Source organism: Leptospira sp. B5-022, from assembly GCF_000347035.1.
GTDB lineage: Bacteria > Spirochaetota > Leptospiria > Leptospirales > Leptospiraceae > Leptospira_B > Leptospira_B cinconiae.
The window spans coordinates 1-57,671 of the sequence record NZ_ANIJ01000014.1 but is presented as its reverse complement, the minus strand read 5'-3'; the positions used below and the strand labels follow the sequence as shown (position 1 = coordinate 57,671).

Genomic DNA, 57,671 nt, shown 5'->3' with positions numbered 1-57,671 from the left:
ATCTATATTAAATTTGTCGAACTTGAGTCAATTCTATTGACTGAATTCTAAATAAAAGCGTAAAAGGGTCCTGGTTTTATAAGGATTTTAGAATGCAAAGAAAGTTAGTTGGTCTTTTCCTATTACTTGTTTCATATTTTTTATTCAGCGGGTTTTCGATCCAATCCATTATATCGAGTATTACTGGTAATCTTGTTCCGCAAACACTTCCAAAACTTTCCGCATCTCCTTCCGGATCTCTGATTACTAATATAGAAATCGTTCTTCCTCCGGGAACTAAAGGAATATTGCCCAACTTGTCTTTCTCTTACTCTTCAAGCGGAAGAAACGGACTGATCGGTGTGGGTTGGGAACTTTCCGGAATCCATTCTATTTCAAGAGATCCTAGTTTCGGGATCAATTATGATGGAGCAGACGATTATGTATCTTCTCAAGTCGGACCTCTTATTGATATTTCCGGAAATCTTTCGACGTTTCACTCTAAAAGGGAATCTTGGATAAGATTTATCCCTACTGGGATATGTGGAGATGGTCCCTGTTCCTGGGTTGCAACGGATAAAGATGGAATAACGTATTCTTTCGGTTCCACCGCAGATTCCCGAATTGAGGCATTAGGCAGAAACGGTTCTGTGAGAGCTTGGACACTCAGCCAAGTAAGAGATCCGTTCGGTAATGGGTATAACGTGACTTACGTAGAAGATACTGCGACCGGAGAATATTATCCGAATCAAATTACGTATCAAAATAGGAGCATCCAATTTGAGTACGAAGATCGTTCTGATTCGAATCCTGCATATTTTAACGGTTCTTTGGTCCAGACTACTAAAAGATTGGAGTCTATAGAAATCTCGGTGGATGGTTCTTTAGTTCGAGAATATGAATTAGGATATTCTAACGGATCTTTGTCAGGAAGATCCGTATTAACTTCTTTGAGCAGGAGTGAAAGCAACTCTTTCGGTTCGGAAAGTTATGCTGACTTAAATTTTAATTACGGCAGTGACGGCTTTACTTTGTCGGATGTTTCCGATTCAAATCTCAACACGACACTCTCGGCCTTGAACTTGTTCGTTCCGAGCGGTCTTCTTCTTTACGCAAATTTAATGTTTCAGAATCCTCTGCCGACCCAGCCTGCTGCCTCGGAAAAGAGAATGGCGGATTATTTACAGTATGCTATGAGGATGCCTGTTCCGGAAAGGGACAGTTGCAATTTGGGCCCTGCGGCTTGTTTATGTGCTGCATATGCTCCTTGTTGGGGAGGGAATCAAGTCTTCTTCGAAAATTTAGTATCTCTTTGTTTGGATTATAATAACTGGGGAGGTCCTACCTATTGCGCTTCCGGTATTGATTCCGGTCTTACGAATTGGATGCCAATGGATCTAGATGGAGATGGATTGATGGACTTTGCAGCAGTGGTAGGCTCCGAAACAAATAACAGTATTCGACTGAGAGCATTCCCATTAAAGAACGGTAATATAGATTCTACTAATAGTTTCTTAAGTCCTGCGGTCCCTTTGCACTATAATACATTTTCCCAAGCCGTGGATTTGGACGGAGACGGCAGGACGGATTTTGCTTATGAAAGCGGCGGTAAACTTACGGTAATTTATTCTAAATCCACCTCATTCAGTTCTGCGACTACGTTTTCAAACGTGAGTATCCCTGCCGCCAATCGGAACATGACTGTTTTCTCTCCCTATTCCTATTATTTCGAATATTCCAGTACAAATACTAAAAGAATGGCTTCGGACAAGTCTCCTGCGGATTGGTTCAGCGATATGAACGGGGACGGGCTTACGGATTTTATTCATTATGACGGTTCCAAATTTAATATCTATATCAACCAAAAGGGAAGTTTCGCAAACGCGGTCCAGATCACAGGAACCTCGAATTATTATATTAATGAGTTCATTGATATAAACTCAGACAGCAAAGCCGAATATGTGAGACTTGTGAAATACAGCGAAAATCCGGAATATACTGCGGTTAGCGCTTTATTGGATCAGGCGAATTCCCAAGCGGAAACGATCACGAATACATATACGACTCAGAACGATGTTTTGAATACCATCCTAAGTTCCGGTCCAACTTCTGTTTCCGCTTCCGATTTTAATTCCCTGATCGATTATTATTTGATCGGATGTTCTGCTTATGTTCAAAGTTTAGGTACGGACATCGATTTGAGCTCTGTTATATTGGTAGCAAATAGCTCCGGAGAAAATGTGGCGTGCGTGAATTCGGATCCAAATTATACGGATATCTCTCAGCTGCAGGCGGCCTTAGCTGGAACGGATATCCCTTCTTCTAATACTTTGGCTTCGGATTTGCAGTTAATTTATGCAAATCTAATCACTCCCATTTCTTCTACTCAATCTAGTTTGCAAGCTCAACTCAATTCCATCAGCGAAACTGCTTCCGGAACGACTAGATATCGTTTGGATGTAACTTATTTTAATCTTTCTACTAAAACTTCTACCACCTCCCAACTGGATCTGGGAACGAGTGCGGATAAACTCAGAAGTTTTTTTGGAGATGTGAATTCGGATGGTCTTCCGGATTTTATTACGATTGTGGGAGGCAAGATCAAGGTTTCACTAAATACTTCGAAGGGTTTCGGTTCTCAAGTGGCAAGCAACCTGAATACAAGCGACGTTAAGAATGTTTCTCAATTTAATTTCGGGGATGTGAACGGAGACGGTTTGCAGGATCTGATCTTATATAATAAAGAAAATCATAATGTAGAAAGTTATCTCTCCAACGGAGCGGGATCTCTTGCGTATAACTCTTCGTTCGGATTCGGTCAATTTGTATTAAACGAACAAACCACAAACGGTGTCTATAAGGCGGACATAGGTCAACTTATGATCCAAGATACGAATGGGGACGGTTTTTCGGACGCTCTTCTTGTGAAACTTTGGATGGATAAGACCCAAGGTCATGTTCTCATTCGAAAAACGAATGCGAAAACGGTTTCTGAAGACGATATTGTTTCGGTCACAAACGGTGTGCAGACTTCTTCAGTTGCTTACACCGCTAAACATCTGCATTCCGGAGCCATTTCCGCAGGCACAGGCGATTATCCTAATTTAGTGGATAATTCTCCCGGTTTTTTGGTAACGAGTCTGAATACGGATATCGGAAGCGGGATTACTACATCGGAAAGTTTTTCCTATTCGAATGCAAGGTTTTATTCGGGGGTAAGAGGGATTGCGAGAAGTCTCGGGTTTGCAAAAGTAAGTGAAAAAGAAAATGGCACCGGCTTTTATAAATCAACCGAATATTTTCAGAATGATTATAGATTGGCTGGGATTCCAAGTGAGATAAACAATTATAACTCACAAGGGAATCTTGTTCACAAGACTGTTTATAGCGGCTTTCAATTTCTAAATCCGTTTAATACGGAACTTTTTATCGCGACAAATTTATCTAAAAGTTCGTACCATAATGGAAATTTAGAAATCACAACTAATACGAGTCTTTCGATTGATCCATACGGTTTCTCCACAAATCAAACGGAAACAATCGGAAGTCATATAATTTCTACGGATACACAAATTGTTCATGATATTGATACCTGGAGGATTGGTAGGGTCATTCGAAACCAAAAAACCGTGGACGGTACTTTAGTAGAAGATCAAAAATTAGTCTACCAAAATGATACGATCCTTTCCACAACACAGTTTCCGGGTACATCTGCGGAGCAAATCACAACTTATTCCTATGATTCTTATGGGAACCCGATTGCATCTACTGACCTATTTGGTGCAACAACGACGATGGAACTCGATCCTACAATCCATTCCTTTCCGGTTGGAAAAACGAATGCTTTAGGTCAAAAAGAAACTTCAATATATGATCTTATTTTAGGACTAGAATTATCCCGAACGGATGCAAACGGAGCAACAACAAAGAAAACGTATGATACATTCGGTCGCTTACTTACTATAACTTATCCAGGAAATACTGATTGGAATGAATCTTATGAATATAAAAATCCTGCAAAGTTCGATTTAGGCGATCACTCTAATACTCAGCATTTGATAAAAACGGTAAGAGATACGACAAGTGGAACAGAAACAATCAGTATAGAATATTCGGATCCTTTCGGTAATACAATTCGCAGCATATCGAATACCGCAGAAAGCGGAATAGATCTGATCACAGATACCGTTTACAATTACACAAATGGTTTGATTTTAAGGAAATCCAATCCGTATTTCACCAATACCGCTCCTTACTGGACAGAATACAATTATAATGATCCGGATCTTAGGCCGACTGGAAGCAGTTTCACCGGGCCTAATGGAACAAATCTTACTACTCTGTCGTATTCAGCTCTAACAACGAATAAAATTGTCCATTATTTCGATGGAGTAGAGAAATCCTTCAGTGAAACGAAAAATGAATTAGGTCAGGTTATTTCGAAAACGGATAACGGAAAGACAATCGCGACGGTATATTCTCCTTTTGGGCAACCTTCTAAAATTACCGATACGATAGGAAATATTACGAGATTTGTATATGATGTGGGAGGCAGAAGGATCAGTACTAGCGATCTGGATTCAGGGACAATCACCTATTCCTATGATAAAGCGGGAAAGATCATCAAACAAACGGATGCCAGGGGTAAAAGCCAAACATTTACTTACGACTTACTCGGCAGGATCATAAAAACGACTCCTAGCGGTGGAGAGGTTCCGATCGTAAATGAATATGATAATACTTCTCGTCCTAATGGAATAGGGAGAGTGAGTAAGATCACCGATGCTTCCGGAGTGACTGAAATTGCCTATAATGCTCAAGGTAAATCTATCTATCAAAAAAAGATTATAGATGAGCATATCTTTATTTTAGAAATGGAGTATGATTCCTTAGGAAGAGCGATCCAAATTGTGTATCCTGACGGAAGTAAAATACACCAGAGTTATTCTTTAAACGGAAATTTGAAGAATATTACAATGGATTCCGCAGACGGTTCCAGCAGAGGAGCAGTCGTTGCCGAATATGAAGGACCGATCTTTCAGGATGGAGAAGTAATTCTTAGAAAGACTTTAGGAAACGGAACAGTCACGGATCGTAAAATCGATTTGAGTAATTTTCAGACCACTTTCTTAAGCTCTCGTAATGAGGATGGAAGAGTTTTACAATCTCTATCTTACGCCTACGACGGATCGGAAAACGTATTAAAACAATCCGATCTAAAAAATCCTAGAAGTTCTCAAGTATATACCTATGATCTGCACAATCGACTTTTATCGGCAACGGGTAGCTATGGAACAGAGAATTATTCCTATAGTGCCGACGGAAACCTGATCCAAAAAGGAAAATTCGTTTATACTTACGGGGACCCGAGCCATATTCATGCCGTTACAAAAGTATATAATAATAGACCTGGAACTTTACGTTATTCTTACGATGCTTCCGGGAACATGATATCTCGGGACGGAGACATTCTTCATTACGACTCGTACGGAAAAATGACCGAATATGAGATGAACGAAGGAGGAAGGATCAAATATACTTACGATTATTCTGGAGAGAGGGTAAAATCAGAGAATCGGTTTACGACTACTTATAACTTATTAGATCTTTACGAGCTAGTCCAGGCTCGGGGAGCGAGGCCTAAACATACAATGTATGTTAAAGGTTTAGGTGGAGAAATTTTAGTCCAACTAACAAGAACAGATGCGACCCTGATCTCGGAAAATCGGGAAACAGAAAGTGGAACGGGATTTATCAGCAGTTCCGGAACTTGGTTGGATCAGATGGGACTTTGTTCAGGAGTAGTGATAGACTGCGAAACATATTGGAAGAATCGGATATTGTCTCCATTTAAAGGATTTCTTACCTATTCGATGTTTTTCCAGAATGGAGTTCCTACTGCATTCTTTCGATTTGGATATGTTCTATTTTTCTTGAGTTTTCTCTATCTGATGTATCCTTTCTTACTTAAAGGAAATGAAATCCTCCAAAGAATGAAGCTTGGAGGCTTGAGTTCTCCGATGTTACTTGTATCCTTTTTCGGAATATCATTATTACAAGACTGTAATGGAGTTTTAGGCGCTAGAAATGAAAATACACCTTGGAATATACTTGCAAAACAAGTGAACACTGAGGAGGCTTCTCCGCTTGCACTTGGAAGAAGTAACGGTAGACTTCGCGGAGCCGGAGTGCCGACAGTGGGGGCTTATTTTTATTTAACGGATCATTTGGGATCTACAACGATGTTGACTGATGCAGATGGAAATCCAGCCTCAGGTCCCGGACAGTCGGGAGTTAGTAAAGTTAGTTATCTTCCTTATGGAGAGATCAATTATTCGGATTCGACGGGTCCTGATATTTTTAGATATAAGTTTACGGGTCAGGTTTCCGATAGTGAAACAGGCTTGTATTATTATAAATCAAGATTTTATGATCCGTTCTTGGGAAGATTTGCTCAAGGAGATGATAGATTCGACAAAGGGGTTAACGGTTTAAATCGATATATGTATGTGGGAGGAAATCCTACAAACAAAATCGATCCGGATGGTCATAGCCTGGATTCGTTATTTTGGTTAACTGCATTCTTATTTTCTCAGGAACAGTATAGCCAGCAAAAGCAGAATGAGACTATGATGATCGTTTTACTACAACACCAACAAGTCATGGCAACTCATATAGGTGGCTGTCCGACTAGTGGATTGAATTACGGAGTATTTGGGAATTTTCAGGGAGCGGGTAGATGTGGAGGTTATTTACCTAACAAGGATACTTTAACTATGATGCTCACCGTGTACGCAACTACCCATAATCCAGCACTAGCTTTAATGGTTTACTTCATGTATAAGCCTAAATCTCCTTTGACTATCGTAGATAAATCGGGAATCGAACATGACGAAGGACATTCTTGGACCTCATCCCCCAAAGCCTTAAAAGCTAATGAACAATGGATAAAACAATCTTGGGGAAATTACTTCTCGCTAAATAACCAAAAAGCTGCGTACCAACGAGAATTTGATGCATTACCCAGTAGTTATGATCGATTGGGAAATACGGGGAAATCTGTAGTTGCTGGGATAGACTATATGGCAACGACAACTTTCGATACTTTTGTTGCGTTACCAGGAGGAACTCTTCTTTTTGCCGCTCAAAATGCGATCGGATATACATATAACTTCCTACATAATGCAACGTTCATACATAAAGAACGTTTATTAATTCGCAAAGCGAGGTTTAAAATCAAATGGTAAGATTATTTATGCATCATAGTAGTCCAAAATTTCTTTCAACTATCTTTCTTATTGTAATAATGATCTTATGCTTTAACTGCATTATTGTTCCCACTAATGAAAGGACAGCTTGCAAATATAAACTTGATAACAACTCCACCCTAGTTCGCAACGAAAGTTGTGCATTTGCTACTGGGGAATTTTTAATTTACACTGATTCTTCATCTAGTCCACAGCAAAAGCAAGAAGCGTTAAACTTTTTCAATTTTTTTCTTTTAGAATGTGCCGAATACCAAGAGAGACTCAAAGAATGTAATAAGGAAATCAACAAATATATTCCTACTCTACATCCTCAATAGTATGGAGTTGTAAGTTCAAGTGGATTTACATCTCTCGAAATCTGAAAGGCAAATGAATAAAAGAATATTAATTCTTGCGATAAGTATCTACGGAATTTCTTGTATGCCAACGAATGAAAGAACAGCTTGTTTATACAATTTGCAGGAGAAAGGTGGCCCATTTGATGCATCAGATGATAGCTGTAATGTCATTGGAGCTGATATAGCAGGAACAAATTCGACTGATCCTGATGTTCGTATAACTGCGGCTCAATTTCTCAACTTCCATCTTGCTAAGTGCCTCGAATATCATCAGGAATTGAAAGAATGTAAAAAAGAGATTAACTATTATATACCTACTCTGCATCCTCAATCAGATTGGATCCGGGGTTCGCAGATAGAAAATCCCCGGAGAGGGGGTAGCGGAAGACGCGTGTAACGCGGCTGAAGCGAGGGGGAGGCTTCCCCCTATAAAATCAATCGTTCATTACGTTTCTTTAAAAAATCCTAATCTTCCACTTTATAATATTTACTCGAAGCTTCTTTCAGGAATTTTTTCTCTTTTTTGTTCAGAGAATTCATCCCTTCTTTGGAAATTTTTTCTAAAAGACGGTCCACTTCTTCTTTAGCTTCTTCTCTGGTTTTCATCTCTTCTTGCCAGCGGACCATTTTTCTTTTTTGTCTCCATCTGGAAAATGAGAAGCTGGGGAGTTTTATCCCGAATCTATATTTTATTTTCGTATAATATAGGAAATAGAGTCCACCGGCCGCGAATCCACCCAATCCGCTTGCGATCGGTGTTCCTGCTTGTAATCCTAAAATTACCAGAACGGCCAGGATAATCATGGCAAGATACTTTGCTTTGATAGGAAAGATCCCCCAAAACAATAACTCTCTATTCGGCCAAATTAACGCATAAGCAGTGATTAACCCGTATAGAACGGAGGAAATCCCTAATACGGTCCCTTGTTGATACCCTATAAGAGAAGCGAATATCGCAGCAACTCCGCCTCCGAAGATACAAAACATGAAATAACGTAAAAAATTCCTGGTCCCCCAGTGAGACTCCAATGCGGAGCCGAACATCCAAAATGCAAACATCTCGAATAAGAATCCGATCAACATATTTGGGGTGTGAAAGAAGCTGTATGTGAGTAACTGCCAGCCGAAAAATTTTTCTAAGACGAGGCCGGGAGTCAGACCGAATAATCCCAGGATGCCCAAAAGAACGGAAGGGGCAGCCAGGCTCAGAATGAACTCTATCCCGAAAATCGCTATGTTTAATATCAGAAGTTTACGAACGAGGGGAGAGGTTGAGACACCGAATCCGCTAGAGAAAGACGCCATTGACTCCCTAGTTTTCTTTTTTCCTTTCGAACGACAACCTAAATCCGGATTTTGTTTCCTTTGACAGTTTGGGGGAAATATAGTAAATGTTCCTAAGATGGAAATCTTCTTGTACGGAGTCCGGGGGTCTATTCCTGCCCCCTTATCGAATGAGGAATACAGGGAGAAAGTAATTTCCATTTTGAGACTGGTCGCCAAGTCGGAGGGAAAAGCGTTCTCTTCTCCCGAAGAATGGTTCGACGGGTTGCCAGAACCTTTGAATTATATAGTCGGTGGAAACACCACCTGCGTTCGGATCATGGGAGCTTCCGGGGTAGAACTAGTTGTGGATTTGGGTACCGGGGCGAGAATTCTGGGAGAGGATCTAGTCCGAGGTAAATTCGGGCAAGGGAAGGGAGAAGCATCCGTATTTTTCACTCATACGCATTGGGATCATATCCATGGGATCCCGTTTTTCAAACCGCTATACATTCCCGGAAATAAATTCAGTTTTTATTCTCCCTTAGAAGATCTGCCGGAAAGATTAAAATACCAGCAAGAACCCAGATTTTTCCCCATCCATTTCGATCATTTCGGTTCAGAAAGAAATTTCCATAGGCTCCAAAAGGGAGAGATCCTGGAAATCGGCGGTGTGAAAGTGGAATGGCTCGCTCTCAAACATCCGGGAGGCTCCATCGCCTATAAATTTACCGAAAACGGAAAAAGTTTTATTTTTGCCACGGATGCGGAATACAACGGTGAGGATTTTCCTTTGATCCAGGAGCAAAAACCGTTCTTCAAAGGTGCGGATCTTCTGGTCTTGGACGCTCAATACACACTGGACGAATCCTTCCAAAAATTCGATTGGGGCCATACCTCTTACACTATGGCGGTCAATTGTGCTTCTTCCTGGGAGGTCAAAAAACTGGCCTTGACCCACCATGAACCCGCCTATTCGGACGAAATTTTAGCCATCATCTTGGATGACGCCAGAACCCATGCTGAAAATCTTGGAGCTAAGGACCTATCCATAGTCTTGGCTAGGGAAGGAATAAAATTCGAACTCGTATGAATCTATTTAGCGAAGGAATTCACAGAGCTACAAAAACACTTTTGATCTTAGCCTTATTGGGCGGTCTGTTTTTCGGATACATCATCGCAGAAGTCGACGAGGGGGGGGAGCTTGCGATCCTGGCCTCCTATCAACCTACTACTCCGACTCGGTTGTACGATACTAATGGGATCGTGTATGCGGAATTGTATCGCCATAAACAGCAACTTCTAAAATACCAAGATATTCCTCCTCATGTGATCCAAGCCTTCCTTTCCGTTGAGGATAATAACTTTTTCAATCACTTCGGGATAGATTTCTCCGCAATCCTTCGCGCGGCGGCAGTTAACGTGATCTCAGGTAGGATCAAACAAGGTGGATCCACTCTTACACAACAGCTTGCTAAAACCGTTTTGAATAATCGGAAAAAATCCTTTATCCGCAAATTCGTAGAGGCTTTGTTCACTCTTCAGATCGAACAGGAATATTCCAAAGAAGAAATATTAGAAATTTATTTTAACCTAATATACCTAGGACACGGAACGACAGGGCTTGCTTCCGCGGCCGACGTATATTTCCATAAGGATGTGTCGGATCTGGATGTGGCGGAAGCTGCACTTCTTTCGAGACTTCCTAAGGCGCCGGTGGACTATTCTCCGTATAAAAATCCTGCCGCTTCTAAAAGGGCTCATATAGAAGTTCTAAAACTTATGGCTTCTCAGGGATTTATTCCGGAAGATAAGGTCCAGACCATCCACGATGAATTCTGGGAAAAATACTGGCCGATCGTAATCACTCAATCGCCTTCTCAATCCACCTGGGGAACCAAACTGAATAGAGCTCCCCATTTTACCGAATTCGTAAGGCAGAGATTATTAAAAGAATTGGGAGAGGATCGGATCTACAGCGGTGGTTTAAAAATTTACACCACTCTGGATATCCGCAAACAGGAGATCGCTCAAGACGAACTTCGTAAGGCTCTCAAAAAACACGACGATCTAGTTTCCGGCGTTACCGTGAATTATGCGGGAGGCGCGGACAGAGGTCTTGTAGGTCTTTATAATTTTATCGGTTCCTTATTCCCTGTGGCTCCTCCTTTTGTGAGTCGCTTGGATGATAAGGCAAATTTCAGGGTCGCATTGGAAAAAGAACTTATCGATTCAGCGGATGTTCTCAGTTTACTTCTTCCTGCGGATAATGAATCTGCTGCTTTTACTGAATTCCAAAAAAGGACCGCAGTATTCGGTAAGAACCTTCACGTAGAAGGCGCTGCGATCACGATTGATCATACCAACGGCTATATAGAAACGATGGTCGGAGGATATGAATTTACTCCTAAAAACCAGTTCAATCGTGCGGTGCAGGCAAGAAGGCAGACCGGCTCTTCTTTCAAACCGTTCGTGTATGGCGCTGCCATTGCGGAAAGGGTTGTCGGTTCCGGAACTGGGATCATGGACGCACCTCTCACTACCTTAACGGAAGAAGGAGAAGGTTGGTCTCCTCAAGACTTCGACGGAGACTTCCAAGGTATGGTTCCTCTTTCCAGAGCTCTTTCTATGTCCTTAAACATCGTTTCCGTTCAGGTTCTTTTGCGAACCGGGGCCGATGCGGTCATCGATTTTGCTTCTCGTTTAACAAAGGCTGATAAAAGTAGATTTGTCCCAAGTCCTGCTCTTGCGTTGGGAATCGCTGAGTTGAGTCCTTATGAAATGGCGGTGGGGTATTCTATCATCGCAAACAAGGGAAGGAACGTGATCCCGCTTTCCGTTCGATATGTGATCGATCAGTCAGGAAACGTAATTTATAATGAAGAGTTAAAGGTCCGGGAAGAATTGGATAAGCAGGCAGAAGACGGTTCCATTCAGATTATCAGCGAGGGAACTGCCTATATTCTTCGTAAAATGTTGACCATGGTTGCGATGGGAGGAACTGCAGCGAACGGGCTTCATTCTCCCGACCAAGGAAATTATAAGGGGATCGCGGCAGGAAAAACCGGATCCACTTCTTCTTTTACGAATGCCTGGTACTGTGGATTCGATCCTAAGTTGACCACTGTGATTTGGTTAGGATTTGATAAGAGTTCTATTTCACTCGGGAGAGGGCAGGCTGCAGGGGTTCTTGCGGTTCCTATTTGGGGAAAAATGTACCGTCGTTTTTATAACGGTGAAAATTATCCGACTTTCGAGGATGAGCACGGTTTAGATCCGCAACCGGAAGAAGTACAAGGTGGAGGAACCTGCGCGTATAATGGATTGTCTCCTAAGCCCGGAGTATGTCCGGTTACCCAGAACCTGACCTTAAAGCCGATTACTGTAGCAGGTGTGACAAAATCCGTCCAAGCAAACCGCCAATGCGACGGAGATCGGGACCATCATAAGTCGATCGATTTCAGAGAATTCCTGCAGTTGGAATACCAGATCAGCGACGAAGAGATCGGAAAAACGGAACGTAAGTTTAAACCGCAAGCGGACTGAAAAATCGAGTGTGATTTCGGGAAAATTCGTCCAAAACACCGATTTGACAAGAACGGCTTTACAGAATTTTTCCGCTTTCCGAAAGTGAAATGGAGGCGGTCCCGGAATGGGACGTATACACCGACCTCCGTAGGATCAAGATGTCGATAGAGATCAAGGTTCCCGAAATGGGTGAATCCATTACGGAAGCAACAATAGCAAACTGGGTAAAAAAAGAAGGCGAGCGAGTAGAACAGGACGAGGTCCTGGTGGAATTGGAAACCGATAAGGTGACCATGGAGGTACCGGCCCCCTCGGCGGGTGTGCTCCAAAAAATTAATAAGAAACCGGGGGAGACGGTCAAGATCAAAGAAGTGATCGGAATCATTGACCCTTCTGCCTCTGCAAAAAGCGCTCCTACTTCCAGCACTCCTTCCTCAACGAATACAACACCAACGAATACGATAAGCGCAACACAGAACGATACACTTTCTCCTGCTGTTCGCAAATTGATAGATGATAACGGATTAAATCCTGCTTCTATCTCCGGTTCCGGAAAGAACGGACAGATTACCAAAGAAGACGTGTTAAACGCAATTGCAAACAAACAGTCGGCACCTGCTGTAGCGGTTTCCGCAGCTTCCTCAGCGCCAAAGTCAGCTCCTTCTCCCGAAATCCCTAAAGCGGTTCCTGCCGCTTCCAGAGGAAATCTTCCGAGAGAGAACATAGTTCCGATGACGAAACTTCGCCAGACGATCGCAAATCGTTTGGTTTCCGCTCAACATAACGCGGCTCACTTGACCACTTTTAACGAAGTGGATATGAGCGCGGTCATGGATCTTCGTACTAAATACAAGGACAAGTTCAAGGACGCACATAACGTAGGTCTTGGATTTATGAGTTTCTTCACCAAGGCGGTGATCGGAGCGCTTAAACATGTTCCTGCGATCAATGCCGAGATCAGAGGGACCGATATCGTATACAAAAACTATTACGATATCGGCGTAGCAGTGGGTGGTCCCAAAGGTTTGGTGGTCCCGATCGTTAGGGATGCGGATCTTCTGACTTTTGCTCAAATAGAATCCGAGATCGTAAGACTTGCGAACAAGGTGAAGGATGGAAAAATAGATCTTTCCGATATGGAAGGTGGAACTTTCACTATTTCCAACGGTGGGATCTACGGCTCTATGATGTCCACACCTATTCTGAATCCTCCTCAAAGTGGTATATTGGGACTTCATAATATTGTAAAACGTGCGGTAGTAGTGAACGATCAGATCGTGATCCGACCTATGATGTATGTGGCTCTTTCTTACGATCACAGGATCGTGGACGGAAAAGAAGCGGTTACTTTCCTGGTGAAAGTAAAAGAAGCGATCGAAGATCCGACTCGTCTTCTTTTGGATGTTTAAGGAAGTCTAATAGATATGGCGGAACAATACGACGTACTCGTGATCGGATCGGGACCCGGAGGTTATGTGGGCGCGATCCGAGCGGCTCAGCTCGGGCTCAAAACAGGGATCATCGAAAAAAGAAAAACTTTGGGGGGAACCTGCTTAAACGTGGGTTGTATCCCTTCTAAGGCGCTTTTGGATTCTTCGGAAGAATATCATAAGGTCTTACATAAGACCGATGTTCATGGAATTGGAGTTGGTAAAGTCACTCTGGACCTAAACAAACTTATGGAGCGCAAGAACACCATCGTCAAAGAAGTTACGGACGGTGTGGATTACTTGATGAAAAAGAACAAGATCACTCGTTATGAGGGTTTTGGTAAACTGCTCGGCGGGGGCCAGGTAGAAGTCGCCTTGGTCGACGGTAAAAAAGAAGTTTTAAGCGCCAAACATATCGTTCTGGCGACCGGCTCCGTTCCGATAGATATTCCGAGTCTGCCTGTGGACGGAAAAACGATCATCACTTCCGACCACGCAATCGATCTACGAACAGTTCCTAAAAAACTGGTAGTGATCGGTGCAGGAGTTATAGGTTTAGAGCTTGGTTCCGTTTGGGGAAGGCTCGGAGCGGAAGTGACGGTAGTGGAACTCCTACCTGGACTTCTTCCTACTGTGGACCGTTCTTTCGGTAGTTTATTACAGAGAAGTCTGGAATCCCAAGGTTTTAATTTCTTATTCGAACATAAAGTATTAGGAGCGACTGCTTCTAAATCAGGTGCTAAAGTAAAGATTGCGGCCCCCGATGGAAAAGAGTCCGAATTGGATGCGGATGCTGTACTTGTGGCTGTCGGCCGAAAGCCGTTTATCGATGGGATCGGATTGGAAGCGGCAGGGGTCGAATTAACGGAAAGAAAAAGGATTAAGGTAGATTCTCATTTTCAAACGAGCGCTGCCGGTATCTACGCGATTGGGGACGTGATCGACGGACCTATGCTTGCTCATAAGGCGGAAGAAGAAGGTGTTGCACTTGCGGAATTACTCGCGGGTCAATCCGGACACGTTAATTACGCTGCGGTTCCAAGCATTATCTATACCTGGCCGGAAATGGCTTGGGTAGGAAAAGGGGAAGAGGAACTCAAAAGCGCGGGTGTGGAATACAAAGTCGGTAAGTCATTATTCAAGCCGAATGCAAGAGCAAAGGCCATGAATGAAGCGGAAGGCCAAGTTAAAATTTTAGCAGATAAAAAAACGGATAAGGTATTGGGAGCGTTTGTGTTCGGGCCTAGAGCCTCGGATATGATCGCTGAGCTTGCGGTTGCTGTAGAGTTCGGTGCTTCTTCGGAAGATATAGCACGTTCCTTCCATGCGCATCCTACATTGTCCGAAGTCGTAAAAGAGGCCGCCATGGCCGTAGACAAGTGGGCAATTCACGCTTAGGGGAGATCCGATCATGAAAATCGAACAATTGATGGCATTATACGGAGAGAACGGGGCATTACTCGAAGAACTTTATGAAAAGTTTAAAAAGGACCCGAACTCTCTGGACAAAGAATGGTCTCTCTTCTTCCAAGAAGTAGAGACTAACGGAGTTTATCCTCAGAACGGTACCAATGGAAACGGGAACGGAAAAACGGCCGTTACCACTTCTTTTACGGATGCTCAGGCCGGATCCATCCGAGAAATGGGGATTATCAACCTGTTGAATGCGTATCGTAGGCAAGGGCACTTGGCAGCAAAGTTAGATCCTCTCGGGATCTCTCAACCGAACCGCAAATTTATCGAATCTAAGTTAGGAAATCTAACTGCCGCGGATCTAGATACGGTAGTCGACACACAGAACCCTTCTCTCGGTCGTGCAAAACTGAAAGATGTTGTGGATTGGTTCGAAAAAGCATACTGTAGCACGGTAGGTTACGAACAATATTATCTAGTAAACGACGAAGAAAGAGAATGGCTCCAACATCAGATCGAGTCCGCGGAATACCATGCACCTCTTCCTAAAAGTACTCGTCTCAGATTGTTTGAAAAATTATTCCAAGCGGATCATCTGGAAACATTCTTAGCTAAAAAATACGTAGGTAAAAAACGTTTCTCCTTGGAAGGAGGAGAAAGTATGATCCCTATGCTCGACACGATCGTGGAGGAAGCCGGACGTTTCAAAATGGACGGACTCGTGATCGGTATGGCGCATAGAGGACGATTGAACGTACTTGTTAACGTGATCGAAAAACCCGCTTCTTTGGTATTCGCAGAATTCGAAGAGAAAGCAGACAAAAGCGCCGGAAGTTATGCGGATGTTAAGTATCACCTAGGATATTCCAATAGCAAAATGACTTCAAGCGGAAAGGAAGTTAAACTTTCCCTTGCATTTAACCCAAGTCACTTGGAAGCGGTGAACCCGGTTGTTACAGGTTCCGTTCGTGCTCGCCAAGAGCAGTATGGAGATACGGATCGTTCTAAATTTATGCCGATCACCATACACGGAGATGCAGCGTTTGCGGGGCAGGGTGTGGTGGCAGAAACCATCAACCTAATGAACCTGGACGGTTATACTACAGGCGGGACTTTCCATATTGTGATCAATAACCAGATCGGATTTACTACTTTGCCGAACGAATCCAGATCCACTTTGTATGCAACTGACCTGGCAAAAGGTTATCAAATCCCTATCGTTCATGTAAACGGTGACGATCCGGAAGCGGTTTATCGAGTGACCAAACTCGGAATGGAATACCGCCAAAAGTTCAAAAAAGACTTTATCATTGATTTGATCTGTTACCGTAGATTGGGTCATAACGAAACGGATGAGCCTGCATTCACTCAGCCTAAAATGTATTCCATCATAAAGAACCATCTTCCTACCGCTCAATTATATGAGAAAAAGTTGATAAATGACGGAGACATCACCGCGGAAGAGTTGGACTTCATCAAAAACGGTTCCGCTCAAGGTTTAGAAGATTCTTTCCAAAGAGCGAAAGAACAAGATATCAAGATGAAAGTGGATACTATGCAGGGTGTTTGGGCGAAATATTCCAAAGAACCTCTGGATAGCGGAACTGCTACATCTCTACTTGCGGAACAAATCGATCGTATCGTAAAAGCGATCACTACCGTTCCGGAAGGTTTTACTCCGAATCCTAAGCTGGTAAAACTTCTTCAAAGCCGTAAAGAAATGGCGGAAGGAAAAGTTTCTCTGGATTACGGAATGGCGGAAGCGCTCTCTTTCGGTTCGATCTTGGAAAACGGATTCAGAGTCCGTCTTTCCGGCCAGGACAGCCAGCGTGGAACATTCTCCCATAGACACGCGGTTCTTGTGGATATAAACACGGGAGCCAAATACGTAGGTCTAAATCATATCTCCGAAAAACAAGCCAAGGCGGAAGTTGTGAACTCTTCCTTGTCCGAGTTTTCCGTTTTAGGTTTCGAATACGGTTATTCTCTTTCCGATCCGAGCGCTCTTGTTCTTTGGGAAGCTCAGTTCGGCGACTTTGCAAACAACACTCAGGTGATCTTCGACCAATTCCTTTCCAGCTCGGAAGTGAAATGGCAGAGGATGTCGGGTCTTGTCGTACTTCTTCCTCACGGATACGAAGGACAAGGACCGGAACATAGTTCCGGTAGGGTAGAAAGATTCCTGCAACTATGTGCGGACAATAATATGCAAGTAGCAAACTGTACGAATGCCGCTCAGTATTTCCATTTGCTTCGTAGACAAATTCTGCGTAATTTCCGCAAACCTCTGATTATTTTTACTCCTAAATCTTTATTACGTTTCCCTGGAGCGCTGTCACCGATAGACGATCTTTTAAAAGGGGCGTTTAAGGAAGTTCTTCCGGATGGCGGAGATCTAAAGGCCGATAAAGTGGAGAAAATTGTCTTTAGTTTCGGGAAAGTATATTATGATCTTCTAAAATATAGGGAAGAGAATAAGGTGCAGAATACGGCCTTGATCCGAGTGGAACAGGTGTATCCATTTCCAGCTAAAGAGATACAGGAAATCCTTAAAACCTACAAAAACGCTAAAACATTTGTTTGGTGCCAGGAAGAGCCTAAGAACCAGGGTGCTTGGACTTTTGTAAGAGATAGATTCGAGGATATTCTTCCGAACGGAGCAAAACTCAAATACGCCGGAAGAAAAGAATCCGCAAGTCCTGCTGCCGGACATATGAAAGTCCATACACAAGAGCAGGAACAACTAGTTTCAGACGCTTATCTGGTTTGATTCTTAGGCGTCGAATAACGTGGGAGAGCCTGTTCTATTAGCATTATTGTTTGCAGATCGGGTTATCTCGGAAGACAACGGGAAAAAAGGGATCATAGGGACTTTTACTAAGTTCTTTACGGGTCAATTTCCCGTAGTTTTTCCTCCCTGGGGAATATACGTATGTGTCACAAATCTTTCCCCAGGAGACCATGAATTTTCTCTAGAATTAGAACACGCAGATACCGGTGAAAAAGTGATAGGAGTCGGGGGCAATATCCGGGTCAATAACGGTTCGGAACCCGTGGAAATCGGGATCCCGATCCCTCATGCAGTTTTTCCTAAAGAAGGAAGATATATTTTACTCTTCAAAGTGGGTAAAGAAATCGTGGGAAGCCGCCCTCTCTGGGTGGATAAATTAAATCCTACCTGACCGCCTCATTTAGAAAATCCTAAATCTTTTACAAGACCCTTCGTTTTCTTGTACGGTCGGATAATAAATTTTTTCCAATATTAATTTTTTGAAATACGCTTGATCTGGAAATTTTTTTCAAGTATTGTATCTGTCTCTCATATACGAATTTCTTATAATTCGTTCTAAAATATAAACTATATTGGCATTCGGTTTAGGGCCTCGAGGGGCCGGACTTATAAAGACGGACTCTTATATAATATGGCGACGCCTACGGAAAAAAATATCACATTAGAAAAGGCTTTGCAGGACGCAAAGCTGATTGAATCCAAATTTAAAGGGCTTCTGGAGTCTTTACCTGACTCAATCGTAATGGTAAACGATTCCGGGAGGATCGTATTTGTGAATGAACAAGCTCTTCGAATGTTCGATTACAAAATCGAAGAACTTTTAGGGCAACCTATAGAGATCCTTCTCCCGGATAGATTCAGAAAAAATCATATTGCTCATCGTGATCATTATTTTACCCAGCCAAGGACGAGAACCATGGGAGCTGGTTTGGAACTTTTTGGTAGGAAATCCAACGGGGCAGAATTTCCGGTAGAGATCAGCTTAAGTCCCTATCATACAGAAGAAACAACATTGGTGCTAAGCGCTATACGCGACATTAGAGAGAGGATCAAGGCTGAAGCAAAGTTTAGAGGACTTTTGGAATCCGCACCCGATGCTGTTGTGATCGTGAATCGGGAGGGGAATATCGTACTCATCAATTCTCAAGCGGAAAAATTATTCGGATATCCCAGAGAAGAATTATTACACAAACCAGTTGAAGTTTTAGTACCTGAAAGATTCAGAGCCAATCATCCGAAAAATAGGATCGGCTTTTTTAATGATCCAAAAGTTCGAGGAATGGGAAGCGGGTTGGAATTATATGGGCTGAAGAAGAACGGTTTGGAATTCCCTGTGGAAATCAGCTTAAGTCCCTTGGAAACGGAAGAAGGTATGCTGGTTTCCAGTTCTATCCGCGATATCACCGAACGAAAACAACAGGAAGAATTCAGAAGAGCTGCATTAGAAGAACAGAATGAAAGAATGAAAGAAACCGCCAGATTGAAAAGTGAATTCTTGGCAAACATGTCTCATGAGTTAAGGACTCCTTTAAACGGTATCATTGGTTTTTCGGAATTACTTTCCGACGAAAGGCCTGGGCCGTTAAATGAAAAACAAAAGGAATATTTAACGGATATATTAAATAGTGCGAACCATCTTTTGAAATTGATCAACGACGTCTTAGATCTGGCTAAGGTGGAGTCCGGAAAGATGGAATTATTTTTGGAAACATTCTCTTTATCCACTGCGATCAAGGAAGTTTCCTCCATCATACGTCCTTTGTTAAGAAAGAAGAAGATAAATTTTTCGATAAAAGTAGAGGATCCGATAGATTTTGTGACCTTGGATCCTCAAAAAATAAAACAGATCTTATACAATCTTTTATCCAACGCAGTCAAGTTCAGTCACGAAGGAGGAAATATCAGAGTAGGTATGGAAGCGGAAGGTGAGGAATTTATCCGGATGAGATTCGAAGACGACGGGATAGGTATAGGAGAAAATGATCTAACCAGGATCTTCGAGGAATTTCAACAAATAGACAGCGGAGCCAACAGGCAATTCCAAGGAACGGGACTAGGCCTTGCTTTGACGAAAAGGATCGTGGAATTAATGCACGGAACAATACATGTAGAAAGTGAGTTGGGAAAAGGATCCGTATTCACTATAATACTTCCTAGAAATATCTTGAACGGTAAATAGATATGCCACCTAAAGTTTTGGTTGTGGATGATAATATCGTAAATCTCAAATTGATTTGTGAATTATTGGAATTAGACGAGTATGAGGTTTTAAAAGCGGAAAACGCGGAAGAAGCGCTTCAGATCATAGAAAATTATCCTTTAGATCTAATTCTTATGGACATAGAATTACCTGGAGTTGATGGGCTTACACTTACTAGACAGTTAAAAGAAAGAGAAAATACGAAAAATATACCTATCATAGCCGTTACCGCTTTTGCAATGAAAGGAGATGCACAAAAAGCTTACGGAGCCGGATGCGACGGCTATATTACGAAACCGATCGATACCAGGAAATTTACGGAACAAATAAACGGTTTTATCAAGGGTTTAAACCCGTGATCCAAAGGATTTTTTTCGTCCCTTACTTTTGCATAATCCGTTTTTTGGCATAAAATTTATGGTTATTCTAATCGTAGACGACAGTTATCAAAATCGGAAATTAATTTCAGCCCAGTTGGAAAGCGAAACTCGAAAAATTTACACCGCTTCCAATGGAATAGAAGCTTTGGAGATTTTGGAAAATACGGAAGTGAATCTGATTATCTCCGATATTTTAATGCCCCAAATGGACGGATACCAATTCTGTTCTCAGGTAAGACAGAATGAGAAGTTCAAACATATTCCGTTTATCGTATATACTGCGACCTACACATCCGATTCCGATGAAAAACTTTCTTTTGATTTGGGAGCGGATGCTTTTTTGAAAAAGCCGGCCGGTCTTAAGTTACTGGAAGAGACGGTAGCAAACGTAGTCAAAAATCCTAGATCGGAGCGTAATGTCAAAAGATTGGTCATAGACTCCGCACCACTCCGACAATATAATCACCGACTTGTGGAAAAATTAGAGGAAAAAAATTTCGAACTCCAAAAGAGGAGTGAAGAGTTAGGTTACGAAATAGAGGAAAGAAGAAGGGCCGAAAGGCTGAACCGAGAAGGTGAAGAGTTATTCAAGGAACTGACGGATGCGATCCATGAAGTGTTTTGGATGACCAGTCTTTCTAAAAATGAGATGGTGTATATTAGCCAAGGATACGAACAGATTTGGGGAAGATCCAGGCAAAGTCTTTTTGAAAATCCGATCTCCTGGATTGAATCTATTCATCCGGATGATAGGGACAGGGTATTTAATAACGCAAAGACAAACCAGGTAACGGGAGAATATAGGGAAGAATACAGGATCGTTCGTCCGGACGGAGAGATCCGATGGATCCGGGACAAGGCATTTCCTGTTAGGAATGAAAAGGGAGAAACCGTTCGGATTGCCGGAATTGCAGAAGATATTACCGAACATAAATTGAAAGAATCCCAGTTAAAGGAAGTGGAAAAAAGAAGGGCAGAGCTGGAAGAGCAACTTATACAGGCCCAAAAACTGGAAAGTTTAGGCACCTTAGCAAGCGGGATCGCCCACGATTTTAATAATATACTTTCCATCATCATGGGTCATACCTCCGTGATAGAGAGTAATAGGAATAACCCGGAAAAATTTTCTCAACATATAGCGGCTTTGCATATGGCGACCCAGAGAGGAGCGTCATTGGTAAGGCAACTTTTAACATTCGCCAGAAAAACGGAATTTAATCTAGAACTTATTCAAATAAACGATATCATATTAGAAATAAGTAAACTGATATCTCAGACCTTTCCTAAAAATATCCGCCTTTTTACAAACTTCGAAAAAAATCTTCCTTGGATCAAGGCGGATGCCAATCAGATCCATCAGGTTTTACTAAATTTATGTGTGAACGCCAGAGATGCAATGCCGGACGGTGGAATTCTAAATATGGAAACATTTATAACAGCGGAGGAGAATTTAAAGCCGGGATATTCGAAAAATTTGGCTGAAAAATATATAGTCCTTAGGATCTCGGATTCCGGAAGTGGGATGAGTGAAAAAACAAAACAAAGGATTTTTGAGCCATTCTTCACAACAAAAGAAATAGGCAAGGGGACAGGGCTTGGGCTTGCATTGGCTTACAGTGTGATAGAGAATCACAAGGGTTGGATAGAGGTAGATTCCGAATTAGGAAAAGGTACGACATTTTTCGTATACTTGCCTGTACCGAAAGAAAAATCGGAAGTGATTATAAAACCGATTTCTTCGGAATCCGAGTTTTCAGGAGGCAACGAAAGTATTCTTGTAATTGAGGACGAAGAACTTCTCCGAAATATGTTGGGAGATCTTTTGGAGTCCAAAGGTTACAAAGTGTATTTGGCTGCGGACGGAGAGGACGGTGTAGAACAATTTCTATTGAGGCATTCGCAAATCGATTTGGTACTAACTGATCTTGGTCTTCCAAAGTTCGGAGGAGAAGAAGTGATCAAAAGAATCAGGGCGATTCATAATAACGTAAAGATAATTTTAGCAAGCGGGTTTATGGAACCTGAGTTAAAACTTGCCTTAAAAGATTTCGGGATAAGTTATTTTATCCAAAAGCCTTATTTGGGAACAGAGATCCTTTCCTGCATCCGTTCCACTTTGGACCAAAAATAAGATATCACTTAATCTTATCTTATGTTGAAAATAAAATATTGATCTGTGTAGTAATGGCCACGGTGTTGGTTTTAATTTAAGTGAAAAAGAGAAACGAAAATGAGTCGTGCACGTCCTTTACCGGTCTTAACTCGGAGGCAAAAAACTTTCAGAATTTCTAATAGAAAAAACGGCGCAGATCTCCGAAACGGATGGAGATAGAAGAGTATTAGGATAAAGTTCGTATGGAGAACACGGAGTTTCCTATTCGTGTATTCGGGTCTCTTTAAGAGTTTTTTCACTTTTTTAGTTGGGCGAGTAATGTAATAAGTTGTTTTCGGTCGACAGCCGACATGCCTCGATACAGGCGAGCATTCATTTTCCTACCTGCACGAATTATTTTCAAACGTGTATTTTTCCCGGACATCGTTAACCGAACCCGAGATTCTCGTGCGTCAAGGGAGGAGCGCTCTTGGATTGCAAGATTCAGGTCGACCAGCTTTTGCACTAACGGGGTAACGCTAGATTGATCTCTAAAGATTTGTCTAGCAATCTCTTTCATCGATTGCGGGCGATCCCCTTTGAGAGCGCACAGAACGGCTCCCATTGCCGGAGTTATATTCGTGACCCCGAAACGTACGTAATCCCTTTTCACTTCGTCAAGAATTTGATCTCGTAACACGGTAATCAGGACCAATAGTCTATCTTGTTTCATTCTTCTCGCATCCTCCATTTCCTTTCTCAGGGAAAAGTCCTATGTTTGTCGAAAATTGCTTTGAATACCAAGCAATTTTCGCATTTAATAAATAGATTTCTAAAATTTATGATTTACTGCACAGATTGTCGGTCTCTTACCTTACCTGAGAATTTTTAAAATGCTTTGGATCCCAAGCATCTAGGAGGGAAAATTGCCCGCTGATAATATATTTACGCGATTTCTTTATTTGATATTCGCTCTCGTTTCCTATACGGTGTATCTTTTGAGTACGTTAATTTTTGTTTTTCGTCTTCTCGACCTCACTAGATTCATAGAGGCTTTAACCTTCGAATTTCAATTTGGGCTAATAGGGTCGATCTGTTTAGACGTTGCGTTAGTAGCGATGTTCGGTATCCCTCATAGCGTTATGGCAAGAGCCGGGTTCAAAGAGTATTGTCGCAGAATAATACCATTGCCGATCGAGCGGAGTCTTTACGTTTTTATCGCTAGCGTAGCCTTGATCGCTCTCTCGTGCCTTTGGCAGCCGATTCGTTTTGAAATTTGGAATATTAAGAACGATTTCGGAATGTACGCAACATATTCGATTTTTATAATAGGGCTTATTTTGGCCGTTGTCTCGACTTTTTTAATAGATCATTTCGAACTTTTCGGATTGAAGCAGGCCTGGAATTATCTGAAGAAAACCGAATCACATAATTCCGAATTTGTTTCGCCGTCACTTTATAGATTGGTACGTCATCCGATGATGTTCGGAATGATCTTAGTTCTATGGAGTACACCTTTAATGGATCTGGGTCATTTGATTTTATCCACAGGTATGACTCTTTATATCGTCATCGGGACATTTTTTGAAGAAAGGGATCTGGTCCGGACTTTCGGAGAAAAGTATATCCAATATAAACATGAGGTTCCCATGTTTTTACCCTCTTTCACATTAAAACAAAGGATGAAATCGGAGAAAAAAGTATGAAAGTTGCCAATATGATATTGTCCCAAAGATTCTGCGGCCCGGCGCTCGAACAAATCGGTCCTGTAAAAGACGCAAGCGATCTGGGACGCTTTGGCTAGATCCTCGGAATTGGGATAATACGAATCAACAGTGGTAGCCGCTTCTACATAGAGGGAAACTTTAGGGACCTATCTCAATTTCATCTTACGGATCTCTTCTGCGACCGGGATGTTTTGGTATTCTATCCTTTCTTTTTCGTAGTAGAGTAGAGCTTCTATCGAATTTGTTTTCGGAAAAAATTTTCGGATCTCTGTGAGCGGGATACGGATCGTATCTGAGTTAGGGTTTTTGTTGAAGAACTCAGTATTTTCCGCCCTTAGAATGAGTTGCAGATCTTTCGGTTCGAAAGTTTTGATCTTATCCGATTTTATAATATTCTCGAAGAGTGTTTCTTGTTCCTTTTTTCTTGAGATAGTGCGAAAGGGGATCGTAGTCCATTCGAATAGAGCTCCGATATCCGCAAACATTCCTAGAATATATCGATTCCATGGTTTGTCATCCGAGTCCAGTTGTCTGTATCCGTCGGTCTTCTTGTAATCGTAATATACTTTTTTGGTTTCTAAGGTTTTTCTTTTTTCTACCGTTTCTTGGAAGGAGGCGCCTTCTATTTTTAATACCAGCTCGAAGTTTTGGAATTCGAAGTCTATTCTGCCCTTATTAGAGATGATCACTTCTTCTTTTTTATCCAGTAAGCGAGAATCTATCGTTTCCTGTTTATAAGGAAAAACCGTAAAACAATTTAGGAAAGAAGATTGGATCAAAACTAAGGCCGCAAAATAGAAATAGCGGAAAGAGCGAAATTTATTCACTGAAATAAAGGTACCATTCCGTAGGCGGACTCGAATGCATCCGCCTGCTCTTCACAGGCCCAAAGTTCCAGACTTTTATCGTAATTTTGATTTGTGACCAAGGTGAAAATCGTTTGGTTTTTTCGGATCTGGCACTTGATCGTTTCTATTAATCCCTGTCTGTTCCGATTGCATGCACTTGCGATTCGTAAAATTGCGGAAAGTTTTTCGACTATCTCCTGTTCTTTTGGACTCACTCTTTGGAATTCTCTATGTTTGGATTTGGGGGAACTTTTACGATGGTATCTTGCTGTGAGCGCTATGATCTCTATTTCTCCCCAGGTAAAGCCGAGCATAGCCTCCGAGTTTCGGATCAGATAATAACTGTGTTTATGATAGGCCGAATGTGAAATGAATAAACCTATCTCATGAAGTAAGGAAGAAGCTTCCAAATATTCTCTTTCTTCCTTTCCCAATCGATGTACCGACTGTAATTGATCGAATATATCCAAGGCCAGTTTGGCTACATGGCGGGCGTATTCCTGGTCCCTCGTATAGGAAACTAAAAGATTCAAAATGGACTTTTGGCGGATATCGTCCAGATGTTTGGAATGTTCCAAATCCTGGAAATGTTCCCATTTTCGGATCGTATCGTAGATTAATCCCTCCCTAAGCGCGAACTCGGAAACCGTCATTTCCGGGAGATCAAGTAACTGAAAGAGTTCGTCCAGGATCAATATCCCGCCTACGATGATATCGGAACGTTTCGAATCGAAACCGGGGATCTTACTTCTCTTTTTGGAAGTATCCGCTTCTAAGATCAGATTCCTGGCACGTTTGAATTCGGAGGATTGGAATGTATAATGATTTAACGGTCTTTCTTCCGTTTCTCCCTCGAAAGCCCGAATGATCCCGGCAGTTGCTTGGACTGTTCCGGAGGAACCTATGATCATTTCCGGTTTTAGGTCTCGGATGATCTTTCGGAAAGGAAGAATGATCTCTTCCACATAAAGTTTACATTTACGTATCTGAGAGGAGTCCAAGGTTTCGGATTTTAGGAATTTTTCGGTGAGTCGGATCGCTCCTAATTTGAAACTTTTGGAGAATAAAATATCCCCTCGATATCCGACTAAAACTTCGGTACTTCCTCCGCCTATATCCACAAGCAGGACCTTTTTATCGAATACAGGAAGACCTTGTAGGACCCCGAAATAGATAAGTCGGGCTTCTTCATATCCGCTGATGACATCGATCTTGATCCCGGCTTCTTTTAAAGCGGCGGCCTGGAATTCTGCACGATTGGAGGCTTCTCTCATTGCAGATGTAGCAACTGCTCTGATCTCCGCTTTTGAGTTATCTGCGAGCATCTTAAAACGCTTTAAACACTCGATTGCACGCCTAAATGCGGGAGGGTCGATCTCTCCTCCTTCTTCTAAACCGCTTCCGAGACGTACGTTCTCCTTCTCTCTGGCGATTGCTTCAAAGGTCCCGTTTTCTCGGACCCGGACGATAATCATGTGAAAGGAGTTTGTGCCTAGATCGATGGCAGCTAGGGTGTTTTCCCGGACCATAAGTTCCCCAAGTTTATGGAGGTCACAATGGGTTCCAATTTGTTTTTCGTTTTTTTTGTTTTGGAATTGCCCCGGAGGATCGGGCCGGAAATATTGAATTGGATCGCGACCGTAAAATCCTAGAGATTTTCGCCGATTCTGCAGATAATAAATAAGATCAACCAGCCTTCTGGCAGCAAAGGATAGAAATGATATTCGATAAGCTATACGGATTATTTTCCAACGATATGGGAATCGACCTCGGAACCGCAAACACTCTCGTCCATGTAAAAGGGCAAGGTATCGTTCTTTCCGAGCCTTCCGTAGTAGCGGTCCACGCAGCTACGGGCAAAGTGCTCGCAGTAGGCCAGGAAGCAAAAAGAATGTTGGGACGTACTCCCGGCGAGATCGTAGCGATCCGTCCTATGAAAGACGGGGTGATCGCGGACTTCGAAACTGTGGAAAAAATGATCCGCTACTTTATTGCAAAAGTCCATAACAGAACCACTTTCGTAAAGCCAAGGATCGTGATCGGAGTTCCTTCCGGGATCACCGAGGTGGAAAGACGTGCGGTCCGCGAATCCGCAGAACAAGCAGGAGCAAGAGAGATCTTCTTGATCGACGAGGCATTGGCTGCCGCGATCGGTGCAAATATTCCGATCAACGAACCTGCGGGTAACATGATCGTGGATATCGGCGGTGGAACTACCGAGATCGCCGTGATCTCTCTTGGCGGGATGGTGATCGCCGAGTCCATCAGAACAGGTGGAGACGAGTTCGATGATGCTATCATCAAATATTTAAGAAACCAATACAATCTGGTCGTCGGAGAAAGAACTGCGGAAGATATCAAACTGACTATCGGTAACGCGTACCCCGAAAAGAAAACCGAGACCATGGAAGTAAAAGGTAGGGATGCGATCTCCGGATTACCTCGTACTCTGGAATTAGAATCCAACGAGATCCGCAAGGCTCTCAAAGAACCGACTGACGAAATTTTAGACGGGATCAAAAGAGTTCTGGAAAGAACTCCACCTGAACTTGCTTCGGATATCGTAGAAAGAGGGATTGTTCTTACCGGAGGAGGATGCCTTCTTCGCGGATTGGAAACTTATCTTTCCAAAGAAACCGGCGTGCCTGTGTTCAGAGCGGAAAATCCTCTGACTTGTGTAGTGCTTGGGACCGGAAAATTTTTGGACGAAGTTAAGTATCTGAAACCAGGGATCCGTTAATTCGGATCTCGGTCTCCGGCTGATCGTCGGAGTCCGATACGGAATTTTTTATGCTTTGGCTTCAAGTTAATAAAAGTAAGGAAACCGTTTCCCTTTTATTCTGTATCGTATTCTCGCTTCTTTCTCTGACTTTTAAGAGTAACGTTTTTGTTAGAGGGATCGCAAGTTTCCAGAGAGTGGGAGATTCCGTTTCCGGTTCCATTGACGGAGTGGGTTCCTTTTTTAAAGGAGCTTATACTAAATTAGAATCTTTTGAAGCGGTCCGTCAGGAAAGGGATGCTTGTGTCGCTGCGATAGACGATTATAAACTTCTTCCCCAAGATCTCGAAAGGGTGAGCCGAGAGAACGAAAGTCTCAGAAGAGAATTACGTTTTAATACGAAACAAAAGTATTCTACGGTCAAAGCGGAAGTTCTTTCCGTTCGATTGAATTCCATCTATCGTACGATCATTATAGATAAAGGTTCCGAAGCTGGGATCAAACCTTATATGCCTGTCACTGCAAGAGCGGTGAATCAAAAGGGTGAAATTATAGAAGCTCTCGTAGGTAAGGTGATCGCAGTCACCGGAGGATCCGCAGTGGTCCAGCCAATCATCAATTCCAATTTTAGTATGGGTGTTTCCATTCCGGAAAGTAATCTTTGGGCCACTCTTTCCGGAAACTCCGGAAGAGGAATGGAAGCTTTGATGAATTATATAGATAGCGGTATCATCATCGATCCAAGGATTTTCGGAGATTATCCGATGGGTCCAAGCGAGATGATCCAGTACACCGAATCTTTAAGTAAGATCGGCAAACCTGTTTACAGTTCCGGTTCTTCCGGAATGTTCCCGCCCGGAATTCCTGTTGGTATTATCACGGAAGAAGGTCCGCGCAACGGAAGTTTTAAGACTGCATTCTTAAAACCTTTTGTTCGTTTCGATATGTTGGAGTCGGTTACAATTCTCATGAAACTTCCCGAAAAATGGGCGGAGACCTGGCCGGAAGGACAGAATATCAATATCGAAAATCCGTACTTTGGTGAATTGAATTATCCTAAAGAAGAAAAGGAGCCTAAGGCACCGACTCCAAACGGAAATAAACCTGCAGAGGCTCCTAAAACCCAGAAACCGGAAGGGAATGGCCCCGGATTCTCTGACGAGGAAACGAACTGATGATCTTAGAATATATAGTCATTGGTGCCGGGATCTTGATCTCTCACTTCTTGAACGGCACAAACCTATTCGAGATCTCCGGATTTAAGCCCGACTTTATGGTAATCTTTGTTCTATTCTTTGCACTTAGAAAAGGAACAATGGCTGGGATCTGGATCGGATTTTTCGGCGGATTACTTTCGGATTCAGGTTTAGGGGGAGAAATAGTCGGAAATGTAGTTACCTATAAGATAGGGCTTCACTCTCTCACGTTCTGTATCATGGGATACCTCGTCGGAAAGTTCGCAAGACCTGCTTATCACGAAAATCAGATTTCCATAATGTTATATTCTCTTATTGTAACGTTGATCTCTAGGATCGCTTCTTATTTCCTATTTTCCTTATTCTTTCATGAAAATCTAAATTACTCCATCATCAGTACGTCGATCTTTAACGGAGCGATCGCTCCTATTTTCTTCTGGGTCCTTGGAAAATTGTACAGATTGGAGCAGGCGGAAGGCTAAAATGTTGGGGGGAGGAGGATCTTCTTCAGCAACAGAATTTAGACTGGAGCGCAGTTTCAGGCTAAGGCTGTACATGTTCTCCGGACTTGTGGCGTTTGCTTTGATCGCCTTTGTGATCCAGCTGTTCAACCTCCAGATCGTGCAAGGTACGAATAACTCTTTAAAGGCGGAAAAGTTCGTCCGAAAAAGTGAAACCATTCCTGCTGCCAGAGGAGAAATGTTCGATCGGAACTTTCTTACGCCTGAAACTTCGATGGCGCTGGTTTCCAATTATTCCAGTTTGGATGCGGTACTAAACACTTCGCTTCTCAAATACGACCCTGTTAGAGTTAAAAATTTTTTACAGGAATTCGCAAGGACCCTTTCCATTCCGATGTCTTATTATGAAGAGGACTTACTCGAGCCTAAATTTTCCAAAAAGATCAAAACCAAAAAGCCGTTCGTACTTTTGGAAGCGATCTCCAAGGCTCAACAAGAGCGTATATCGGTTTTCGATAATATATCTAAATACGTGATCTTGGTTCCTTCTCCTAGAAGGATCTATAAGATGGGTCCTGCACTTGCGCATGTGACCGGATATATAGGTAAGCCTAGTAAAACGGACCTTCTTACCCGAGAGATCAAGTCTTACCAATGGCTTGGAAAAGACGGGTTGGAGCTCCAATACGATTCCCGACTCCGAGGAACGGACGGATTCCGAATCCAGAAAAGAAGTTCCGAGGGAAATATCGAGGAAGAAAGGGTGGTGGAACATTCTACTCCCGGAAACAATCTTGTTCTCACGATCGACAAAGACATCCAACTTGCCGCCTATAAGGCGCTAAAAGGAGCTAGGGGAACCGCGATTGCGATGCGTCCCTCCACCGGCGAAATTTTGGCAATGGCTTCTAATCCGAGTTACGATCCGAATGTTCTCTCCGGAAAAAGTAGATCGGAAAGGACTGCACATTATAAGAGGGTCGATGCGAACGGCGGATTTTTAAATCTTGCGATCCAGTCCAAATTTCCTCCCGCTTCCACCTACAAAACATTAGTTGCCCTTGCCGCTTTGGAAAGCGGTCATAAGGTGGATTATACTCCTGAAACCAGTTACCAATGCAACGGTAGTTACACTTTAAAATCCACGTTTGCAGGAGTGCCGGATCAAGTATTTTATTGTTGGGAAAAGGGCGGGCATGGCACGAATGATCTGGCTCACGCTCTTCAAAAATCATGTTCCGTATATTTTTATAACCTAGGATACAAACTTGGTTCCGATCCTATCTTGACGTATTCCCGTTTATTCTTATTGGACCAAAAATCCAAGGTGGATCTTCCGGGAGAGATTGCAGGTCAGGTTCCTTCTCCTGCTTGGAAAAAAAGGATTTATGGGACCCGATGGTTCGATGGAGATACGATCAATCTTTCTATCGGACAAGGGTTCATGTCCGTTACTCCGCTTTCCATGACTTTGTTCTATGCCGGATTATTGAATAAAGGACAGATTTACCAACCTTATATAGTAAATGAGATAAGAGATCCTTTAGACAATTCAATCATCAATCGCACGGATCCTCAGAGATTAAGCGATATTCCGATCCAATCTTCTACAGTAGAAGCGATCAAGACGGGACTTAGATTGGTAGTGAAGAATGGAACCGCTGCATTCGTATTGAATAAGCCCGGACTTCCGGATATTGCAGGGAAAACAGGAACCGCCCAGACAAGAAGAAGGGGATCTTCCGGATCCAACCACGCATGGTTTATCGGATACGCTCCTGCAAATGCCCCGGTCAGCGAACAAGTATTAGTCGCCGTATTCGTAGAATATGGAGTAGGGGGGGCGGCCGGAGCGGCACCCGTCGCAAGAGAAATGTTCAGAGCCGCTTTTCCTCCCGGAAGTTTTAAAAGAACCGCGGAGATCCCAGAGACTGCTGCTCCTATAGCACCGGAGAATGTACAATGATGTCGGATCGTTCCATAGATAGGATCGACTACTTTTTAGTAGGCTCGGTCATCATAGTAGTGATATGTAGTGTTCTCACATTGTACTCGCAAGAATATAATTTTGACGATCCGAGTATCGGACTCATGGGCCATAAATGGTTCAAACAGTTCTTGTTCTTCCTGCTTGGACTCGTCATTATGTGGTTTCTTTCCAGGGTCAATTACCAATTGATCGGGGCTTACGCATTATTCATCTATGGATTTGCCATTCTATTATTAGCGCTCACTCTTGTGAAATGGATCGGTTATCTTCCTTCCAGTAGAGGGGCAAGATCCTGGATCAAGGTCGGACCATTCTTGTTGCAGGCCTCGGAGTTTGCAAAACTTGCGACTGTGATACTACTCGGTCAGTATCTGGTATTAAAAGAAAAAGAAATGAAGAAGTTAGTCGTACTAGTTATCCCATTCGGGATCGTTCTTCTTCCTATGGCTTTGATACTTTTACAGCCGGACTTCGGGACTGCCGTTTCCTTTTTACCGATCTTATTTACCATGTTGTTTTTGGGAGGAGCCGACTATTTCCATATCGGTTCCTTCATCACATTCGGAGGGATCTCGCTCGTTCTTCCGATGTACGTGGAATATTCCAAACTCACTCTGTTAAACGATATCCTAGCCTTCTTACAAAGAACGGGAAAAACGGACCTTCTATCCGTAGTAAACCGATTGGGGGGAAAAACTTGGCAGGTCCTCGACGGGAAAGAAGTAGCCGGAGCCAATTTAACTCCTAAGACGACCGCTGCGCTACGAGAAGTTTTCGATCAGGTAATCGATTTAGAAGCGAGCTTCGTATTTAAACTGCTCTCCAATCAAGGATTACTGATCGGAGTCGGCGCAACACTTATCATATTCAGTATTATTATGATCCTTCTTCGCATCGCCAGGGGAAGTAAAACATTACGTTCTTATTATATTCCTCTCGGGATATTAGGGATCAGTCTGATCTCTGCGGTAGTCGTAATGAAAACCGTTCCTTTCCGGGAAAACCAGGTCATTCGATTGACTGCATTCTTAAATCCTGACGAGTTCAAACAAGATGCGGGATACCAGCTTAGAGCATCCAAACCTGCGGTCGGATCCGGAAAATTATTCGGAAAAGGATTTTTGAATGCAGAAATGACGGAAGGAAAAATCCCACATGTTCCCGAATCCAGTACGGATTTCATCTTTGCATCCTGGGCGGAACAAACCGGATTTTTAGGTTCGGTGTTTTTACTCTTCTTCTTATTTTCCATTCCGCTTCGGGGACTGCAGATCAGTTATGAAAGTAAGGACAGATTCGGCTCGCTACTTGCGTCCGGAATCGTAGCGATGTTATTCTATCATATGGCGATCAATATCGGTATTGTTCTCGGGCTATTACCTGTGACAGGGATCCCACTTTCTTTCATGAGTTACGGCGGTTCTCACTTACTTATGTCCATGGCGGCGGTTGGGATCATTCTTTCCATCAAGATGAGAAAACACGCAAACTAAGTTTTTCAGGGGGAAAGCTTTCCCCCTGGCCTGAGCCAAGGTCTCAGGCCACCCCCTTCTCCGGGAAAATTTCCTTTAAAAAAGCCCGGACCCGATCATTATTTAGGTGGGAATCCAGGTTCTCGGAATTTTCCCATAATTAAATTTACTTTATGGGAAAGTAAGGGACCGATATTAAGGATACTAATAACTAAACCTTTCTAAAAATACAGTTTAGTGTGGCAAAAGCCGGTTTTCACTTAATATGGAAAGAGTAAAAGACTCCAGATTTCTATTCGATCTGAAAAGAAAGTTCCGTTATATCTTGGAAGAAGTGGAGAAAAATACCTACGACCAAGATTCGGAAGTCAGAGAATTAGAAACGCTCTGGGAGGAAATGTTCGACGTCGCTTCCCGAAACGACACTCCTTACTTTAAGGCTAGACTTTCCAATTTAAAAAGACAGTTAGACGGCTTTGTTCGAAACAAGGCTTACGAAAAACAAGAGTTCGATCGGATCTACAGGCAATTAGAGAAGATACGTAAAGACGACACCGTGGAATTTTTGGACGAATCCATGCGCTCCACATTGGGAAGGATAGCGGAAAATACGAACCGGGTTGCAGCTACCGTAGCCGGTTCGGGAATAGAGCCCGGTTCGCTGAACGGGATTCCCTTACTCCTTACATTTAGATGCGGCACAGTCCATTTTATCGTAAAATCCGGACCTAAAAAAATATTCAAAAACGTGAATCGAAACAAGGACAAGGTCCTATACGAAGGAAAAAAATATCCTATCTTCCCGAGCAGGTCGATTTATTTTTCTTGGGAAGGAGAAGGTCGAACCTGGGAAACCGAACCAGGGACCTTACTCATGATCCGTTATCCGGAAGGAATCCGATTCTTTAGATGTGACGCATTAGGAGATACTTTCCGTATCCCGGAAGATACTTTTAAAAGAAGATTACAACCTACGGACAAACAATCTTCCGAGATTCGTTATTATTTCCGCAAAGCAGGAATTCGATATTATTATATTCCCCAAATGGGTGAGTGATAAACGGGATCTTATGGTATTCGAGGAATTAGAGACTGAAAAAGGGTCAATCTCCTTTCTACAACAGAAAGATTATCTCATTCAGGAACTTGATTCGTTCTTTGATTTGATCTATTCCGCAAAGAGCGATACAATTGCAGTCCATTCTTCCCATTTACCGGAACATTTTTTCGATCTGAAAACCGGGTTTGCAGGCGAGATCTTTCAAAAAATTACCAATTATCAAAAACGATTCATCATCCTCGGCGATTACTCCAATATTACCTCTAAAAGTTTTAACGATTTGATTTACGAAAGTAACAAAAACGGAAAAGTGATATTTTCGGAGACTCTGGAAGCAGCAATCCGGCTGCTTAAGTAAATTCTAAATTATACTCTGTGCGAAAAACACCGCCTAACATAAATTTATCGTAATTTAGGTTGCAATTTTCCGCATTCGGAAGAAAATCCAAAACCTTTCCGATGCAGAACAATACTTCTTTCTGGGACAATTGGACATTCGAAAGCCTTTTCGACTTATATACCGAAGGCTTGGATTTTTCGAATTCCAAAGAACTAAAGATCAATAAAGAGACAAACTCTTATGATTGGGTGGAAATTCCGACAGCTTGCGTCCAGATAGAAAGTTTATTTCATCTGATCAACGAACTCGTCCTGAGGGAAAAAATATTCTATGACCAAAAGTTTTCCGCAGGTTGGAATTCCTTCGAGAGTCTGGATTCTCTGGACGGGAACCTGCTTATTTCCGTCGATATTCCTACGTATAACCCGGAAGTGGCCGATTCCAGGAACAAAGCCTTACAATTATTATGCGCCACCGACCTGATGAAAAAACATCAGGAAGAAAATTTTGAAGGATATAGAAAGAATAAACAAGCTCCTCACAGTTATTTCGGTCAGGTAGTTTGGGGGGCCGCGGGAAATTTGGGAAGGAGTTCCTTTCTAGAAGCTCATTACGTAGCTCATCCGATCAGAGCTTCCCTGTTGGAACAGGTTCCCCTATTCAAACCTCAAACGGATATAAATTCGGAAATTCAAGAATGGATCGATAATGAAAGGATCAAAATGTTCACTAGTTTGACTCCGGTTGGTAAGATGAATAATTTCCAGTTAATACTTCCCCCCTTAGTGGCAGAAGTGATAGAATCCGCTTCTAAACTTTCCGAAATCATTCCTTCCACAATGAAAGCTAGAGAAAAATATAAATTGATTCGGGAATGGATCGGAGAATATCAAACCGCCGTAGAGACTGAAAATCCCGCTAGTATATCTAAGTTTAGAAAAACCTTGGATTCAGTTGTCCAAGACTTGGATAAAATGAGAAAGGTATCCGATATGGGAAGTACCAAAGTTGGAATTTCTTTCATTAGTTTGGATTTTCCAGTACCTAAATTGCCGGATTATAGAAAGTTTTGGGGGATCAGAGGCGCCTTAAATAAACTGTCTTTAAATCAAAAAGGGGAAAAGGCACTTGCTAAACTTTTGCATTGGTTGGGTTGTCCGGAGGGAAACGAATTCGAAAAAATTAGGGAATATTTTCGTTTATGATTTCCCTTTTCGAGGATTGCCGCCAACGTTGGTCGGCTATTTGGAGCTGGAGACCGACGAATGAAGTTTAAAGTTTTATTTATATTTACATTTTGGGTTTTTGTTTCCTGTAGTATGCTCGATCCGACTTATGATCTGGATGATTCGTATGGGAAACGAATGGGTTGTATTGCCGTGCTTGTTTCGTATAATGCCTGCACGGGAGGCTCAACGGATCCAGATAGGCAGAATTCTTGCCTAACGGAATCGATAGTTGCCGGCGGAAGTTGCTTCGTGAATTAAAAGCGATGACCCGAAGGCGGAGAGATTACTCTCCGTCCTCGAGTAGGTTGTTCAAACTATCCAGAAGAACATCCACTTCCACACCATAGCCCATACAAACTTGCTCGATCGTTTCGAGTTCGTTGATGGAACAATGAGAGCAACCGCCCAAATGATAGCTGGAGAACACTAATCCTGCTTCCGGATGAAGACCGATCGCCTCGCCTACCGTCATTTCTTTAAAAAATCTTGGCTTGACCGCTTCCGACATGGGGGAAATCTCCTAAGTACTGGTTTTCAGTTCCAGTATATAGACTCCCTAGGCCAAAGTCAATTCCATGTTTTTTCAAGAAACCGGCAAATTCTATATTCGGATCGAGGAAAGGTTCGAGTCCTCTCATTATCTCTACAAATATTTCCCCGACGGCTCGGATGAACCGATCCACGGCCATTCCTTTAAGGTAGAAGTTTATCTTTCCGGCCAAAAGAATATCGGGGATGACGGGATCAGTTTCGACTTTTTGACCTCTAAGCGTAAGCTCAAAGAACTAGTGGCTGAGTTAGACCATATTCTGATCAACGATCATGCGGATTTTCAAAAGACCAATCCTACTTCTGAAAATATGGCTCGTTGGTTCTATTATGGCTTAAAGGATAGTGTCGCAGAAGCCAAAGGTAAAGTGGATCGGATCGTGATCCACGAAGGCCCGGAGAACTTGGCATATTTCGAGCCGAATTAACGGTTTTTTCGCACAGAGGCCACTTAGATCGCGGAGGGGGCTATTCATTTTTTGGCTCAGTGTCCTTGCGTGATCTCTATGTGAGACCTTCTACACTTCGGCTTGGCTCGAGGAAAAATAACTCTATATCTTCCCATACGTAAAAAGAAAAACTAAATTAGCCACCGCATAAGAGATCGTGAAATAGAAACCGATCCGTAAAGGGCGGGGAAGTTTCATCACTCCGCAAAGAACGAAGTGAACCGCTAAAAAACAAAGTGCTAAAGTGTTTGTCCAAAGCACTGCCTTGACCGGCTCCGAGTCGGCACCGTATAAAAGGAGAAGCACCGTAGGCAAAAGTCCGAGAAAACTCATGAACCCGCCTGTGGCGATCCAGACCATGAGGATCATTCTGGACTGTCTTTCATCCGGATGTTGGAATACAGAGATGGCTCCCCCGACCACTAATTGGTGTAAAAAACCGTGGAAAGCGTAGACCAAACTTACGCATAAAAATAGGATCGTAGGCAGGTTGAGATGATTCAGGTCTGACAACTGGGAAACTCCGATTTCTTATCGACGCACAAATCTTACGGAACGGCTTTCGCTTCACAACTAATTTACTGTTGACCTTCGATTGAAAAAAACTAGGATAACAGGCCTGGACATGAATCAAATCCTTTGGACTCCCAGTCCCGAACTCATCCAAAACTCAAAACTTACGGAATTTCAAAATTTTGCCGAACAAAAGATCGGTAAAAAATTCCAAAACTATACGCAGCTACATTCCTGGTCCGTTGAATTCCCCGAAAAATTTTGGGAACTCATTTGGGAATTTGCTCCTGTCATCCACTCCAAATCCTATGACGAAGTCATCCAAACCGGAAAAACCTTCAGAGAAACAAAATTTTTTCCGGGAGCAAAACTGAACTTCGCCCAAAACTTACTTCGGAAAAAAGACGATACTATTGCGATCCATTACAGGGGAGAAAGTGGAGCGGAAAAGAGCCTCACTTATTCCGAACTTCATAAAAGAGTAGGAGCACTTGCCGCTTATTTTAGATCGGAAGGATTGGTGCCGGGAGATAGGATCGCGGGACTTATGCCGAATGTTCCGGATACAATTCTTGCGATGTTAGCGGCAACTAGCATTGGAGCCGTTTGGACTTCTTGTTCTCCGGATTTCGGAGTTAAAGGAGTATTGGATCGGTTCGGGCAGATCCAACCTAAAATTTTGATCACCACGGAACGGTATGAATTTAAGGGTAAATCACTTCCACTGGCAAGTACTGTCCAAGAGATCTCTTCCCAACTTCCCGACTTGAAAAAGATTTTAGTTTCAGAATATCCTAGTGTAAGATCTAAAGATCAGAAGAATATCACGGATGGATTTCCGAAAAACGCGATTCCATTAGAAGAATCTTATAGGCCATTGCTGGGACAGGAGCCTGAATTTTTCCAAACATCTTTCGATCATCCCGTGTATATCATGTATTCTTCCGGAACAACCGGGCTTCCTAAATGTATGGTCCAAGGTTTCGGGGTTTTTCTGAATCATTGGAAAGAACTCGCGCTACATACGGATCTGAAAGAGGGAGACGGGATTTTCTATTATACTACCTGCGGATGGATGATGTGGAACTGGCTTGTCAGTTCGCTTTCAATCGGAGCAACAGTACATTTATTCGATGGAAATCCGTTCCATCCCGATCCGGGAGTATTATTTCGGTATGTTTCCGATCGTAAGATCAAGGTATTCGGAGTAGGAGCTAAATACATCCTTAGTTTAGAGAAGGAAAAATTCAAACCGAGTGTGGACCTTTCTTCGGTAAACGTTGTCTTATCCACAGGATCTCCATTGCCGGGATACGGATTTGAGTATATATACGAGTCTTGGAAGAAGGACCTTAGACTTTCCTCTATTTCGGGGGGAACCGACTTGAACGGATGTTTTGCATTAGGAAATCCTAATTTACCTGTACATTCCGGAGAATTACAGTCCTTAGGCCTCGGAATGTCCGTACAAATTTTCGACGATTCGGGAAAACCGGTCCAAGGACAAAAAGGAGAACTAGTCTGTACAAAACCGTTTCCTTCCATGCCTTTGGAATTTTGGAATGATCCGGACGGAAAAAAATATATCGGCGCTTATTTCGATACCTATCCGAATATCTGGAGGCACGGGGATTTTGCGGAAATTCTTCCCAACGGAGGAATGGTCGTGTATGGAAGATCCGACGCTACTTTGAATCCGGGTGGAGTTCGTATCGGAACCGCGGACTTGTATAGTCTGCTCGAAACCATTTCCGAAATCGCGGATTCGGTAGTGATCGGTCAAGAATGGAAGGATGACGTACGAGTGATCCTTTTCTTAAAGATGGCTCCCGGTGCGGTTTTGGACTCAGCATTCGAATCTAAGATCAAAAAAGAGATCAAGGAAAAGGTATCTCCTCGTCATGTTCCGTCTAAGGTCATCCAGATCGCGGATATTCCATATACTCGTAATATGAAAAAGGTGGAGATCGCAGTAAAGAAAACAGTGCAGGGAGAAGCGGTCACGAACCAAGATGCTTTGATCAATCCGGAATCATTAGAATATTATAAAAATATCCCGGAACTGCAAACGGATTAACCCTGGAGCATGAAAAACGTTCCCTGGTTCTTCCAAAAAATCGCTTTTCTCAGATCGACTCAAGTATGATAGATCCTTTTTTTCCCTTGATCCACAGGGGCTAAGAAAATATAAAAGTGTGGTGTTTCGAATATCCGGTATCCTATTTTTGTTTTTGATCCTTTCTCCTGTTTTTCCACAAGCTATCTCCGGCTCTCGTTTGGAGGAGATCCGAAAAAGGGGAGAATTACGAGTCACAGGAAATCGTAACTTCGATCCATTTTATATCTCCGATCCTAAAGAAGGTTTTCCGGGATTCGATGCGGAGCTTGGCAAAAAATACGCCGATTTTTTAGGAGTAAAATACACATTCACAAATCGTCCTGAATTCGAGGATTACGCGGAAGCCATCAAAAGTGGAGAAGCTGATATCGCATTTTCCGGATTGAGTTCTACATTAGAAAGATCTAAAAAAGGGAGTTTCAGTTCTCCATATTTGATTTCTACGCCCGGTGCTTTGGTGAATAAGAATGCACTTCCTCCTCCTCCCGAAGGAAACATTATTTCAACGGTATATTTCAGAAGTGTAAAGGACCTGGATAGTGTAAGCGGGCTTAGTTTTTCTGTCAGAGCGTTTTCAGCCAGTCATGAATATCTATTAAGTGTCTTTCCGAATTCTCGGATATTCACTTACGGTTCCATGGAAAGCGCATGGAATTCCGTGAAAGAAGGGCAGGCAAATTGTTTTGTGGGAGACTCTCTTTATATTAAGGGACTTCTTCTCAAACAAAGAAGTATTTTATCCAATTTTAGGGCCCTCATCGAGCCGGTTCAAGAAAATCATGTGAGCGCTTTGCTTCCCAAGGGTGATGTTTACTTCTTCCGTAATTTCGAATTTTTTCTGTCGGAACTCAAACGAACTGGAGAATTAAAAAGTTTAGAGGATAAGTATTTTAACAATAGCAACTGGGTGAAATAAAAAAGTAGTCTAATCCGTATGGCGACTTTGGCAAAAAGAAAGGCCCAAAATTCTCCCGGACAGATCTATGTGGATTCCAGTTGTATCGATTGTGAGACCTGCAGGATCTTGGCCGGCGATGTTTTCGGAGAAGATCGAACAGGTTCATTCGTTAAAAAGCAACCTGAAACAGAATCCGAAAAATTCCAAGCCTTACAAGCGTTAGTTGCTTGTCCTACCGCTTCCATCGGAACGGAAGATCGTATCGATCTCGCGGAAGCAAAGGCATCTTTCCCGAGACAGATCCAAGACGAAGTCTATCATTGCGGTTTCCATTCTAAGGATTCATTCGGGGCCTTCTCCTATTTAATCGTAAGGGAAGAAGGTAACGTACTTGTGGATTCTCCCAGATATATTCCATCACTTTCCGAAAAAATAAAAAACTTAGGCGGGATCAAATATCATTTTCTTACGCATAGAGACGATGTGGCGGATCACGAAAAATTTCATACCGACTTCGGGACCCAAAGGATCATTCATGAAGGAGATCTATCCGCGGTTCCGAATGCAGAGATCGTGATCAAAGGAAGAGACCCGTTTTCTCTCGGCGAAGATCTATTAGTGATACCTGGGCCTGGGCATACCAGAGGACATTCTACTCTATTATATAAACGTAAATTTCTATTTTCAGGGGATCATCTTGCATTCGATCCAAAAAGAGAAAGGCTGATCGCGTTTAGAAGTGTTTGTTGGTATTCTTGGGAAGAACAAACCAAGTCCATGCAGGACTTGGAAAATTATGATTTTGAGTGGCTTTTACCAGGCCATGGGCACCCCGCTCATACGGATCGGAAACGTATGAGCGAGATGCTTAGGTCCTGCGTTCTATGGATGCAAAAACGTTAAAATGATTCCCTGCTTCCTAAATATTCTTCCTGGCCTGAAAATACGCTCTCCGCGTAGGCAGGAACTCCTCCCCATTTTTTAACCGCTGCCGGTCCAGCGTTATAAGCCAGAAGCGCCTGGCGGATATTTCCCTCATGGGTCTCCAATAAATGGTTCAGATAGGAGACCCCGAGATGTATATTTGTCTCCGGTTCGAATAAGTCCTGCTTCTTGATATTTTTGCCTTCCCAAGAGGCGATCCAGGATCCAGTCCCCGGCATGATCTGCATAAGTCCCCGAGCATTCTTCTTGGATTTGGCTTTTCGATAGAATTCGGACTCTGTTTTGATGATCCCGAGAAGTAGCCCTGCCTTCTCTCCTTTTTGGCAATAAACTCCGCAAGCACTGTCATGGATCCTTTCTGCTTCCTTTTCTACGGTTAAGGAGAGAAGTTCCAGCTCTGATTCGCTAAGACTCGGTCTCTCGGAGCGGATGTATTCTTTGATTTGAGCGGATTCTGGCAGGGAGTTCCTACCAGGAACGCCCTTTCCGATTAGGGAGCCCGCGATTGGGGCGACCAGGGATTGGTAGAGTAGGGGTAACGAGGCGATAAATATGTATCTTTTTCGGATTTTAGGCTGGAGCATTCTCCTTGCCTCCTCTCATGGTGCATTGCACCATCTATGGCCAGTCTTTTTGCGGCGCACTACAGGCCAAGTAAAAAACCATCCGGTTTTAGGAGTTCGGGAAAAAAAAATCGGGTTTTCGACGGAGAATGTATCCCTTAAGAAATTGAAAAGAAGAAGGAGGGCCAAAGGGAACATTTTTTTTTCGGAGTTATTTCCTAAATCTTAACACTCATTCTTTCGCTCTAGTTTTTTCTACTCTTACTGAGTCTTATTCGAGTTACTTGCGAGACCATCTCAACTACAATAAATTTGGAAAAAAATTTCCAAGAGAAGGATAAATCTTTCGGTATAAAAAATTTAAAAACGTAGGTAAGAACATTTAGAAGAAGTTTGGAAATAAATTTACTAACCTGAAATGCGTATTTGTATTTGCGTTCGCTTCTCAAAATGTTTCTCAACTAGAAATAAATATAACATTCGATTTATTTAATATATTTTGGAAAAATAAAATTTTTGATGCAAATTTTTGTAACTGCTTCGTCATAATATTTTAGAACCGGGGACTTGTTGAACGAACAAGTCGAAATAAAAAAAGTAAAAACTCTTTCGCGATGATCGATCCCGCGATAGGGAAAATTTAAAGATACATTACAAAAAGCTAAATCCGTTATTCATCGGATTCGATCTCTAAAAACAAAAACGCCGAGATCGGATATTTTCTGGGGAAAAATAATGAGGGTATCTTTAGCTCTGTCCGTACTATGCCTTATTACATTTACACAATGTACTCAAATGGGGAATCCTTCCAGTGATCTTACTTGGGAGGAAAAACAACTTCTCTGGATAGCATACGGAGAGGAAATGAAAGGCGGACTACAACTCACGAAAGCGGCGGCTCAAAAATGGGGCCTTGGTATTGATGTTTATCCTGCTAAAACCAGGGTGGATAGAATGAGAAACACGATCGCATTTACAGAATCAGGAAAATGTAATGTGGAAGGAATCTCCCCGAAAAACGCAAAAGATTGCCAGCTGTTCTCTTCCAATCCTTTCTATCTTGCGGCTTGTTCGATCAGCGCAACTACCAGTATAGAAAATAGTGTTATTTTTATTTTTAAAGACAGGATCAAAGCGACTGCGGATGCGATGCGGATGGAAGGAAGCACCATCGACGCAAAAGAATATATAATCGCCACCGTTGCCCATGAAGTTGGGCATTGCCTTGGATTACAACATTCTCAGGATCCTAAGGATCTGATGTTCCCGATGTTGACTGGAACTGTGTTCGAACCTAGTAGAACGGAGATGCATGCCGCCCAGGCGCTGTATAATACTTCTTTGCCGCCCGGTTCCGTAGACGAATCCAATCTTTATACGAAACAATCGGACTTTACTTACTTAAAACAGTATACCGTTCCTTCGTTCGCGGTATTCGGAAATATAAATATGGAAGAGGAAGATTGATAACCCCAGAAACGGTAAACACCGATCAATCTTCCTATGGTGTGGATCGAAGATTGCCGGGGATTAAACTCCCCGGTTTTTTTCTAATTTTTCGGCCAAATCTACAAGTAATCTAACGCCATATCCGCTTGGTCCGTTCCCAATCTGGGTTCCGGAAGACTTCTTTCTCCAGGCGGTTCCTGCGATATCGATATGAGCCCAGTCGATTCCCGAGTCCACAAAACGTTCTAGGTATTTTGCCGCAGAAAGACTTCCTCCCGGTCGTCCTGCAATATTACGTAAATCCGCTATATCGCTCTTTAGATCTTCACCGTATTCTTCCCATAAAGGGAGATTCCAGATTCTTTCATCGGAAGAAGCGGAAGCCTCATCCAAAAGACCGCGCAATTTATCGGAATTACTCATCACTCCCGCAGCTTCATGACCTAAGGAAATGATGATCGCTCCGGTCAAAGTTGCCAGATCCACCATATAGTCCGGTTTGTATTTTTTTCCGACGTAAGAAAGGACATCTCCTAGGACAAGACGGCCTTCTGCGTCGGTGTTTTGGACTTCTACTGTGAGTCCGTTATGAGCTGTGTAAACGTCTCCGGGTTTTAAAGCGGCGGCATCCGGCATATTCTCCGCAATTCCGATTGCTGCAATCACCGGAACGGAAATACCTAATTCTGCGATCGCACCGATCGCATGGATCACCGCTGCCGCGCCGCACATATCATATTTCATTTCATGCATGTCTTGTGCAGGTTTGATGCTGATCCCGCCGGAATCGAATGTAAGACCTTTTCCGATCAAAGCTAATTTCTTTTTGGATTTTGCCTTAGGGGGATGATATTCCAAAACGATCATCTTAGGCTTTTTATCGGAACCTTGAGAAACTGCCAGAATTCCGCCCATCTTTTCCTTTTTAAGTTGGGGTTCATCCATCACTGTGATCTTTAAGCCTGCTTCTTTCGCAATCTCCTTGGAACGAGAAACAAATTCTTCCGGAGTGAAATGATTAGCAGGAAGGTGAGCGATATATCTGGCGCCGTTCACATATTTACTGACTGCTCTGGATTTATCCAAACCGGCCTTCGCCGATTTTTCCGCATTAGGATCTTCTAATACGAAACTTACATTTCCGAATTTAACTTTTTTTTCCTTAAAGTCCTTTGCCAAGACATTGATGGGAAATGCACCTAGGTCGATCGAGTTTGCGATCTGATACACTAAAGAAGAAGGGGAAAGAGTTTTGGTCAAAAATCTGGTGAGTTTGATCTCAAGTCCCACAGATTCCCATTTGCGTAATTTTTCTCCTATACTTAAGAAGATCTGAGCCACGGAACGAATGTTGACTTTGTTGGAATTCCCCAAGCCTAGGTAGATAATTCTGTCCGATTCATCTACAAAACTCTGTCCGGATTCCGCAGAGAAGACCCCGGATCTGATCTGATCGGCAAATTTGGTCTCCAGTTCCTTAGGCAGATTATCTTTTACGACAGGAATTACCTTATAGATATTTTTGGAAATGTTCTTCCCTATACTAAAATTGATTTTTGATCTTTCTATTTTCATTTTTTATCCAACGCCTTAATATCTCCGAGGATCTCATCCACGTGACCTTTCACGCTTACCTTCGGATACACTTTCAAAATTTTCAGATCCGTTCCGATCAGGAAGGTGGTTCTGAGAATTCCCATAAACTCCCTACCCATAAACTTTTTCAACTGCCAGACCCCGTAAGCCTCGCAGATACTTCCGTCCTCATCGGAGAGAAGAGTAAAATTGAGTTCTTGTTTTTCGATAAATTTCTGGTGAGACTTAACTGAATCCTTGGAGACTCCGACTACATTAAATCCCTCCTTCTTCAGTCTCGCGAAATTATCCCTAAAATCGCAGGCCTCGGTGGTACATCCCGGGGTTTGGTCCTTAGGATAAAAATATAAAACCAGACCCTTTTTTCCGGATAGATCCTTGAGAGAGACCTTTTCCCCGTTTTGGTTCAGGGTCGTAAAACTAGGGGCTTTGGACCCCGCTTTTAAAGTACTCATACAAAGACAAATGATGGGGAACTCGGCTACTATACAAGATTTTTTGTTTTGTTTCCGTTTTCATAAGGGGAGAAGAAGGTAAAAAGCCTTGCGAAAACCGAAATTCTGTCGATAGTAAAAGTATGGATCCTAAAGAAAGAATGGAACTGATCCGTCAGGGAAATCAGGCCTTCAACGAAGGTGATATCCGGAAGGCCAGGGAATGTTTTCTGAAAACGGAATACAAGGACGGGCTCATTCGTTTAGGAGACCATTTCATGTTCGAAAAAAAAATGCCTATCCTTGCGTACGGTTATTATAAAAAAGCGGGTTATCAGAGAAGGATAGACGAAATTTTCCAAAGGATGTTATGGGCCCTCTCGCAATGGATCGGACCGGATAAGTTCAAAAATCCCGAACCCGAAAGAAAGGCTCCGGATCCGGAAGATTTTGTGGTCCATCCGATCTTAAGACAGACCGCTTTAGACATACTCAAAAAAAACGGAATGTCGATTTAAACATTCACAGGAGCGGTATATTTTACGAAATCTATTCCGATCCCGTTCGGATCCGAGATTGCAAAATGTCTGTCTCCCCATTCCTCTTCCTTTAGATCCAAAAGAATATTTAGATCCTTCTTCTTAAATTCCGAATAAAGCGAATCCACATCCTCGGTTTCTATAGTGATATACATGCCAAATCCTGAATATTCTTTTTGGAAAGCGGGATGTTGGCTTGGAAGGTTCGGAATTAAAAAGGAAATCTCGTGTTTTCCGTTCGGTGTCGAAAGAAGAATGTACCAGTCATTCTCGAAAACGATCCGAAATCCTAGTTTGTTTACGTAAAATTCCTTCGTTTCCTTCAGTTTACTCGTGACGATCCCTGGATTTAATTTCATAAGTTTCTCCTTGTGTATTGAAATTTAACCCGAAACTGGGGATCCGGATTGTAAAAATCGGACAAAGTTCATCGGAATTTTCGGAGAGAAGAAGGGGTAAGTCCCGTGAATTTTTTCCAGTCCTTGATAAAATGAGATTGGTCGTAGAAACCGTCTACTATCTCTAAAGAACCGTTTTCTTTCCATTGACGGAGTACCGTTTGGAATCTGAGTATTTTTGCGAATTCTTTGGGAGAGAGACCTATATTTTCCGAAAACAATCTTCTGAGATGTCTGGACGAAATTTGAAATCCTAATTTTTCCGTGGGCTTTTGGAAATCCGAATACATTTGTTGCAAGGATGTTCGTATTCTTGGGTCCGATTCCAGGGACTTCTTCTTTAGAAGTTCGGAAAAATAAAGATCACATGTCTTAATACGATTGAAAAAAGAATTAGAAATCGCTAATTTTTCTTCCAACTCTTTCGCTTCTTTCGGGAAAATTTCAAAAAAGGGAGAAGTTTGAGCTTTTATTTCTCCAAGATCGATCTTAAAAAATCGACGGATCCCGGAAGGTAAAAACCGAATTCCGAACCAACGGTCACCCGGTTGTATCGGAAAACTTTCCAAGGAGGTAGGAGATAGTGAGATTAAAATAGGATCTTTCCGATTTATGTTTAGGATGAGATCCACACATGCGTCCGGGACAACTTGGTAGGAGCTTGGACCGGATGATCCTGAACTGAATTCCCAATAATAAGCAATATGAGATAGAAGTTCGGGACTTGGAGCGATTTCGGAATAATGTATCCCTAAGTTTAGTTGCAGAGGGTTAAAATCGTTTCTCATATAATCCCCGATCCATCCAATTTACGATCTTCCCTTAAAACCTTCCATAGTTTTATAAACTCCGAAAATTTTATCCGCGATCCAATCGAAAACGGATATAGGAAGTATCCCCCTTAATGCATTGGAAAGATAAATTGTCCAAGGTAAAAGTAATCTAGGTTTTCCTTTTTTCATCGCATTCCAAACTTTCGAAGTCACATATTCGGGAGTCAGAATCGGAGTGAACAACATTCCTTTTACACCTTCGAACATTCCGGTGGAAATATAAGCCGGGTTTACTGTAGTGACCTTTATATGTCCGTAACCGGCTTGGAGCAATTCCAATCGTAAGGAATCGCTCCATCCTGTCTCCGCCCATTTTGAGGCGCAATAAACGCTCATTTTGGGATTGGAGATCAATCCTGCCGCCGAGGATATGTTTACGATCCTAAACTCTCCCGTTCTTTCGGATAACATTTTAGGAAGTAGGAATCTAGTAGAATACATCGGACCTAAGGTGTTAATTGCCATCGTTGTTTCGATGTCCGATTTAGGGTCGTGTTCCCAAAAATATTTTCCTTTTACGATTCCTGCGTTGTTTATGAGTATATCGATCCCTCCCAATTGTGCTTCGATCCGGGAGACGGCCTTTCTAACCTTTTCAAGGTCGGAAACATCTACTGTGTCCGTAAAAATTTTCGTAGTATCCGATCTCAGTTGTTTCGCTGTGTTCAGTAGTACTTTCGAATTTACATCCCAAAGTACTAAGGCTGATGCGTTTTCTTGAACGGAAAGTTCCGCATAAATTTTTCCCATTCCCATTGCGGCCCCGGTGATTAATATTCTCTTTCCCTTTACGGTTTTCATATTATTACCTCGGAAATAGTAAGATTATAATGAATCGACTTTGTTATTCCAGATCGTCTTCATATTTTAGGAATATAGTATCTGAGAAATATCAACGATTATTAATACTTTTGAAAGGATTCGAATCATTGACAAAACCGTATTCGGGTATCTTTCTTCGATAGGGTGGCAGGTAGATTTATGAACTGGTCGATTCTTCCGTTTTTTATGATGTTGTTGGGTGTTTCGGTTTACGCACAAAGAGGGGGTTCTAACAAACCTAGAATGGGAGGGCCGGGAAGTCCTTGTTTTGAAGATAGGCAAAAATACTGCAATGATATCCCGAAAGGTCAGGGAAGGATTAGAGACTGTTTGATGGAAAATTCGGATAAACTATCTCCCGCATGCAAGGAACATTTGGATAAAAGATGGGGACAGAAAAAGTCCTAAATTAAAAGGACATTGGAGACAAAAGCCGATCAAATTCCTTACCTTTTGGAAAGAAATCTTCTATCTCATTTCGGAGGATTCGGGATCTTGTCTTAAAGAATCCTTCCGAAATGTTTCCTAATAAGATCGTATATCCTTTATTTCTCGCATTGATCTCTTCGGTTCTTACTTATTGTTTTTTTTCCGGAAACGATAAAAAGAACGATCCAAATACACGAACGAGTCCGCCGACCGAAAGATTGTATGCTTCTACATGGTCCCAGGACTTTTACGCAATGATGAAGTATGTCCATCTTTACGACGAGATCCATCCGTTTTTATACAACCTGGAAGGTGGTCGCAGTAATACGGGTCGTATACTTTCGGTCTGGAAGAAGGACGAAATAGACGAAAGGATCCGTTGGTTAAGGCTCATGTCTCCGAGGACACTGATCATTCCCACTATCTTTCGTTGGGAAAATGATTTCGAAAAAGTTTCGGATGCGATCGGTCTAAACGGTAATACAAAGGTCAGAGATCTTCATATACAGAATATTCTAAAAGAGATAGATTCATACGGGTACGATGGCATTGATATAGATTATGAAGGGATGACTTGCGAGAAGAAGGAAGTATTTCAGGAATTTCTAATACTTCTTCGGGATGAATTGCATAAAAAAGGTAAAATCCTATCCGTAGCGATACATCCGAAAACTGTTGCTGAAAAACCTTCCGTCTATCCTTGTAAAGGTTTGAAATCTCCGATCCAAGTGGATTTTTACGAGGCTTATAGAGGTCAATTGACCCATGATTATGAGTTTTTAGGAAAGGTTGCGGATAAGGTCAAAATTATGGCCTACGAATTACATCCCCGCAAACAAGGTTTTCCCGGACCTGGGCCCCAGGCTCCGGATTGGTGGATCGACAAAATTTTAGAATATGCGGTTGCTCGTATCCCGAATGAAAAGTTATACATGGCGATCCCGACCTACGGATACGATTGGGCATTACATTGTGAAGCGGAAACAAAATCGGTCTATTATTCTAGGGCAAAGTGGATCCGGGAAAAAATGGCTCCCCGAAAAGAGGAACCCACAGACGTATTAGAAGTTTTTAAAACACAACCTAAAGCGGGGGATTGGATCTATCTCAGACCTTATCTGTATAGACACCAAGGCCACGTATATTCAGATCCTTCTCTCTGGTACAGAATGGGCGGTTGTGATCGGGTCGCATTCTATATGGATCGAAACGCTTTCGAGAAGAAGATGAAAATATTGGATAAATACAAGATCAGAGGATTTTCTTTTTGGCAATTAATAGAAGATAACGATCCCGAGATCCATAAATATCTGGAAGAAAAATTAGGACCCGAACTTTCGGAAACACTTTAAGAATCTTTCATGATACTTCCGGAAATGATCAGTTTCTGGATCTCGCTTGTTCCTCCACCTATCTCACCTAGTCTGGTGTCCCTGTATAGGCGAGAGACTTTATACTCGTCCATATAACCTGCGCCTCCATGGATCTGGACCGCAAGATTTGTGACTTCTCTTGCCGCTGTTGTGGCGAATAATTTGCATGCAGCACATTTTCCGGAAAGGCTCATACTCGGCTTTCCTTCCGATTCGATTTTTTCCATTTCCCAGGCAGTATTATAAGTAAACCATTTTGCCGCTTCGTATTTGGAATAAATTTCAGCGAGCATGAATGCGACACCTTGGTGTTGGTAAATGGATTTGCCGAAACTTTTACGGGTTGCGGAAAAGGATTTAGATTCGTCTAAACAAGCTTTCATAACTCCTAAGGAATAGGCGGCTAAAGAAAGTCTCTCCGCGTTGAAGGTTTGCATCGTTTGTCTAAAACCTTTTCCTAATTTACCTAAAATATTCTCCTCCGGGACTTCCACATCCTCGAAGAATAATGCTCCGGTTGGAGAAGCCTTCAGTCCCATTTTGTCCATTGGTGCCGAGCGAGAGATACCTTTGGAATTTAGATCTACGATAAAATGAGTGAGTCCTTTTTCTTTACCGCTTTCGTCTTGTGTCCTTGCAAGGACCAAACAATAATTCGCATTGGGAGCGTTTGTGATATAGGTTTTTTGACCGGAGAGAAGGTAGCGATCTTTTCCCGATTTTTTTGCGAGAGAAGAAAGACCTGAAACGTCTGAACCTCCGTCAGGTTCGGTGACTCCCAAGGAACCGATAGTCTTACCGGAGATAATATCAGGCAGATATTTTTTCTTCTGTTCAAGAGTCCCGAAATGTTTAATAGGAAGTCCGAATAAGCCTGCAGAGGCTCCTGCGCTGAAAAATGTTGAACCACAATATTCGGAGACGATCTCCATGGCAAGAGTGCTTAAAAAAATTCCCGCACCTTGTCCACCGAACTCTTCCTCGTGTAAAAGACCTAGATATCCTGCTTCTCCTAATCTAAGGTAATGGGACCTAGGAAGTTCCTTAGTCTTATCCGCTTCTTCTGCAAAAGGATGGATCTCCTTTTTGCAAAAATTACGAAAAGATTGTATGAACTCTTGTTCATCTTGGCTTAGACTAAAATCCATTTTTGCTTCCTCGGATCCTGCTAAACTCGAAGAAACATGTGTGAAGGCAAGTAGAATTCCGTTTGTCCGAATATTGTTCGTTAAAGAACCGAACCAAAAGCGGATTTTCGTAAAAAATATATATTCTAAAAAATTAAAATACTATTTTCCTTTAAAAACAGAGGTTCTTTTTCCAATAAGGAACGGATCCCTTCTTGACCGTCTTCCGATCTTAAACAATCGGTCATCAAAGGAACAAGATCGTCTATCGCTTCCAAATTCCCTACTTCGATGGCGTTTCTTGCTTCGGGGCGATTGAGTGTTATACAAAACACGCTACTTTTCTTTTCGACTTGGATATAAGTATACGAATTCATAAAATCCTCCACAATGAGTGGACCATATACTTTCAGATTTTCATTTTGTACCTTTAGATTTTTAGATTTGATAGGAAACCGAATGATAAAAATGGAAGGAAAGCCGGATTGGTTCCGGCAAACAAACATTTGGCTTAAATGGAAACATTTGTCGAACCCATGTTCGGAAACCTAATAATTCTCTTTGTAGGAGGTCCTACAGAAGGTTGACAACCTGGAAGGATAGAGGATAAAGCTTTCGATGACTAATATTCCGACCTACTTTCCGGAACATACCTCTCAGGCGACGGTAATTTGGATTTTAGTTTCATTTGCGATTTTTGGAACTTATCTGGGGGGCCTCCTATGTATAGGGCAGAATATTTTAGAAAGAAAAACGGCTCTCAATCGTTTACTTTCTCTTTTGTTCGTAAGTCTGGGATTATTACAAGGCACTTGTCTATTTTATGTGTTCGGCTTATCTTCTTCATTTCCTAGGATCGTTCTTCTTCACATTCCGGTATTGGGTTCCATCGGTCCTATTCTTTACGGGATCCATAAGATCATTCAAAACTCCGAATTCGAAAAATCCGCATTGGGCTTAAGTCCCAAACACTCTATTCTGCCCGGGATTATTTGGATTTTGTATTTTTTCGGGTCTATCTTTGTCCCTGAGTCACTCAAGGTAGGGATCCGAACATTCTCGGAAACAAGAAGTATATTAGATCTAGTCTTTCTGATCCCTTTGCTCATACTAGCGGCTTATATTGCGGGTTTATTGAGAGGAAGCCGAATATTATTTAAACCGAATGTTTTGAAAGAAGAATGGACTGCGAGAGTTTTGCTCTATATCATTCTTGCGACGATCGCCAACCATTCCGTAGGTGCATTTTTTCTATTGGATAAGAACCCTCTCTTTCTTTTGGTCAGCGCTTCTATGATGGGATTGAGTCTTTGTGTCTCTTATTTGATCGGAAGAAGGTACCCTGCTTATTTCCAAAACCTACAAGAAGTTGCAAGAGTCACCTTCCAAAAATATTCCCGCTCCTTGCTGCAAGGAATGGATATCGCCACTCTTAGGGAGAATTTACTTAAAGCGATGGAAGTCGAAAAACTATACAAAGACGATGAACTGAGTTTGGCGAGTTTGGCGGATGAGATAGGACTTTCTTCTCACCAGCTTTCGGAACTGATCAACCAAGAAATGGGTAAAAATTTCTCCGCATTCGTGAACGAGTATAGGATACGGGAAGCTTGCGAGCTACTCACCAAAAGTAAGGATACTTCTATCCTGGATATAGCCTATGAGGTAGGATTTCGGAGTAAAACCTCCTTTCATAGGGCCTTTCAGAAGGAAGTTGGAGTTCCTCCATCCGAATTTAGGGAGAAAAATTCCGGGTAATCGGTCCCATCCTATCAATTGAAACCGTTTTTGCAGTTTCGGTTTATAGAATGGAACGACGGATCTGAGATATAGGCTATACTCCTTTCCATCAGTTACATTGGAGTAGATATGAATTCCTTGGCACTTGAGCGAAAAAATATTTCGGATCGATTTACCGATAAAGAAAAAACAAAACGTATCATCAAATGGATCCGCTATTCGGATTCTAAACTCAGAAAACGTTTTTCTTTTTTAAAATACCAAAACGCGATCGGATTCGGGATCACTGTGGGTTCCGCTTCGGGAATGATCGTACTCGGAAGTCTCTATGTAATGGATATCATTCCATTCTGGGCTTGTATTATAGGGAATGGGATCTTGGCTTCTTTTCTGCATGAGATGGAGCATGACTTGATCCATAGTATTTATTTTAAAGAAAATCCTAAAATGCAGAATTTTCTATTTTGGATGGTCTGGTTATTTCGTGCGAATACGGTCAATCCTTGGTTCAGAAAAGAGATCCATCTTCTTCACCATAAACTTTCCGGGAACATAGAGGATATAGAAGAAAGATTTATCAGTAACGGAATGCCTTGGGGGATCAGACGTATACTCGTGATGATAGATCCGATCATGGCGGTGGTATTACAGGGACCTAAGATCAGAAAGGACGCGATCCGTTATTTTAAAAAAATAAAGGCTAAGCCGATCAAGGGACCTTATCGTTTAGTATACCTTCTGCTTTGGTACTCATTCTTGATCTGGGGACTTATCTCTTTGATCAACTGGGCTTTCGGAAGTCCGATACAAGAGACCGGAACTACAGCATATATTCATAATTTATTAAATACTGCAGCGGTAGTATATTTGATCCCTTGTTGGCTCAGGCAAACTGCAATTCAGATCGTTTCTTCTAATATGCATTATTTCGGGGATGTGAAAAGTTTATACCAGCAGACCCAAGTATTGGATTCCTGGTGGATATTACCCTTACATTTGTTCTGTTTTAATTTCGGAGCCACTCATGGGATCCATCATTTCGTGGTAACACAACCCTTTTATCTACGACAAGCAGTCGCACCTAAAGTAAAACCCTTCTTAAAAAAATATGGAATTCGTTTTAACGACTTTGAAAGTATGACAAGGGCGAATCGTTACCACAAAGAAGAAATGGATGGTATTGCGATTCCGGCCTAATATTTTAAAGTCGGAAATGGCATGCAAAATTTAAAAGAGTCCCAAAGACCCCAAGGGCAATTCATTCGATCTTTAGACCAAGCGGAAGCGAATTTCTGGTTATATGATCGCGCTTCCTCTATGAATTTTTGTGTAATGGCGGAAGGAGAAGGTAATTTTTCGGAAGAAAGTTTGCGTAAAGCGCTGGACCTTATCCAAAACAAACATGCGTTAGCTAAGGTTCAGATTTTAAAACAAGTCGGACAAGATTCTCATTTATACTTTGCCACCTCGGACAAAAAAATCCCCATTCAAAAAGATCTCTATACTACCGAATGGAAATCCAAATTAGCCAAGGAAACCATCCGGCTTTTCGAGTTGGGAGATTCTCCCTTAATCAGAACCATATTTTATACTTCAGGAAATTCTAAATTTGCGATTGGACTCATCTTCCACCATAGTATTGGAGATGGAAGATCAGGTTGCAGATTTCTTTTAGATGTCCTTCGAGCAAGCACAGGAGAGGCGGAAGATATCCAAGAAGCAGAATATTCTTCCCTCATGGAATTGTATCCGGCAGAAGAGTTGTATAAAGGCGGACCAAAGCCGGAAAAGCCGCTTTCTATTCCTCAATTCTCTCGAAAGAAAGAAGAACAAGATCCTGAGATCATCAGCTTCTATTTGGAAGAAGAAGACGTCGAGTCACTCTTAAAAACTTCCAAACAAAAAAAAATCTCCTTTCATGGGATACTGGGCGCTTCTCAAGTAACGGCGCTCGCTGATTTTTTTGATAGAGGGCAAGAAGGAGTATTATATCTTTCTACTCCTGCGGATCTGAGGCCTCATTTGAGCCATCCGGTGCCTGATTCCGCATTAGGATTGTATATTTCTTTATTCACTACACCGGTGAATATCAGGGATCCCTTCGATATAAAAGCGAAAACGATCATGAACGACGTGAGAGCTCGAATCGGAAGAAGGGAAGGTAGAGCATTTTATGAACTTCTTCCTCCTTCCGAACAATTTTTGGAAAAAGAAGACGGATTAAAACTTTTCCAACTGCTGATGAGCCGAAATCCTCAGTCGAGTCTATTGAGTAACGTAGGGATTATCCCTGTTCTAAGTTCAGAGGAAATAAAAGTAAAAGAACTTTCTTTTACGGTCCATCCCGCTTTGACTCAAACGGTCTTTACTACTGTGACAACCTACGAGAATAGAATGGCAATCAATATCAACTACGACAAAAATCGTTGGAACGAAGCGGATATTTCGCAATTCGCATATTCTTTCCGGAAGAATATACTATCGAATTCGTAAGTCTGCTCCAAAAAGTTTTTTCGCTCCCTATGGGTCGCTCAAAGTCTCTGATGACCTTAATGCAGTTTGTTTGATTTGAAATTTGACTTCGTTTCACTCAGTCACCCAAGCGCAGCGACAATAGGAGCGAGCTTACGACTGTGAGTCGTTGCTATCCAACCGGATAGCAATTACCATACTATTCAATTGACACCAATAGGGTCGCCTCGGGTTTTTTCGCTCCCTATGGGTCGCTCAAAGTCTCTGACGATTTTAATGCAGTTTGTTTGATTTGAAATTTGACTTCGTTTCACTCAGTCACCCCTTCGGGTTTTTTCGCTCCCTATGGGTCGCTCAAAAAGGAAGAATTCTTTTTTTGTTTGTAAATACTCTTCTGCCCAGGATCCAACCCCAGACCAAGATCCCGCAGCCAAGGTAAGATATCAGATTCGGAATGAGGAGAATTTTCACCTCTGCAAGAACGGGAACTTGCATAGTTAAGCCTGCGAGCATTAGAATTGTATGGATTTCCGCAACTCTTGCTTTCTTCTCGTCTAAATATTTGCCCAATCCTCCTCCGGTGATAAATGCCAAAACTCCGAAGATGGCTCCCGTTCTTCCGATATACGCTGAGATGAATTCAAAATTTTGAATATCAGGAAATTGGAATAGAATGATAAACGGGCGAGTAAAAAGAAAACTTAAGGAAACGATCCCCAGATATCTATGAAGTCGTAGTTTGTTTTTGGGAGAAAGTTCCAAGACGAAAAAACTTAAGCGGGATCTCCGCTGCCTACCGGAACAGGTTCGTTTTCCGGAAGTAAACTTAAACCGCCGGCTTCCAATCCAGGATCGGAAACGGTGTCGATCAGGATCGGTTCGGATTTTTTAGAAAGTTTAAAATAATAATATAATGGAACGGAGAATAGAGTGAATGCAAAACCCCAAAGAGCTTCCGCACTTTTGTTATAAAGCAAGGTTCCTATGATCAAAATATTAGAAAGTATGTATAAATAAGTGGAATACGGATAACCGGGGATCTTGAACTCGTTTTTCAAATGTCTTTTTTCGAAAATGACGGGAGTATAAGCAGTGATCGTTGCAAGTAATAAGGTAGAGCAGGTGATCAGATATAAAAGGGATTCGATCTCTTTCACGAAACAAAAAAGGCAGGCATACAAAAACTGAAAGACCAAAGATTTATATGGGCTATGATATTTGGAGTGTAACTTTGCCATACTAGGAAAAAAGAATCCATCTCTCGCCATAGCAAAGTAGATCCTTGAACCGCCGATGATATAAGCGGAAATACCGCCTAAAAATACCCAGCAGATAAACGCAGTAATCAGAATATTCACGCCTTTTCCGAATAAAAATCCGGAAGCAGTAACGCCGATCTTCTCATCTCCCGCTAAAAGTTGAAAAGGAGCCGAGCTCAAATATAGAAAATTGATCAAAACATAAAGAAGAGTGACCAAGGTGCAGGAAACGATGACGGACTTATAGATATTCTTTTCAGGATCTTTCACTTCTTCCGCGACATAAGTGATCATATTCCAGCCCAAATAGGAAAAAGTGACAGGGATCGCTCCCGCCAGCAAAAGATTCCATCCTTGCAAATCGGAAGGGATCAGGGAGAAGGATTCAAAATTTTGAATATTATAATTTCCGAGAGTAAATCCCAAAACTACGAACGCAACCAGTCCTAAAATTTTGAAAGTTGTGAAAAAATTCTGGATACGAGAAGCGAATCCTATCCCGAAAAAATTTACGATGGTAAAAAATAAGATCGTGGAAATTCCCAGGATTTGGGCCACACCCAAAGAAAATGTGATCCCCAAAAACTTGGACTCTAAAAAATAAATGTCCCAGCTCGGATCGAATAAAGTAATGAACGATTTAGAGAACGCGATTGCAGAAAGAGAAATGGATGCCGAAAAATTTACCGAAAGCGAAAGCCACCCGCTTGAGAATGCGACGATAGGGGAGTATGCTTCTTTTAGATAAACGTAGTCTCCTCCCGCATACGGAAAGATACTCGCCGATTTCGCATAACTCATCGCACCCGCAATGGCCAAGAAACCTCCCAGTATCCAACAAAGGAGAGCCCAATTCGGATTGGAGGTTTGGGTCAGTATATAACCCGTAGTGATAAAAATCCCCGGTCCCACCATAGAACTGAACATGAGAGAAATGGAATCATAAAGATTAAGGGAGCGGCGAAGTTTCATTTTGAGTTTTTGGTCAAGATAGTCCTTTTGCTTTCGCTCACAAGACATTTTCGAGACCTCTTTCATTCACTCATTATAGGAGGTAATACGAATGATTTATATCAGTATGTTCGAACTCTTACAAATGATTTGGGCGGCTCCTCGCATTGCTCGGACCGGGCTACTACGGGTTCGCGCATCCGCGCTCATCCAGGCTTCGCCTGGACTAACGCCCTTCGTATCCCTGCCGCAGCGACCCATAGGGAGCCGGTGAGCAATTATGGTGCAGTTTGTTTGATTTGAAATTTAGCTTCGCTTTGCTCAGCTACCCTTCGGGAATCTCACTCCCTATGGGTCGTTCGATTGGCAACGACCTTGCGAGCGATCCGTGGAGAGCGAGCAAGCTCGAGATAGACGGAGGCGTAATCGAGAGCACCCCAAGTTTATTCGAAGCGAGTCGGTGGGCGAAGGCCAAACGAGAGGAAAGTT

At 42.3% G+C, this 57,671-nt stretch carries 47 protein-coding genes; 31 read left to right on the top strand and 16 right to left on the bottom strand.

Going from position 1 to position 57,671, the window contains the following annotated elements:
- Positions 1 to 92 precede the first annotated feature (92 nt).
- A complete protein-coding gene (locus tag LEP1GSC192_RS04765; protein ID WP_020768759.1) occupies positions 93 to 7,226 on the top strand; it encodes an RHS repeat-associated core domain-containing protein in 7,134 nt (2,377 codons plus the stop codon).
- Between the two features lie 390 nt (positions 7,227 to 7,616).
- Positions 7,617 to 7,982, top strand: a complete 366-nt coding sequence (locus LEP1GSC192_RS04755; RefSeq protein ID WP_157186890.1) for a hypothetical protein — start codon at positions 7,617 to 7,619, stop codon at positions 7,980 to 7,982.
- Positions 7,983 to 8,050: 68 nt separating this feature from the next.
- On the opposite strand, the gene LEP1GSC192_RS04750 is transcribed toward LEP1GSC192_RS04755, so the two are convergent.
- Entirely contained in the window at positions 8,051 to 8,890 is an 840-nt protein-coding gene (locus LEP1GSC192_RS04750) for a rhomboid family intramembrane serine protease (protein WP_020768814.1), read from the bottom strand.
- Positions 8,891 to 8,987: 97 nt separating this feature from the next.
- Between LEP1GSC192_RS04750 and LEP1GSC192_RS04745 the strand changes: the two genes are divergently transcribed.
- From LEP1GSC192_RS04745 to LEP1GSC192_RS04705, 9 genes are all read left to right on the top strand, one after another.
- Positions 8,988 to 9,941 carry an MBL fold metallo-hydrolase gene (locus LEP1GSC192_RS04745; protein WP_036089096.1) on the top strand — a complete coding sequence of 318 codons (954 nt, stop codon included), beginning with the start codon at positions 8,988 to 8,990 and terminating at the stop codon, positions 9,939 to 9,941.
- A complete protein-coding gene (locus tag LEP1GSC192_RS04740; protein WP_020768979.1) occupies positions 9,938 to 12,394 on the top strand; it encodes a penicillin-binding protein 1A in 2,457 nt (818 codons plus the stop codon). The genes LEP1GSC192_RS04745 and LEP1GSC192_RS04740 overlap by 4 nt, the downstream gene beginning before the upstream one ends.
- Positions 12,395 to 12,534: 140 nt before the next feature.
- Complete coding sequence (gene odhB, locus LEP1GSC192_RS04735; protein WP_036089137.1) at positions 12,535 to 13,785, top strand: 2-oxoglutarate dehydrogenase complex dihydrolipoyllysine-residue succinyltransferase; 1,251 nt, start codon at positions 12,535 to 12,537, stop codon at positions 13,783 to 13,785.
- A 15-nt stretch (positions 13,786 to 13,800) separates the two neighbouring features.
- A complete protein-coding gene (gene lpdA / locus LEP1GSC192_RS04730; RefSeq protein WP_020768789.1) occupies positions 13,801 to 15,204 on the top strand; it encodes a dihydrolipoyl dehydrogenase in 1,404 nt (467 codons plus the stop codon).
- A 13-nt stretch (positions 15,205 to 15,217) separates the two neighbouring features.
- The gene (locus tag LEP1GSC192_RS04725; RefSeq protein WP_020768898.1) at positions 15,218 to 17,989 is read left to right on the top strand and encodes a 2-oxoglutarate dehydrogenase E1 component; all 2,772 of its coding nucleotides are present in this window, start codon (positions 15,218 to 15,220) and stop codon (positions 17,987 to 17,989) included.
- 19 nt (positions 17,990 to 18,008) lie between these two features.
- Entirely contained in the window at positions 18,009 to 18,401 is a 393-nt protein-coding gene (locus LEP1GSC192_RS04720; RefSeq protein WP_020768835.1) for a hypothetical protein, read from the top strand.
- A gap of 240 nt (positions 18,402 to 18,641) precedes the next feature.
- Entirely contained in the window at positions 18,642 to 20,189 is a 1,548-nt protein-coding gene (locus LEP1GSC192_RS04715; RefSeq protein ID WP_020768944.1) for a PAS domain S-box protein, read from the top strand.
- A gap of 2 nt (positions 20,190 to 20,191) precedes the next feature.
- Positions 20,192 to 20,569 carry a response regulator gene (locus LEP1GSC192_RS04710; protein ID WP_020768840.1) on the top strand — a complete coding sequence of 126 codons (378 nt, stop codon included), beginning with the start codon at positions 20,192 to 20,194 and terminating at the stop codon, positions 20,567 to 20,569.
- 58 nt (positions 20,570 to 20,627) lie between these two features.
- Entirely contained in the window at positions 20,628 to 22,721 is a 2,094-nt protein-coding gene (locus LEP1GSC192_RS04705) for a response regulator (RefSeq protein ID WP_020768938.1), read from the top strand.
- Between the two features lie 277 nt (positions 22,722 to 22,998).
- Here the strand turns inward: LEP1GSC192_RS04705 and LEP1GSC192_RS04700 are convergent, their stop codons facing one another.
- Positions 22,999 to 23,415, bottom strand: a complete 417-nt coding sequence (locus LEP1GSC192_RS04700) for a MarR family winged helix-turn-helix transcriptional regulator (protein WP_036089094.1) — start codon at positions 23,413 to 23,415, stop codon at positions 22,999 to 23,001.
- Positions 23,416 to 23,671: 256 nt separating this feature from the next.
- Between LEP1GSC192_RS04700 and LEP1GSC192_RS04695 the strand changes: the two genes are divergently transcribed.
- Positions 23,672 to 24,388 (top strand): isoprenylcysteine carboxylmethyltransferase family protein, encoded by a 717-nt coding sequence (locus tag LEP1GSC192_RS04695; protein ID WP_232420969.1) that lies wholly within the window; start codon positions 23,672 to 23,674, stop codon positions 24,386 to 24,388.
- Positions 24,389 to 24,555: 167 nt separating this feature from the next.
- Here LEP1GSC192_RS04695 and LEP1GSC192_RS04690 read toward each other — a convergent pair whose 3' ends face one another.
- On the bottom strand, positions 24,556 to 25,236 hold the full coding sequence (locus LEP1GSC192_RS04690) for a hypothetical protein (RefSeq protein ID WP_020768839.1): 681 nt from the start codon (positions 25,234 to 25,236) through the stop codon (positions 24,556 to 24,558).
- Positions 25,233 to 26,786: a Ppx/GppA phosphatase family protein gene (locus tag LEP1GSC192_RS04685; protein WP_036089090.1), complete on the bottom strand. Its 1,554-nt coding sequence runs from the start codon at positions 26,784 to 26,786 to the stop codon at positions 25,233 to 25,235. The genes LEP1GSC192_RS04690 and LEP1GSC192_RS04685 overlap by 4 nt, the downstream gene beginning before the upstream one ends.
- Before the next feature lie 188 nt (positions 26,787 to 26,974).
- Between LEP1GSC192_RS04685 and LEP1GSC192_RS04680 the strand changes: the two genes are divergently transcribed.
- The 8 genes from LEP1GSC192_RS04680 to LEP1GSC192_RS04645 all read left to right on the top strand — a co-directional run bounded on the left by LEP1GSC192_RS04680 (position 26,975) and on the right by LEP1GSC192_RS04645 (position 35,700).
- Complete coding sequence (locus tag LEP1GSC192_RS04680; RefSeq protein WP_008595388.1) at positions 26,975 to 27,997, top strand: rod shape-determining protein; 1,023 nt, start codon at positions 26,975 to 26,977, stop codon at positions 27,995 to 27,997.
- A 50-nt stretch (positions 27,998 to 28,047) separates the two neighbouring features.
- Positions 28,048 to 29,151 (top strand): rod shape-determining protein MreC, encoded by a 1,104-nt coding sequence (gene mreC / locus LEP1GSC192_RS04675; protein ID WP_020768887.1) that lies wholly within the window; start codon positions 28,048 to 28,050, stop codon positions 29,149 to 29,151.
- Positions 29,151 to 29,654: a rod shape-determining protein MreD gene (gene mreD / locus LEP1GSC192_RS04670; protein WP_020768798.1), complete on the top strand. Its 504-nt coding sequence runs from the start codon at positions 29,151 to 29,153 to the stop codon at positions 29,652 to 29,654. The genes mreC and mreD overlap by 1 nt, the downstream gene beginning before the upstream one ends.
- Position 29,655: 1 nt before the next feature.
- A complete protein-coding gene (gene mrdA, locus LEP1GSC192_RS04665) occupies positions 29,656 to 31,599 on the top strand; it encodes a penicillin-binding protein 2 (RefSeq protein WP_036089085.1) in 1,944 nt (647 codons plus the stop codon).
- Positions 31,596 to 33,116 (top strand): rod shape-determining protein RodA, encoded by a 1,521-nt coding sequence (gene rodA / locus LEP1GSC192_RS04660; RefSeq protein WP_036089084.1) that lies wholly within the window; start codon positions 31,596 to 31,598, stop codon positions 33,114 to 33,116. The genes mrdA and rodA overlap by 4 nt, the downstream gene beginning before the upstream one ends.
- Positions 33,117 to 33,360: 244 nt before the next feature.
- Positions 33,361 to 34,152, top strand: coding sequence for a hypothetical protein (locus LEP1GSC192_RS04655; protein WP_020768806.1), 792 nt, complete (start codon positions 33,361 to 33,363; stop codon positions 34,150 to 34,152).
- Positions 34,153 to 34,165: 13 nt separating this feature from the next.
- Complete coding sequence (locus tag LEP1GSC192_RS04650; RefSeq protein WP_020768926.1) at positions 34,166 to 34,513, top strand: DUF4180 domain-containing protein; 348 nt, start codon at positions 34,166 to 34,168, stop codon at positions 34,511 to 34,513.
- A 59-nt stretch (positions 34,514 to 34,572) separates the two neighbouring features.
- On the top strand, positions 34,573 to 35,700 hold the full coding sequence (locus LEP1GSC192_RS04645) for a hypothetical protein (protein WP_232420959.1): 1,128 nt from the start codon (positions 34,573 to 34,575) through the stop codon (positions 35,698 to 35,700).
- 307 nt (positions 35,701 to 36,007) lie between these two features.
- Here LEP1GSC192_RS04645 and LEP1GSC192_RS04640 read toward each other — a convergent pair whose 3' ends face one another.
- Positions 36,008 to 36,232 (bottom strand): DUF1858 domain-containing protein, encoded by a 225-nt coding sequence (locus LEP1GSC192_RS04640; RefSeq protein WP_008593840.1) that lies wholly within the window; start codon positions 36,230 to 36,232, stop codon positions 36,008 to 36,010.
- 67 nt (positions 36,233 to 36,299) lie between these two features.
- On the opposite strand from LEP1GSC192_RS04640, the gene LEP1GSC192_RS04635 reads away from it, so the two are divergent.
- On the top strand, positions 36,300 to 36,701 hold the full coding sequence (locus tag LEP1GSC192_RS04635; RefSeq protein ID WP_020768896.1) for a 6-carboxytetrahydropterin synthase: 402 nt from the start codon (positions 36,300 to 36,302) through the stop codon (positions 36,699 to 36,701).
- A gap of 123 nt (positions 36,702 to 36,824) precedes the next feature.
- On the opposite strand, the gene LEP1GSC192_RS04630 is transcribed toward LEP1GSC192_RS04635, so the two are convergent.
- On the bottom strand, positions 36,825 to 37,235 hold the full coding sequence (locus tag LEP1GSC192_RS04630; protein WP_020768959.1) for a hypothetical protein: 411 nt from the start codon (positions 37,233 to 37,235) through the stop codon (positions 36,825 to 36,827).
- 112 nt (positions 37,236 to 37,347) lie between these two features.
- Between LEP1GSC192_RS04630 and LEP1GSC192_RS04625 the strand changes: the two genes are divergently transcribed.
- The 3 genes from LEP1GSC192_RS04625 to LEP1GSC192_RS04615 all read left to right on the top strand — a co-directional run bounded on the left by LEP1GSC192_RS04625 (position 37,348) and on the right by LEP1GSC192_RS04615 (position 41,155).
- On the top strand, positions 37,348 to 39,312 hold the full coding sequence (locus tag LEP1GSC192_RS04625) for an acetoacetate--CoA ligase (protein ID WP_020768924.1): 1,965 nt from the start codon (positions 37,348 to 37,350) through the stop codon (positions 39,310 to 39,312).
- Positions 39,313 to 39,442: 130 nt separating this feature from the next.
- A complete protein-coding gene (locus LEP1GSC192_RS04620; protein WP_232420968.1) occupies positions 39,443 to 40,270 on the top strand; it encodes an ABC transporter substrate-binding protein in 828 nt (275 codons plus the stop codon).
- 18 nt (positions 40,271 to 40,288) lie between these two features.
- On the top strand, positions 40,289 to 41,155 hold the full coding sequence (locus LEP1GSC192_RS04615; protein WP_020768890.1) for an MBL fold metallo-hydrolase: 867 nt from the start codon (positions 40,289 to 40,291) through the stop codon (positions 41,153 to 41,155).
- On the opposite strand, the gene LEP1GSC192_RS04610 is transcribed toward LEP1GSC192_RS04615, so the two are convergent.
- The gene (locus tag LEP1GSC192_RS04610; protein WP_020768864.1) at positions 41,152 to 41,781 is read right to left on the bottom strand and encodes a lytic transglycosylase domain-containing protein; all 630 of its coding nucleotides are present in this window, start codon (positions 41,779 to 41,781) and stop codon (positions 41,152 to 41,154) included. The genes LEP1GSC192_RS04615 and LEP1GSC192_RS04610 overlap by 4 nt on opposite strands.
- A gap of 714 nt (positions 41,782 to 42,495) precedes the next feature.
- Here LEP1GSC192_RS04610 and LEP1GSC192_RS04600 point away from each other — a divergent pair.
- Positions 42,496 to 43,227: a matrixin family metalloprotease gene (locus tag LEP1GSC192_RS04600; protein ID WP_232420958.1), complete on the top strand. Its 732-nt coding sequence runs from the start codon at positions 42,496 to 42,498 to the stop codon at positions 43,225 to 43,227.
- Positions 43,228 to 43,290: 63 nt separating this feature from the next.
- Here the strand turns inward: LEP1GSC192_RS04600 and LEP1GSC192_RS04595 are convergent, their stop codons facing one another.
- Positions 43,291 to 44,784 carry a leucyl aminopeptidase gene (locus LEP1GSC192_RS04595; protein ID WP_020768859.1) on the bottom strand — a complete coding sequence of 498 codons (1,494 nt, stop codon included), beginning with the start codon at positions 44,782 to 44,784 and terminating at the stop codon, positions 43,291 to 43,293.
- Positions 44,781 to 45,260, bottom strand: coding sequence for a thioredoxin-dependent thiol peroxidase (bcp, locus tag LEP1GSC192_RS04590; RefSeq protein WP_020768766.1), 480 nt, complete (start codon positions 45,258 to 45,260; stop codon positions 44,781 to 44,783). The genes LEP1GSC192_RS04595 and bcp overlap by 4 nt, the downstream gene beginning before the upstream one ends.
- A gap of 122 nt (positions 45,261 to 45,382) precedes the next feature.
- Here bcp and LEP1GSC192_RS04585 point away from each other — a divergent pair, with 122 nt between their 5' ends.
- Complete coding sequence (locus tag LEP1GSC192_RS04585) at positions 45,383 to 45,757, top strand: hypothetical protein (RefSeq protein WP_020768786.1); 375 nt, start codon at positions 45,383 to 45,385, stop codon at positions 45,755 to 45,757.
- On the opposite strand, the gene LEP1GSC192_RS04580 is transcribed toward LEP1GSC192_RS04585, so the two are convergent.
- From LEP1GSC192_RS04580 to LEP1GSC192_RS04570, 3 genes are all read right to left on the bottom strand, one after another.
- The gene (locus tag LEP1GSC192_RS04580; RefSeq protein ID WP_020768868.1) at positions 45,754 to 46,137 is read right to left on the bottom strand and encodes a VOC family protein; all 384 of its coding nucleotides are present in this window, start codon (positions 46,135 to 46,137) and stop codon (positions 45,754 to 45,756) included. The two genes, LEP1GSC192_RS04585 and LEP1GSC192_RS04580, sit on opposite strands and share 4 nt — an antisense overlap.
- 68 nt (positions 46,138 to 46,205) lie before the next feature.
- Positions 46,206 to 46,964, bottom strand: coding sequence for a helix-turn-helix domain-containing protein (locus LEP1GSC192_RS04575; RefSeq protein ID WP_020768855.1), 759 nt, complete (start codon positions 46,962 to 46,964; stop codon positions 46,206 to 46,208).
- A gap of 21 nt (positions 46,965 to 46,985) precedes the next feature.
- Positions 46,986 to 47,810, bottom strand: a complete 825-nt coding sequence (locus tag LEP1GSC192_RS04570) for an SDR family NAD(P)-dependent oxidoreductase (protein ID WP_020768782.1) — start codon at positions 47,808 to 47,810, stop codon at positions 46,986 to 46,988.
- A gap of 180 nt (positions 47,811 to 47,990) precedes the next feature.
- Here LEP1GSC192_RS04570 and LEP1GSC192_RS04565 point away from each other — a divergent pair, with 180 nt between their 5' ends.
- Together LEP1GSC192_RS04565 and LEP1GSC192_RS04560 are read left to right on the top strand one after the other, a co-directional pair.
- A complete protein-coding gene (locus LEP1GSC192_RS04565; RefSeq protein WP_020768919.1) occupies positions 47,991 to 48,239 on the top strand; it encodes a cysteine rich repeat-containing protein in 249 nt (82 codons plus the stop codon).
- Between the two features lie 110 nt (positions 48,240 to 48,349).
- Positions 48,350 to 49,612 (top strand): glycosyl hydrolase family 18 protein, encoded by a 1,263-nt coding sequence (locus tag LEP1GSC192_RS04560; protein ID WP_020768753.1) that lies wholly within the window; start codon positions 48,350 to 48,352, stop codon positions 49,610 to 49,612.
- On the opposite strand, the gene LEP1GSC192_RS04555 is transcribed toward LEP1GSC192_RS04560, so the two are convergent.
- Positions 49,609 to 50,781 (bottom strand): acyl-CoA dehydrogenase family protein, encoded by a 1,173-nt coding sequence (locus LEP1GSC192_RS04555; RefSeq protein WP_020768831.1) that lies wholly within the window; start codon positions 50,779 to 50,781, stop codon positions 49,609 to 49,611. The genes LEP1GSC192_RS04560 and LEP1GSC192_RS04555 overlap by 4 nt on opposite strands.
- 125 nt (positions 50,782 to 50,906) lie before the next feature.
- Positions 50,907 to 51,137 carry a hypothetical protein gene (locus tag LEP1GSC192_RS20025; RefSeq protein WP_232420957.1) on the bottom strand — a complete coding sequence of 77 codons (231 nt, stop codon included), beginning with the start codon at positions 51,135 to 51,137 and terminating at the stop codon, positions 50,907 to 50,909.
- A gap of 241 nt (positions 51,138 to 51,378) precedes the next feature.
- On the opposite strand from LEP1GSC192_RS20025, the gene LEP1GSC192_RS04545 reads away from it, so the two are divergent.
- The 3 genes from LEP1GSC192_RS04545 (at position 51,379) to LEP1GSC192_RS04535 (ending at position 54,993) form a co-directional block, all read left to right on the top strand.
- A complete protein-coding gene (locus LEP1GSC192_RS04545; RefSeq protein WP_020768932.1) occupies positions 51,379 to 52,518 on the top strand; it encodes an AraC family transcriptional regulator in 1,140 nt (379 codons plus the stop codon).
- A 111-nt stretch (positions 52,519 to 52,629) separates the two neighbouring features.
- Positions 52,630 to 53,697 (top strand): fatty acid desaturase, encoded by a 1,068-nt coding sequence (locus tag LEP1GSC192_RS04540; protein ID WP_020768895.1) that lies wholly within the window; start codon positions 52,630 to 52,632, stop codon positions 53,695 to 53,697.
- 21 nt (positions 53,698 to 53,718) lie between these two features.
- A complete protein-coding gene (locus LEP1GSC192_RS04535) occupies positions 53,719 to 54,993 on the top strand; it encodes a condensation domain protein (protein ID WP_020768760.1) in 1,275 nt (424 codons plus the stop codon).
- A gap of 333 nt (positions 54,994 to 55,326) precedes the next feature.
- Here LEP1GSC192_RS04535 and LEP1GSC192_RS04530 read toward each other — a convergent pair whose 3' ends face one another.
- Both LEP1GSC192_RS04530 and LEP1GSC192_RS04525 read right to left on the bottom strand, forming a co-directional pair.
- Complete coding sequence (locus tag LEP1GSC192_RS04530; RefSeq protein WP_020768951.1) at positions 55,327 to 55,734, bottom strand: hypothetical protein; 408 nt, start codon at positions 55,732 to 55,734, stop codon at positions 55,327 to 55,329.
- 11 nt (positions 55,735 to 55,745) lie between these two features.
- The gene (locus LEP1GSC192_RS04525; protein ID WP_036089078.1) at positions 55,746 to 57,203 is read right to left on the bottom strand and encodes an APC family permease; all 1,458 of its coding nucleotides are present in this window, start codon (positions 57,201 to 57,203) and stop codon (positions 55,746 to 55,748) included.
- Positions 57,204 to 57,671: the final 468 nt, after the last annotated feature.

What these genes read in the sequence shown, in the direction of transcription:
- LEP1GSC192_RS04640 (WP_008593840.1), bottom strand. Translation starts at nt 36,232, where the DNA reads ATGTCGGAAGCGGTCAAGCCAAGATTTTTTAAAGAAATGACGGTAGGC.
- LEP1GSC192_RS04740 (WP_020768979.1), top strand. Translation starts at nt 9,938, where the DNA reads ATGAATCTATTTAGCGAAGGAATTCACAGAGCTACAAAAACACTTTTG.
- LEP1GSC192_RS04560 (WP_020768753.1), top strand. Translation starts at nt 48,350, where the DNA reads ATGTTTCCTAATAAGATCGTATATCCTTTATTTCTCGCATTGATCTCT.
- LEP1GSC192_RS04555 (WP_020768831.1), bottom strand. Translation starts at nt 50,781, where the DNA reads ATGGATTTTAGTCTAAGCCAAGATGAACAAGAGTTCATACAATCTTTT.
- bcp (WP_020768766.1), bottom strand. Translation starts at nt 45,260, where the DNA reads ATGAGTACTTTAAAAGCGGGGTCCAAAGCCCCTAGTTTTACGACCCTG.
- LEP1GSC192_RS04680 (WP_008595388.1), top strand. Translation starts at nt 26,975, where the DNA reads ATGATATTCGATAAGCTATACGGATTATTTTCCAACGATATGGGAATC.
- LEP1GSC192_RS04750 (WP_020768814.1), bottom strand. Translation starts at nt 8,890, where the DNA reads ATGGCGTCTTTCTCTAGCGGATTCGGTGTCTCAACCTCTCCCCTCGTT.
- LEP1GSC192_RS04755 (WP_157186890.1), top strand. Translation starts at nt 7,617, where the DNA reads ATGAATAAAAGAATATTAATTCTTGCGATAAGTATCTACGGAATTTCT.
- LEP1GSC192_RS20025 (WP_232420957.1), bottom strand. Translation starts at nt 51,137, where the DNA reads ATGAATTCGTATACTTATATCCAAGTCGAAAAGAAAAGTAGCGTGTTT.
- LEP1GSC192_RS04625 (WP_020768924.1), top strand. Translation starts at nt 37,348, where the DNA reads ATGAATCAAATCCTTTGGACTCCCAGTCCCGAACTCATCCAAAACTCA.
- LEP1GSC192_RS04685 (WP_036089090.1), bottom strand. Translation starts at nt 26,786, where the DNA reads ATGGTCCGGGAAAACACCCTAGCTGCCATCGATCTAGGCACAAACTCC.
- mreC (WP_020768887.1), top strand. Translation starts at nt 28,048, where the DNA reads ATGCTTTGGCTTCAAGTTAATAAAAGTAAGGAAACCGTTTCCCTTTTA.
- LEP1GSC192_RS04705 (WP_020768938.1), top strand. Translation starts at nt 20,628, where the DNA reads ATGGTTATTCTAATCGTAGACGACAGTTATCAAAATCGGAAATTAATT.
- LEP1GSC192_RS04595 (WP_020768859.1), bottom strand. Translation starts at nt 44,784, where the DNA reads ATGAAAATAGAAAGATCAAAAATCAATTTTAGTATAGGGAAGAACATT.
- LEP1GSC192_RS04585 (WP_020768786.1), top strand. Translation starts at nt 45,383, where the DNA reads ATGGATCCTAAAGAAAGAATGGAACTGATCCGTCAGGGAAATCAGGCC.
- LEP1GSC192_RS04570 (WP_020768782.1), bottom strand. Translation starts at nt 47,810, where the DNA reads ATGAAAACCGTAAAGGGAAAGAGAATATTAATCACCGGGGCCGCAATG.
- mreD (WP_020768798.1), top strand. Translation starts at nt 29,151, where the DNA reads ATGATCTTAGAATATATAGTCATTGGTGCCGGGATCTTGATCTCTCAC.
- odhB (WP_036089137.1), top strand. Translation starts at nt 12,535, where the DNA reads ATGTCGATAGAGATCAAGGTTCCCGAAATGGGTGAATCCATTACGGAA.
- LEP1GSC192_RS04565 (WP_020768919.1), top strand. Translation starts at nt 47,991, where the DNA reads ATGAACTGGTCGATTCTTCCGTTTTTTATGATGTTGTTGGGTGTTTCG.
- LEP1GSC192_RS04610 (WP_020768864.1), bottom strand. Translation starts at nt 41,781, where the DNA reads ATGCTCCAGCCTAAAATCCGAAAAAGATACATATTTATCGCCTCGTTA.
- LEP1GSC192_RS04540 (WP_020768895.1), top strand. Translation starts at nt 52,630, where the DNA reads ATGAATTCCTTGGCACTTGAGCGAAAAAATATTTCGGATCGATTTACC.
- LEP1GSC192_RS04655 (WP_020768806.1), top strand. Translation starts at nt 33,361, where the DNA reads ATGGAAAGAGTAAAAGACTCCAGATTTCTATTCGATCTGAAAAGAAAG.
- LEP1GSC192_RS04575 (WP_020768855.1), bottom strand. Translation starts at nt 46,964, where the DNA reads ATGAGAAACGATTTTAACCCTCTGCAACTAAACTTAGGGATACATTAT.
- LEP1GSC192_RS04700 (WP_036089094.1), bottom strand. Translation starts at nt 23,415, where the DNA reads ATGAAACAAGATAGACTATTGGTCCTGATTACCGTGTTACGAGATCAA.
- LEP1GSC192_RS04715 (WP_020768944.1), top strand. Translation starts at nt 18,642, where the DNA reads ATGGCGACGCCTACGGAAAAAAATATCACATTAGAAAAGGCTTTGCAG.
- LEP1GSC192_RS04600 (WP_232420958.1), top strand. Translation starts at nt 42,496, where the DNA reads ATGAGGGTATCTTTAGCTCTGTCCGTACTATGCCTTATTACATTTACA.
- LEP1GSC192_RS04635 (WP_020768896.1), top strand. Translation starts at nt 36,300, where the DNA reads ATGTTTTTTCAAGAAACCGGCAAATTCTATATTCGGATCGAGGAAAGG.
- LEP1GSC192_RS04710 (WP_020768840.1), top strand. Translation starts at nt 20,192, where the DNA reads ATGCCACCTAAAGTTTTGGTTGTGGATGATAATATCGTAAATCTCAAA.
- LEP1GSC192_RS04725 (WP_020768898.1), top strand. Translation starts at nt 15,218, where the DNA reads ATGAAAATCGAACAATTGATGGCATTATACGGAGAGAACGGGGCATTA.
- LEP1GSC192_RS04525 (WP_036089078.1), bottom strand. Translation starts at nt 57,203, where the DNA reads ATGAAACTTCGCCGCTCCCTTAATCTTTATGATTCCATTTCTCTCATG.
- LEP1GSC192_RS04615 (WP_020768890.1), top strand. Translation starts at nt 40,289, where the DNA reads ATGGCGACTTTGGCAAAAAGAAAGGCCCAAAATTCTCCCGGACAGATC.
- mrdA (WP_036089085.1), top strand. Translation starts at nt 29,656, where the DNA reads ATGTTGGGGGGAGGAGGATCTTCTTCAGCAACAGAATTTAGACTGGAG.
- LEP1GSC192_RS04535 (WP_020768760.1), top strand. Translation starts at nt 53,719, where the DNA reads ATGCAAAATTTAAAAGAGTCCCAAAGACCCCAAGGGCAATTCATTCGA.
- LEP1GSC192_RS04545 (WP_020768932.1), top strand. Translation starts at nt 51,379, where the DNA reads ATGACTAATATTCCGACCTACTTTCCGGAACATACCTCTCAGGCGACG.
- lpdA (WP_020768789.1), top strand. Translation starts at nt 13,801, where the DNA reads ATGGCGGAACAATACGACGTACTCGTGATCGGATCGGGACCCGGAGGT.
- rodA (WP_036089084.1), top strand. Translation starts at nt 31,596, where the DNA reads ATGATGTCGGATCGTTCCATAGATAGGATCGACTACTTTTTAGTAGGC.
- LEP1GSC192_RS04580 (WP_020768868.1), bottom strand. Translation starts at nt 46,137, where the DNA reads ATGAAATTAAATCCAGGGATCGTCACGAGTAAACTGAAGGAAACGAAG.
- LEP1GSC192_RS04650 (WP_020768926.1), top strand. Translation starts at nt 34,166, where the DNA reads ATGGTATTCGAGGAATTAGAGACTGAAAAAGGGTCAATCTCCTTTCTA.
- LEP1GSC192_RS04765 (WP_020768759.1), top strand. Translation starts at nt 93, where the DNA reads ATGCAAAGAAAGTTAGTTGGTCTTTTCCTATTACTTGTTTCATATTTT.
- LEP1GSC192_RS04745 (WP_036089096.1), top strand. Translation starts at nt 8,988, where the DNA reads ATGGAAATCTTCTTGTACGGAGTCCGGGGGTCTATTCCTGCCCCCTTA.